The 57,671-nt window shown below is 40.8% G+C and carries 56 protein-coding genes and 1 pseudogene (1 of these 57 running past the window's edge); 15 read left to right on the top strand and 42 right to left on the bottom strand.

Translation table 11 applies throughout. The features are described 5' to 3' along the window. Positions 1-124 precede the first annotated feature (124 nt). The 28 genes from ftsZ to BQ7314_RS02660 form a co-directional block, all read right to left on the bottom strand. Positions 125-1,282 (bottom strand): cell division protein FtsZ, encoded by a 1,158-nt coding sequence (gene ftsZ / locus BQ7314_RS02525; protein ID WP_174482136.1) that lies wholly within the window; start codon positions 1,280-1,282, stop codon positions 125-127. Positions 1,283-1,316: 34 nt separating this feature from the next. Next, positions 1,317-2,543: a cell division protein FtsA gene (gene ftsA, locus BQ7314_RS02530; protein WP_174482137.1), complete on the bottom strand. Its 1,227-nt coding sequence runs from the start codon at positions 2,541-2,543 to the stop codon at positions 1,317-1,319. Positions 2,544-2,612: 69 nt separating this feature from the next. After that, the gene (locus tag BQ7314_RS02535) at positions 2,613-3,329 is read right to left on the bottom strand and encodes a cell division protein FtsQ/DivIB (protein ID WP_174482138.1); all 717 of its coding nucleotides are present in this window, start codon (positions 3,327-3,329) and stop codon (positions 2,613-2,615) included. Next, positions 3,326-4,258: a D-alanine--D-alanine ligase gene (locus tag BQ7314_RS02540; RefSeq protein ID WP_174482139.1), complete on the bottom strand. Its 933-nt coding sequence runs from the start codon at positions 4,256-4,258 to the stop codon at positions 3,326-3,328. The genes BQ7314_RS02535 and BQ7314_RS02540 overlap by 4 nt, the downstream gene beginning before the upstream one ends. After that, positions 4,255-5,151 carry a UDP-N-acetylmuramate dehydrogenase gene (gene murB / locus BQ7314_RS02545; RefSeq protein WP_174482140.1) on the bottom strand — a complete coding sequence of 299 codons (897 nt, stop codon included), beginning with the start codon at positions 5,149-5,151 and terminating at the stop codon, positions 4,255-4,257. Before murB ends, BQ7314_RS02540 begins: the two co-directional genes overlap by 4 nt. Beyond that, positions 5,148-6,584: a UDP-N-acetylmuramate--L-alanine ligase gene (gene murC, locus BQ7314_RS02550; protein WP_174482141.1), complete on the bottom strand. Its 1,437-nt coding sequence runs from the start codon at positions 6,582-6,584 to the stop codon at positions 5,148-5,150. The genes murB and murC overlap by 4 nt, the downstream gene beginning before the upstream one ends. Further along, positions 6,581-7,633: an undecaprenyldiphospho-muramoylpentapeptide beta-N-acetylglucosaminyltransferase gene (gene murG / locus BQ7314_RS02555; RefSeq protein ID WP_174482142.1), complete on the bottom strand. Its 1,053-nt coding sequence runs from the start codon at positions 7,631-7,633 to the stop codon at positions 6,581-6,583. The genes murC and murG overlap by 4 nt, the downstream gene beginning before the upstream one ends. Further along, entirely contained in the window at positions 7,626-8,795 is a 1,170-nt protein-coding gene (ftsW, locus tag BQ7314_RS02560; RefSeq protein ID WP_174482143.1) for a putative lipid II flippase FtsW, read from the bottom strand. The genes murG and ftsW overlap by 8 nt, the downstream gene beginning before the upstream one ends. Then, the gene (murD, locus tag BQ7314_RS02565; protein WP_174482144.1) at positions 8,792-10,165 is read right to left on the bottom strand and encodes a UDP-N-acetylmuramoyl-L-alanine--D-glutamate ligase; all 1,374 of its coding nucleotides are present in this window, start codon (positions 10,163-10,165) and stop codon (positions 8,792-8,794) included. The genes ftsW and murD overlap by 4 nt, the downstream gene beginning before the upstream one ends. Positions 10,166-10,168: 3 nt before the next feature. Then, positions 10,169-11,251 carry a phospho-N-acetylmuramoyl-pentapeptide-transferase gene (gene mraY / locus BQ7314_RS02570; RefSeq protein WP_174482145.1) on the bottom strand — a complete coding sequence of 361 codons (1,083 nt, stop codon included), beginning with the start codon at positions 11,249-11,251 and terminating at the stop codon, positions 10,169-10,171. A 2-nt stretch (positions 11,252-11,253) separates the two neighbouring features. Continuing rightward, a complete protein-coding gene (locus BQ7314_RS02575) occupies positions 11,254-12,618 on the bottom strand; it encodes a UDP-N-acetylmuramoyl-tripeptide--D-alanyl-D-alanine ligase (protein WP_342590386.1) in 1,365 nt (454 codons plus the stop codon). After that, positions 12,615-14,075 (bottom strand): UDP-N-acetylmuramoyl-L-alanyl-D-glutamate--2,6-diaminopimelate ligase, encoded by a 1,461-nt coding sequence (locus tag BQ7314_RS02580; RefSeq protein ID WP_174482146.1) that lies wholly within the window; start codon positions 14,073-14,075, stop codon positions 12,615-12,617. Before BQ7314_RS02580 ends, BQ7314_RS02575 begins: the two co-directional genes overlap by 4 nt. A 4-nt stretch (positions 14,076-14,079) precedes the next feature. Beyond that, positions 14,080-15,837 carry a peptidoglycan D,D-transpeptidase FtsI family protein gene (locus BQ7314_RS02585; protein WP_174482147.1) on the bottom strand — a complete coding sequence of 586 codons (1,758 nt, stop codon included), beginning with the start codon at positions 15,835-15,837 and terminating at the stop codon, positions 14,080-14,082. Between the two features lie 2 nt (positions 15,838-15,839). After that, a complete protein-coding gene (gene ftsL, locus BQ7314_RS02590; RefSeq protein ID WP_174482148.1) occupies positions 15,840-16,103 on the bottom strand; it encodes a cell division protein FtsL in 264 nt (87 codons plus the stop codon). An 8-nt stretch (positions 16,104-16,111) separates the two neighbouring features. Next, positions 16,112-17,035 (bottom strand): 16S rRNA (cytosine(1402)-N(4))-methyltransferase RsmH, encoded by a 924-nt coding sequence (gene rsmH / locus BQ7314_RS02595; protein ID WP_174482149.1) that lies wholly within the window; start codon positions 17,033-17,035, stop codon positions 16,112-16,114. 11 nt (positions 17,036-17,046) lie between these two features. Further along, complete coding sequence (mraZ, locus tag BQ7314_RS02600) at positions 17,047-17,514, bottom strand: division/cell wall cluster transcriptional repressor MraZ (RefSeq protein ID WP_174482220.1); 468 nt, start codon at positions 17,512-17,514, stop codon at positions 17,047-17,049. Positions 17,515-17,956: 442 nt separating this feature from the next. After that, on the bottom strand, positions 17,957-18,325 hold the full coding sequence (locus BQ7314_RS02605) for an HvfA family oxazolone/thioamide-modified RiPP metallophore (RefSeq protein WP_174482150.1): 369 nt from the start codon (positions 18,323-18,325) through the stop codon (positions 17,957-17,959). 35 nt (positions 18,326-18,360) lie between these two features. Next, on the bottom strand, positions 18,361-19,713 hold the full coding sequence (gene mgtE, locus BQ7314_RS02610) for a magnesium transporter (RefSeq protein ID WP_174482151.1): 1,353 nt from the start codon (positions 19,711-19,713) through the stop codon (positions 18,361-18,363). Positions 19,714-19,755: 42 nt separating this feature from the next. Further along, entirely contained in the window at positions 19,756-20,613 is an 858-nt protein-coding gene (rapZ, locus tag BQ7314_RS02615; protein WP_174482152.1) for an RNase adapter RapZ, read from the bottom strand. A 123-nt stretch (positions 20,614-20,736) separates the two neighbouring features. After that, positions 20,737-21,030, bottom strand: a complete 294-nt coding sequence (hpf, locus tag BQ7314_RS02620; RefSeq protein ID WP_174482153.1) for a ribosome hibernation-promoting factor, HPF/YfiA family — start codon at positions 21,028-21,030, stop codon at positions 20,737-20,739. A gap of 49 nt (positions 21,031-21,079) precedes the next feature. Then, the gene (locus BQ7314_RS02625) at positions 21,080-22,531 is read right to left on the bottom strand and encodes an RNA polymerase factor sigma-54 (RefSeq protein ID WP_174482154.1); all 1,452 of its coding nucleotides are present in this window, start codon (positions 22,529-22,531) and stop codon (positions 21,080-21,082) included. Positions 22,532-22,581: 50 nt separating this feature from the next. Beyond that, on the bottom strand, positions 22,582-23,307 hold the full coding sequence (gene lptB / locus BQ7314_RS02630) for an LPS export ABC transporter ATP-binding protein (protein ID WP_174482155.1): 726 nt from the start codon (positions 23,305-23,307) through the stop codon (positions 22,582-22,584). Between the two features lie 6 nt (positions 23,308-23,313). Further along, the gene (gene lptA, locus BQ7314_RS02635; protein ID WP_174482156.1) at positions 23,314-23,817 is read right to left on the bottom strand and encodes a lipopolysaccharide transport periplasmic protein LptA; all 504 of its coding nucleotides are present in this window, start codon (positions 23,815-23,817) and stop codon (positions 23,314-23,316) included. After that, on the bottom strand, positions 23,810-24,379 hold the full coding sequence (lptC, locus tag BQ7314_RS02640) for an LPS export ABC transporter periplasmic protein LptC (protein ID WP_174482157.1): 570 nt from the start codon (positions 24,377-24,379) through the stop codon (positions 23,810-23,812). The genes lptA and lptC overlap by 8 nt, the downstream gene beginning before the upstream one ends. After that, positions 24,379-24,906: a KdsC family phosphatase gene (locus tag BQ7314_RS02645; RefSeq protein ID WP_174482158.1), complete on the bottom strand. Its 528-nt coding sequence runs from the start codon at positions 24,904-24,906 to the stop codon at positions 24,379-24,381. The genes lptC and BQ7314_RS02645 overlap by 1 nt, the downstream gene beginning before the upstream one ends. Before the next feature lies 1 nt (position 24,907). Further along, positions 24,908-25,879 carry a KpsF/GutQ family sugar-phosphate isomerase gene (locus tag BQ7314_RS02650; RefSeq protein ID WP_174482159.1) on the bottom strand — a complete coding sequence of 324 codons (972 nt, stop codon included), beginning with the start codon at positions 25,877-25,879 and terminating at the stop codon, positions 24,908-24,910. 11 nt (positions 25,880-25,890) lie between these two features. Next, positions 25,891-26,856, bottom strand: a complete 966-nt coding sequence (locus tag BQ7314_RS02655; RefSeq protein ID WP_174482160.1) for a calcium/sodium antiporter — start codon at positions 26,854-26,856, stop codon at positions 25,891-25,893. A 565-nt stretch (positions 26,857-27,421) separates the two neighbouring features. Then, complete coding sequence (locus tag BQ7314_RS02660; RefSeq protein WP_425356631.1) at positions 27,422-28,540, bottom strand: IS4 family transposase; 1,119 nt, start codon at positions 28,538-28,540, stop codon at positions 27,422-27,424. Positions 28,541-28,740: 200 nt separating this feature from the next. On the opposite strand from BQ7314_RS02660, the gene BQ7314_RS02665 reads away from it, so the two are divergent. The 14 genes from BQ7314_RS02665 to BQ7314_RS02730 all read left to right on the top strand — a co-directional run bounded on the left by BQ7314_RS02665 (position 28,741) and on the right by BQ7314_RS02730 (position 41,630). After that, the gene (locus BQ7314_RS02665; protein ID WP_174482161.1) at positions 28,741-29,535 is read left to right on the top strand and encodes an ABC transporter ATP-binding protein; all 795 of its coding nucleotides are present in this window, start codon (positions 28,741-28,743) and stop codon (positions 29,533-29,535) included. Then, positions 29,532-30,311, top strand: coding sequence for a lipid asymmetry maintenance ABC transporter permease subunit MlaE (gene mlaE / locus BQ7314_RS02670; protein ID WP_174482162.1), 780 nt, complete (start codon positions 29,532-29,534; stop codon positions 30,309-30,311). Before BQ7314_RS02665 ends, mlaE begins: the two co-directional genes overlap by 4 nt. Before the next feature lie 2 nt (positions 30,312-30,313). Then, positions 30,314-30,778 (top strand): outer membrane lipid asymmetry maintenance protein MlaD, encoded by a 465-nt coding sequence (mlaD, locus tag BQ7314_RS02675; RefSeq protein ID WP_174482163.1) that lies wholly within the window; start codon positions 30,314-30,316, stop codon positions 30,776-30,778. Between the two features lie 4 nt (positions 30,779-30,782). Then, on the top strand, positions 30,783-31,091 hold the full coding sequence (locus BQ7314_RS02680; RefSeq protein WP_174482164.1) for an STAS domain-containing protein: 309 nt from the start codon (positions 30,783-30,785) through the stop codon (positions 31,089-31,091). 9 nt (positions 31,092-31,100) lie between these two features. After that, complete coding sequence (murA, locus tag BQ7314_RS02685) at positions 31,101-32,366, top strand: UDP-N-acetylglucosamine 1-carboxyvinyltransferase (protein WP_174482165.1); 1,266 nt, start codon at positions 31,101-31,103, stop codon at positions 32,364-32,366. 14 nt (positions 32,367-32,380) lie between these two features. Beyond that, the gene (gene hisG, locus BQ7314_RS02690) at positions 32,381-32,998 is read left to right on the top strand and encodes an ATP phosphoribosyltransferase (protein WP_174482166.1); all 618 of its coding nucleotides are present in this window, start codon (positions 32,381-32,383) and stop codon (positions 32,996-32,998) included. Between the two features lie 13 nt (positions 32,999-33,011). Further along, a complete protein-coding gene (hisD, locus tag BQ7314_RS02695) occupies positions 33,012-34,313 on the top strand; it encodes a histidinol dehydrogenase (RefSeq protein ID WP_174482167.1) in 1,302 nt (433 codons plus the stop codon). Positions 34,314-34,416: 103 nt separating this feature from the next. After that, positions 34,417-34,746 (top strand): ASCH domain-containing protein, encoded by a 330-nt coding sequence (locus tag BQ7314_RS02700; protein WP_174482168.1) that lies wholly within the window; start codon positions 34,417-34,419, stop codon positions 34,744-34,746. Between the two features lie 20 nt (positions 34,747-34,766). Then, a complete protein-coding gene (gene hisC / locus BQ7314_RS02705; protein WP_174482169.1) occupies positions 34,767-35,855 on the top strand; it encodes a histidinol-phosphate transaminase in 1,089 nt (362 codons plus the stop codon). Positions 35,856-35,962: 107 nt separating this feature from the next. Then, entirely contained in the window at positions 35,963-36,559 is a 597-nt protein-coding gene (gene petA, locus BQ7314_RS02710; protein WP_174482170.1) for a ubiquinol-cytochrome c reductase iron-sulfur subunit, read from the top strand. Next, positions 36,556-37,950, top strand: coding sequence for a cytochrome b (locus BQ7314_RS02715; protein WP_174482171.1), 1,395 nt, complete (start codon positions 36,556-36,558; stop codon positions 37,948-37,950). The genes petA and BQ7314_RS02715 overlap by 4 nt, the downstream gene beginning before the upstream one ends. Beyond that, positions 37,950-38,672 carry a cytochrome c1 gene (locus tag BQ7314_RS02720; protein ID WP_174482172.1) on the top strand — a complete coding sequence of 241 codons (723 nt, stop codon included), beginning with the start codon at positions 37,950-37,952 and terminating at the stop codon, positions 38,670-38,672. Before BQ7314_RS02715 ends, BQ7314_RS02720 begins: the two co-directional genes overlap by 1 nt. Positions 38,673-38,763: 91 nt before the next feature. Further along, complete coding sequence (locus BQ7314_RS02725) at positions 38,764-39,090, top strand: hypothetical protein (protein ID WP_174482173.1); 327 nt, start codon at positions 38,764-38,766, stop codon at positions 39,088-39,090. 200 nt (positions 39,091-39,290) lie between these two features. Further along, positions 39,291-41,630: a thioredoxin domain-containing protein gene (locus BQ7314_RS02730; protein WP_217423818.1), complete on the top strand. Its 2,340-nt coding sequence runs from the start codon at positions 39,291-39,293 to the stop codon at positions 41,628-41,630. Between the two features lie 479 nt (positions 41,631-42,109). Here the strand turns inward: BQ7314_RS02730 and rluF are convergent. From rluF to ggt, 7 genes and pseudogenes are all read right to left on the bottom strand, one after another. After that, a pseudogene (rluF, locus tag BQ7314_RS02735) lies at positions 42,110-42,802 on the bottom strand (23S rRNA pseudouridine(2604) synthase RluF); the annotation flags it as partial. 657 nt (positions 42,803-43,459) lie between these two features. Further along, the gene (locus BQ7314_RS02740; protein ID WP_217423819.1) at positions 43,460-43,621 is read right to left on the bottom strand and encodes a hypothetical protein; all 162 of its coding nucleotides are present in this window, start codon (positions 43,619-43,621) and stop codon (positions 43,460-43,462) included. 116 nt (positions 43,622-43,737) lie between these two features. Next, positions 43,738-44,745 (bottom strand): transglutaminase-like domain-containing protein, encoded by a 1,008-nt coding sequence (locus tag BQ7314_RS02745; RefSeq protein WP_174482176.1) that lies wholly within the window; start codon positions 44,743-44,745, stop codon positions 43,738-43,740. A gap of 75 nt (positions 44,746-44,820) precedes the next feature. After that, positions 44,821-47,007, bottom strand: a complete 2,187-nt coding sequence (gene selD, locus BQ7314_RS02750; protein WP_174482177.1) for a selenide, water dikinase SelD — start codon at positions 47,005-47,007, stop codon at positions 44,821-44,823. Next, entirely contained in the window at positions 47,004-48,116 is a 1,113-nt protein-coding gene (mnmH, locus tag BQ7314_RS02755) for a tRNA 2-selenouridine(34) synthase MnmH (protein WP_245394896.1), read from the bottom strand. Before mnmH ends, selD begins: the two co-directional genes overlap by 4 nt. Before the next feature lie 60 nt (positions 48,117-48,176). Further along, positions 48,177-48,908: a 4'-phosphopantetheinyl transferase family protein gene (locus BQ7314_RS02760; protein WP_174482179.1), complete on the bottom strand. Its 732-nt coding sequence runs from the start codon at positions 48,906-48,908 to the stop codon at positions 48,177-48,179. After that, positions 48,901-50,619 (bottom strand): gamma-glutamyltransferase, encoded by a 1,719-nt coding sequence (ggt, locus tag BQ7314_RS02765; RefSeq protein WP_174482180.1) that lies wholly within the window; start codon positions 50,617-50,619, stop codon positions 48,901-48,903. Before ggt ends, BQ7314_RS02760 begins: the two co-directional genes overlap by 8 nt. Here ggt and BQ7314_RS02770 point away from each other — a divergent pair. Beyond that, complete coding sequence (locus BQ7314_RS02770) at positions 50,618-51,451, top strand: HAD-IIA family hydrolase (protein WP_174482181.1); 834 nt, start codon at positions 50,618-50,620, stop codon at positions 51,449-51,451. The two genes, ggt and BQ7314_RS02770, sit on opposite strands and share 2 nt — an antisense overlap. A gap of 92 nt (positions 51,452-51,543) precedes the next feature. Here the strand turns inward: BQ7314_RS02770 and rpiA are convergent, their stop codons facing one another. The 7 genes from rpiA to BQ7314_RS02805 form a co-directional block, all read right to left on the bottom strand. Continuing rightward, positions 51,544-52,203 carry a ribose-5-phosphate isomerase RpiA gene (rpiA, locus tag BQ7314_RS02775; protein ID WP_174482182.1) on the bottom strand — a complete coding sequence of 220 codons (660 nt, stop codon included), beginning with the start codon at positions 52,201-52,203 and terminating at the stop codon, positions 51,544-51,546. Positions 52,204-52,275: 72 nt separating this feature from the next. Beyond that, complete coding sequence (gene rpe / locus BQ7314_RS02780) at positions 52,276-52,944, bottom strand: ribulose-phosphate 3-epimerase (protein WP_174482183.1); 669 nt, start codon at positions 52,942-52,944, stop codon at positions 52,276-52,278. Between the two features lie 44 nt (positions 52,945-52,988). Further along, on the bottom strand, positions 52,989-53,711 hold the full coding sequence (locus tag BQ7314_RS02785) for a DsbC family protein (protein WP_174482184.1): 723 nt from the start codon (positions 53,709-53,711) through the stop codon (positions 52,989-52,991). A gap of 39 nt (positions 53,712-53,750) precedes the next feature. Then, on the bottom strand, positions 53,751-55,109 hold the full coding sequence (gene rseP / locus BQ7314_RS02790; protein WP_174482185.1) for an RIP metalloprotease RseP: 1,359 nt from the start codon (positions 55,107-55,109) through the stop codon (positions 53,751-53,753). Beyond that, positions 55,109-56,293: a 1-deoxy-D-xylulose-5-phosphate reductoisomerase gene (gene ispC, locus BQ7314_RS02795; protein ID WP_174482186.1), complete on the bottom strand. Its 1,185-nt coding sequence runs from the start codon at positions 56,291-56,293 to the stop codon at positions 55,109-55,111. Before ispC ends, rseP begins: the two co-directional genes overlap by 1 nt. Then, entirely contained in the window at positions 56,290-57,162 is an 873-nt protein-coding gene (locus BQ7314_RS02800; protein WP_174482187.1) for a phosphatidate cytidylyltransferase, read from the bottom strand. Before BQ7314_RS02800 ends, ispC begins: the two co-directional genes overlap by 4 nt. A 47-nt stretch (positions 57,163-57,209) precedes the next feature. Then, positions 57,210-57,671, bottom strand: partial view of an undecaprenyl pyrophosphate synthase gene (locus tag BQ7314_RS02805; protein WP_174482188.1) — the 3' portion only. 300 nt of this gene lie beyond the right edge of the window; only the last 462 of its 762 coding nucleotides appear in the window; its start codon lies off the right edge, out of view; its stop codon occupies positions 57,210-57,212.

Genomic DNA, 57,671 nt, shown 5'->3' on the forward strand with positions numbered 1-57,671 from the left:
ATTTAAAGCCGCATTAAATGATTCGTTTAGAGAAAAAGTGATGTTTTTAGATTGAAATTTATATGCGGTTGCCCTGTGCTAGGGGGCAGGTATTAACACAGCGCTAGATAAATGTTATCTGAACTTAATCAGCTTGACGTCTTAAGAAAGCGGGGATATCTAAATAATCCATATCTGAACTATTTTTAGGCTGCACACCAAAACGCGTTTCTCTGCCATCAGCCGCCTGTTTACGAGCAACAGATGGCGTATCTAAACTTGAATAATCATTACCTGCAGTAGCAATGCTTGGAGAGACTAATTTCACAGGAGCACTCGCTACCTTTTCACCACCCATACCTGTTGCAACCACAGTTACTTTAATTTCATCATCTAAATTCTCATCGATTGCAGTACCAATCTTAATGATGGCCTCATCCGATGCAAAACTGTGGACAATATTACCTACCTCATCAAACTCAGCAATCCCCATATCAGCCGCTGTAATATTCACTAAGATACCACGCGCACCTTGCAAATTGATATCCTCTAATAAAGGACAAGAAATTGCCTTCTCAGCAGCTACTCTTGCTCTATTTTCCCCGCTAGCAATGCCTGTTCCCATAATCGCCGCACCCATGCCTGACATGACTGTTTTAACATCAGCAAAATCAACATTAATCATACCGGGATGGGTAATAAGCTCAGTAATTCCTTGTACTGCATCAAGCAAAACATCATTAGCGGCAGAAAATGCTTTCATCATAGAAACATTTGCACCCAAAACTGGCAATAACTTTTGATTAGGAATAATAATTAACGAATCAACATATTTCTCTAGTTCAACGATACCTAGCTCAGCCACCGATTTTTTCTTCTTACCTTCAAAATCGAACGGTTTAGTCACTACAGCAACGGTTAAGATATTCATTTCTTTAGCAACTTCCGCAATAACGGGAATAGCACCAGTCCCCGTACCCCCTCCCATTCCTGCCGTCAAAAACAACATATTCGCGCCTTCCAATACATCGCGAATAACATCTTTATTTTCTTCCGCTGCTTCTCTACCGATTTCTGGGTTTGTCCCCGCCCCTAAACCTCTCGTTAATTCAGCACCTAACTGAATAACACTATCCACTTCTAGGCGACGCAATGCTTGTGCATCTGTATTTGCACAAATAAATTCAACCCCATCAAAGTGGCTGTTCACCATGTGATTAACGGCATTACCACCACCACCACCGACACCAATCACCTTAATAACTGCATTTTCCAAACCTAAATCCATTAATTCATATTTCATGACGCCTGCCTCATTCCTGCCCAATAAACATTATTTAAAAATTATTTTGAAACCAACTTTTCATTCTTGAAAAGATCCCCTCGTTCGTCTCCAATAACTGCTCGTTACTTAGAAAGTGATCTCTCCCATATATCAACAATCCAACACCTGTTGAGTAAATTGGATTTTGCACAACATCAGTTAAGCCTGAGATATGCTGTGGAAAACCTAATCGTACTGGCATATGAAAAATCTCCTCAGCCAACTCAACAAGCCCTGTTACCTTAGAACTACCACCCGTCAAAACAATACCAGCGGCAATTAAACTTTCATAACCACTACGGCGTAATTCTGCTTGCACTAATAGCATTAGCTCTTCATAACGCGGCTCGATAATTTCCGCTAAATTCTGTTTTGAAATTTGACGTGATGGCCGGTCACCAATACTTGGCACATCAATCATTTCATTCACATCTGCCAATTGCGTTAAAGCACAAGCATGTAACATCTTAATTTCTTCAGCATTCTGCGTAGGCGTACGTAAAGCGACAGCCACATCATTAGTGACCTGATCTCCGGCAATAGGAATCACTGCCGTATGCTTAATCGCACCATGCGAAAAAATAGCAATATCTGTTGTGCCACCCCCTATATCGATAAGGCAAACACCTAACTCTTTTTCGTCTTCAGTTAAGACCGAAGAGCAAGAAGCTAGTTGTTCTAAAACAATATCATCAACATCCAATTCGCAACGCCGTATGCACTTAATAATATTCTGTGCCGCGCTCACACTGCCAGTTACCATATGCACTTTTGCTTCTAGCCGTATACCTGACATACCGATAGGCTCTTTAATTCCTTCTTGCATATCGATAATAAATTCTTGCGGTAATATATGCAGTATTTTTTGATCGGCAGGAATAGCAACAGCACGCGCCGAGTCAATAACACGGTTAATATCATATTGCGATACCTCCTTATCTCTAATCGCTACAATTCCGTGTGAATTTAAACTTTTAATATGACTTCCTGCAATTCCTGCATAAACAGACGTAATCTCACAGCCAGCCATTAATTCAGCTTCCTCTACCGCCCGCTGAATAGAATTAACTGTCGACTCTAGATTAATCACTACACCTTTTTTTAATCCACGCGAAGGTGTAGAGCCAATACCAATCACCTCCACCTCGCCGCCATCATTTATTTCACCAACGATAGCTGCAACTTTAGATGTACCGATATCCAAGCCTACAATTAAATTACGATCTGTTTTTTTTGCCATTACTTTTGCCTTTCATGCTACTTTTAAGAGCCAGATTGCCCCTACCCTTTAAATCTTAACTCTCAGTAACTACCAATTTATTTGTTCATTTGTTCGCCACCGTACAGCATAACCATTTGGGTAGCGCATATCCACATAAGCAATCTTATCCACTAATTCATTCCCTAATACAACAAAAGCTTTAAGCAGCAATGTTAATTTATTTAATGGTTCAAACCTACCTAACTGTACGGTCATACCATTTCCCATCGCCAACAACCATGACTGCCTATTGCTCACCCTAAACTCTGTTAAACGCAAACCTTGATCCATAAGATTAACTCTCAAGCCATACATAATTTCCAACAATTGTTGCCGCTGCTCGGCGGGCCCATATAGCACTGGTAAAAACTTAAATTCATCTATATTTAATGGTTTAAAAACTTCTCCATGAATATTTAATAAACTGTCTTCTTGCCAACGTACTACAGGTCTCTGCTCGTACAGCCTTAGCTTAACACCATCTGGCCATATTCGTTGTACCTGGACCTTTTCTGCCCATGGCAAGCTCATCACCGCTTGCTGTATTTCTTGTAAGTCAATGGCAAAATAGCCATCACGGATCAAGGGCATTATCTTGCTTTGTATGCCTTCTTTACTAATGTATTGAAACTCCCCCTCAACCCCGACGTGCCTTATCGGCCATGTTTCTCTTATCACCTCCTGTAATAATGGCCAAGCTAGTATGCTGACTACGACTATTAATACTCCCACAGCGGTTCTTATCTGTGCTCGCTGAATGATCATTGAAAACTCGTTTCTAGAATACGCCACACTAACTGTTCAAAACTCAATCCAGCAGCTTTTGCAGCCATGGGTACCAAGCTATGATCAGTCATACCAGGAACCGTATTTACTTCAATTAATTGAGCCTGTCCCCGCTCATCAATAAATATATCCACACGACCCCAGCCCGTCACCCCTAATACAGCACAAGCTTCCAAGGACAAGCGAACCAGTTCAGCCTCAAGCGCATCGCTTAACCCTGCCGGACAATGGTACCGTGTTGTATCAGCTCGATACTTGGCATCAAAATCATAAAAAGTATTAGGTGTTTCCAAGCGTATAATAGGTAATCCTTCGCCATTTAAAACAGCAACCGTATATTCTTCACCTTTAACCCAAGTTTCAGCATAAACATCACATTGATATTGATCAGCCAACTGCCAGGCATCAAGCAGTTCTTGCTTAGTTTCCGCCCGACTCATCCCTAAACTAGACCCTTCCTGAGCTGGCTTAACAATAACAGGAAAACCTAACTCAGCTATACAGCGCTCTATATCATGCTCGTTTTGCAATAAAACCGATGGTGGTGTCGGTAAGCCCGCCCCCTGCCAACACAACTTAGTACGTAACTTATCCATACTTAAAGCAGAAGCCAAAACACCACTACCTGTATAAGGTAAAGCTAAAGTATCTAGTACTGCTTGCAATACACCATCTTCACCACCACGCCCGTGTATAACATTGAATACGCGATCAAATAAAGCATCACCCAAAGCCTCTAACACATTGGTTTTGACATCAATAACATAAGCATCTACTTTATTATCTAATAAAGCCTGATACACTGCATTGCCACTGTTTAAAGAAATTTCTCTCTCTGCAGCGGTACCGCCTATCAATACCGCAACACGACCAAAATCTTTGGCATCTTTTGTAAAGACAGGCTTCATGCCAATGGTTCTCCTATTATGCAAACTTCTGTCTGCAGCTCAATTCCTTGCTTTCTTAAAACTTCGCTTTGCACATGATTAATTAACTGCTCTATATCTAACGCTGTTGCTTTTCCTGTGTTAACAATAAAATTGGCATGTTTTTCCGAAACAACTGCGCCGCCAATAGCATACGATTTTAAACCACTCGACTCTATCAATCGTGCCGCAAAATCATGTTCAGGATTTTTAAATACAGAACCGCAAGTCGGCAGGTTTGTTGGCTGAGTCGCAGCTCTCTGCGCCAATAATTTCTTTATCTTATCTTGTCCAGCTAAATCAATATCAGCGCTTAACTTTAAAATAGTAGATAAAAAACATGCCCCCGCCCCCCCTTTTACCGCACGATAACTAACCTCAAATTCATTAGCACAGCGCGAACTTATAGTACCCCCTTGAGACATCATTTCAACACTTTCAACCAAGTTCCACGTTTCCGCGCCAAAAGCCCCCGCATTCATTTTCAGTGCTCCCCCCATCGTACCAGGGATGCCTGCCAAAAATTCAGCACCCGATAAACCATGTTCAGAACAAAAGCGCGCTACATGCGCACAAGGTACGCCACATTCAATATAAACACGCCCATCATCTAGCAAGTGCATTTGCTTTACCTTGCCCTTGGTATTAATAACGGTACCCTTGATACCACCATCACGAATCAGCACATTACTTCCCAAGCCCAACCAAAACACAGGTTCATCATCAGCTAAACTGGCTAAAAACAATTGCAAATCATGCTTATCAACTGGTATATATAACCGTTCTGCTTCGCCCCCCACACGCCAGCTAGTATATTTCGCTAACGGCTCATGCTGCAATAACCTCCCTTTAAATGAATGATTTAGCGGAATCATCGTACTAACAGATCAGCCAGTTGTCGCGGTAATTCAGTAGCAATATGGCCAACATTCCCTGCCCCCATAGTCAGTAAAACATCATTAGGCTGAATAATACCCACCAAAATACTCGCTAAATCTTCAATTTTTTCCACAAATACCGGATCAACTTGTCCCCTGATACGAATAGCTCGAGTTAGTGCTCGACCATCTGCACCCGTTATTGACTCTTCACCTGCTGCATATACTTCTAATAAAATAAGCACATCTGCACTCGATAGGGTATTAACAAAATCTTCAAATAAATCTCTCGTCCGAGAATAACGGTGTGGCTGAAACACGACCACTGAACGCCTGCCAGGCCAAGCTTGCCTTAACGCTTCTAAAGTTGCTGACACCTCTCTAGGGTGATGTCCATAATCATCAACTAAAGTAACCGCCCCTTCCGCGAGTGCTACCTCACCCTTTAACTCAAAACGACGACCGACCCCTTTAAAAGACCCTAAACTTTCAATAATTGCACTATCATTTACATTTAATTCAGTTGCTACGGTAATTGCAGCAACAGCATTTAACATATTATGCCAACCTGGCATATTTAGAGTAACCGTTAAATCTTTATGCTCATCCCAACGCTTAACAGTAAAAGTCGTACACATTCCTTGTTGTTTAACATCAAAGATATAAGCATCAGCATCTGCACATACGCCATAAGTTCGCACAGGCTTAGATAGCTGCGGTAAAATTTCACGCACACCTTCATCATCTATACACAGAACGGCTAAGCCATAAAAAGGGATATGATATAAAAACTCAATGAAAGTCTCTTTTAATCGCTTAAAACTACCCTCATAAGTTTCCATATGATCTTGATCAATATTCGTAATCACTCCGATTATCGGCTGTAAATGTAAAAAAGAGGCATCACTTTCATCTGCTTCGGCCACTAAATACTGGCCTTCACCTAACTGAGCATTCGTGCCCGCACTATTTAAACGACCACCGATCACAAAAGTAGGATCTAAATCAGCTTCTGCCAAAATACTGGCTACTAAACTGGTTGTCGTTGTTTTACCGTGCGTACCTGCCACCGCAATACCAAAACGAAAGCGCATCAATTCAGCGAGCATTTCAGCACGCGGAATCACCGGAATACGGTTTTCGTAAGCATATTTTACTTCTACATTTTTCTTATCCACAGCCGTTGAAGTCACCAGTACATCGACATCAGCAACATTTTTCGTATCATGCCCAATGAACACAGTAACCCCAGCCGCGCTTAAATGCTGAGTCACAGAGCTTTCTTTTATATCTGAACCCGATACTTCGTAGCCCAGGTTCGATAAAACTTCAGCAATACCACTCATACCCGTCCCACCGACACCGACAAAGTGGACTTTGCGCATATTTTTTAAGCGCTCCTGAATAACCTGATTAATTGAATTATTCATGCTCCTGCCTCTATGCACTGCTCTGCAACTAACTCGGTTGCATTCATCTTTGCGCTTTGCCTTGCTGCTTTTGCCATTGCTTCTAACCGTGTTGAGCAATATATAATTTGTTCTGCCAAAAATGCCCCTGTTAACTGTTGTTGCGCAAGCAAAATTCCTGCGCCTGAATCTGCTAAATACTGTGCGTTAGCCGTTTGATGGTCATCTATCGCATAAGGGTAAGGCACTAAAATACTAGGCACGCCTAATGCGGCCACCTCACTTACCGTCATAGCTCCCGCACGGCAAACCACCAAGTCAGCCCATGTATAGGCATCCAATACATCATCAATAAATTCAGTAACTTGTGCCTTTAGCAATTTTTCTTGATACGCTTGCACGACTGCCTGATACATTGCCGTTCCAGTTTGATGCCTGACCTCTACAGGCCTATTTAACAATGCCAGAGCCTCAGGCACCACCTCATTTAAACGTTGCGCACCCAAACTACCGCCGATAACTAAAATATGCAATACATCAGAATGACACTGCTTTTTACTATGCTGTTGAGTTAATGCTTTGCGCAAGGGGTTGCCGGTAAAAATAGCCGACTTTGCCGTAGCAAAACTATCAGGAAAAGCTTGCAATACCTTATTGGCTATACCCGACAATAATCGATTCGTCGTACCAGGAACTCGATTTTGCTCATGAATCACTAAAGGAATACCCATCAATTTAGCCATTAAACCACCAGGTCCAGCGACAAACCCACCCATCCCTAACACGACATCGGGTTTTCTTATTTGTAAAATCTTTCTCGCTTCCAAACAAGATTTTATAAGCATTAATGGCATCTTAAATAGAGCTAAAAAACCTTTACCCCGTACCCCATTAACCGTTAGCCAATCAATTTCAATATTATTTGCCGGCACAATACGGTGTTCCATACCTCTATGCGTTCCAATCCAGCTCACTTGCCAATCTTGAGTCTCCAAATACTGCGCCACCGCGAGAGCAGGAAAGACATGCCCACCCGTCCCACCAGCCATAATAACGATACGCTTACTCATGACTAGACGCCTTATTTTTCTGTAAAGCAATCATGTCGCTATTCACTCTATAGAGCAGTGCCATTGCAACACACATAACAATCATGCTGCCGCCACCATAACTCATAAAAGGTAATGTCAGGCCTTTAGTAGGCAACACCCCCATATTAACGCCCATATTGACAAAAGATTGAAAAGCAAACCAAATACCTAAGCCATAAGCAATAAATGCGGAAAATTTTTCATTTAATTGCTCGGCCATTGCAGCAATGACAAAGGCACGCCATACTAGCAGAGCAAATAAAACAATCACACTAACAACACCTAGCAGCCCTGTTTCTTCAGCAATCACTGAAAATAAAAAATCCGTATGTGCTTCGGGCAAATAAAAGAGTTTTTGTACGCCACTCCCCAATCCCACCCCTGTCCATTCACCACGACCAAAAGAAATCAAAGCTTGCACTAATTGAAAACTTTTACCAAAGGGGTCTTCCCATGGGTGCAAAAAGCTAGTCACCCTTGCCAAACGATAATCCGAAGAAACAACAGCTAAAACGCCTACGCCAATAATACCCAAAATTAAAACAACAAATTGCTGTAAGCGCGCACCACTCAAAAACATCATCCCCATAGCAATAGTAACAATCACGACAGCAGAACCCATATCTGGTTCGAATAACAATAAAACACAAGCACTAGACAGTAATAATAACGGTCGAATTAAGCCATAGACTGATTCACGTACAAAATCATGATGTCGCGTCACAAACCCTGCCATATAAATAACCACAATAAGTTTCATAATTTCTGAAACTTGCACTCTTATTCCAAATAATGATAACCAGCGCGTACTGCCATTCACCTTTATACCGGCACCAGGAATCAGCACTATGGCTAATAAAACTAAGCCGATAAAAAACAAGATCGGTCCTGTTCTTTCCCAGAAACTCATAGGCACCAAGTAAATACAACAACCGACCACTAAGCCCACAATAATATGTATCAATTGCCGAACTGGGTAATGCAATAAATTTCCCGTTAGCTTCGCCCCTAAATGCAAAGACGCGGAAGACACCATAAGGTAACCAAAAACAACCAGCGTCACACAAGCAAAAACTAATGTTTTATCAAAATAAACATTTTTATTTAGTTTTGCTAATTGCTCGCTAATACTAATATTCATTGACCTAAAGCCTTTACCTTAGAGATAAAAACCATCCCTCTTTCTTGGTAATTAGAAAATTGATCCAAACTCGCACAAGCAGGCGATAACAGTACAGTATCGCCTGCTTGGGAAATTTTCGCCGCTTTCTTAACTGCTTTTTTCAATGTGCCAACGTCATACACAGGAACACTATCATTCACTACTTGTCTAATCAGGGCACCATCTTTACCGATTAGCAGCAAAGCCTTAACGTTTTCTTTTAATATAGGTACTAATTCACTCATATCTGCGCCCTTTGCATCACCACCAGCAATTAGAACAACATCTGCATTTTTAAAGCCTTGCAAAGCCGCTACACACGCGCCTACATTAGTCGCTTTAGAGTCATTAACCCAGCTCACTCCACCAATATTAGCGACAAACTGCATACGATGCTTTAAGCCCTTATAATGGCGCAAAGCTTCACACATCGCCTCTTCCGACAACCCAAGTACACCACCCAATGCTAATGCCGCTAAAGCATTAGACTGGTTATGTAACCCTGCTACCAATAACTCATTGACCGCCAATATAGGCCTGCCATACAAGGCTAAAAATTTACCTTCAGAAGTATTAATAACAGTATAATCAGCCTCTTTCTCTAGGCCAAAAGTTAATACTTTTCTACCTGCCTCATACATCGCGATAACTACTGGATCATCAGCATTTAAAAGCATTACACCACTACCACTGTAGACTTTACGCTTTTGCTCTGCATAAGCCGCTATACTCGTATATCTATCCAAATGATCAGCTGAAATATTAAGTACCGTGGCTGCCACCGCATTTAACTGACTTGTTCGCTCTAGCTGAAAACTAGATAACTCCAGCACATAAATCTCTACTTCATCAGCCAGCAAGTCGAGTGCTGGCGTACCTAAATTACCACCCACTGCCGTACGTTTCCCAGCAGTTTTAGCCATCGCACCTAGCATAGTCGTAACCGTGCTTTTGCCATTAGATCCTGTAATGGCGACAACGGGCTTATCTACTGCACAAGCAAACAAATCTATATCACTTAAAGAATAAACACCTCGCGCTAGCGCTAATTTAATTAAAGGCTCATCCATAGAAACCCCAGGACTGACAATAATATGCGTAGCCAATGCAAACACTGCGGCATCAAAACCACCAGTAAATACTGGAATATCAGGCATATCTACTAATAACTTGTCATTAAAAGGCGGTTTATCCCGACTATCAACAATGGCAAACTGGATACCTAGCTGACGTAAATAATACGCCACTGATAGACCCGTCTTACCTAAGCCAACGACCAAAACTTTAGCCGTTTCCTTATTGAGAGAGAACTGTTTATCTAATGTTTTTAACAGCACATCATTATTCATCTGCTATCTCAATTTTAGGGTAGATAACCCAATTAAGACTAAAATAACGGTAATAATCCAAAATCTGACAATTATATGTGGCTCTGGCCAGCCTTTTAACTCAAAATGATGATGTATAGGTGCCATTCTAAAAACTCGTTTTCCCGTCAACTTAAATGAAGCAACCTGCATAATGACGGAAACTGTTTCCATAACAAACACCCCGCCCATAATCATCAAAACAATTTCTTGACGCACTAAAACAGCAACAACACCTAAAGCGGCACCTAAGGCTAAAGCGCCAACATCACCCATAAAAACCATTGCAGGATAAGCGTTAAACCATAAAAAGCCCAAACCTGCACCAACTAATGCCGCACAAAAAATAACCAGCTCACCCGCTTTAGGAATATAAGGAATAACTAAATATTCAGCGAACATGACATGCCCAGTTAAATACGCAAAAATTGCTAATGCCCCAGCAACCATAACGGTTGGCATAATGGCCAAGCCATCTAAGCCATCCGTCAAATTCACGGCATTACTGGTACCAACAATAACAAAATAAGTCAGAAGCACATAAGTCCAACCCATATCAATGACGACTTCTTTAAAAAAAGGCACGATAAATTGAGTTTCCGCGGGCACTAATGCACTTTTATATAAAAATATGGCTGCAGTTAAAGCGATGATCGACTGCCACAAATATTTAGCTCGTGCTGACAAGCCATCACTGTTCCCTAATTTAACTTTTTTATAATCATCAATAAAACCCACTATGCCATAAGCCATTGTGACCAATAACGCCACCCAAACATAACTATTCTCTAAGTTCCCCCAAAGTAAAGTACTAACAGCAATCCCCACTAAAATCAAAGTCCCTCCCATAGTAGGTGTACCTGCCTTCTGGTAATGACTTTCAGGCCCACTTTGACGAATGCTTTGACCAATATTCTCATTACTTAAGCGACGAATCATGCTCGGCCCCACTAAGAAAGAAATCATTAAGGCTGTTAGCGCGCTCAAAATACCGCGTAAAGTTAGGTATTGAAACACCTTAAAACTAGGCTCAAACTGAGCTAAGTACTCAAATAAATACAGTAGCATGCTTATTTTTCCACCTTATTAACTAGTGCGTTAACCACATTTTCCATTCTTTGCACCCTTGACCCTTTCACTAATAGCACAACCTTAGGGTTAATTGCTTGCTGTACTGCCGTAATCAAATCTTCTTGCTGCGTAAAAAACTCGGCACCAACACCAAAAGCTTTTACTGTGCTTTTAGCCAGTGCCCCCGTCACAAATAAGCGCATTACACCTGCCTGTTTAATTTTCTGCCCCATTTCACTATGTAATTGTTCAGCACCCGCACCCAGTTCACCAAATGCACCCAAAGCAAGCCATAACTCACCTTCACAGTTTTTCAGCACTGCCAAAGCAACCGTTAATGAATCAGGGTTAGCATTATAAGTATCATTAATCACTCTATATCCAAGTCCAGTTACACTTAACTGTAAGCGACCTTTTACCGCCTTAACTTGCTTTAACCCTTCTTGAATCTGTTTGACTTCAATACCTAGCGCCAAGCATGCGCTACTTGCAGCCAAAGCATTTTTAACATTATGCTCGCCCGCTAACGCCAAACGTATCGGCACTCGCTTACCTTCACTAAGCAAATCAAACTGCGTACAAAACTGCTCACCAGCAAAGCCCGTGACAATATTTTCTGCCGTCACATCAGCATTTGCATTCAAGCCAAACGAAAGCACTTTACGTTGCCCAGCAAGCGCAAGCCACTGTGTAAAAAAAGTATCATCCGCATTTAAAACCGCAATACCTTGATCAGTTAATGACTCAATTATTTCCGCTTTTGCCAGTGCTATTCCTTCAATGCTACCAAAACCCTCAATATGTGCTGCCCCAACATTAGTAATAACAACAACATCAGGTTGCGCATAAGCACTCGTATAAGCAATTTCACCTGCATGATTTGCACCCATCTCTATCACGGCAAACTCATCTTCTGCTTGCAACCGTAATAAAGTTAAGGGTACGCCTATAGCATTATTAAAATTACCTTGGGTAAATAAAACCCGATAATTCACCGCTAAAACAGCGGCAACCATCTCTTTTACTGTGGTTTTACCATTACTTCCAGTAATGCCGCATACTTTTACTTGCACTTTAGCTCTAACCGCTCCAGCTAGCTGAGCTAAAGCTAATCGCGTATCCTTTACGATAATTTGTGGCTTATCGCTAGTCACTTGCTTGGCAACTAATAATGCTAATGCACCCTTCTTTTCTGCTTGAGCAATAAAGTCATGGCCATCAAACTGCTCACCTTTAATGGCAATATACAAATCACCCTCAGCCAAAATACGCGTATCAATACAAACACCTGAAACCGTTGCATCAGTGCCAACTAACTTCCCTTGTACAGCTTCCGCAATTTCTTGCAAAGTCATTAAAATCATAAAGCCAATAATTCCTGAGTAATTTCACGGTCACTAAATGGCAGTTGCACACCTTTTATCTCTTGGTAATTTTCATGGCCTTTGCCAGCGATTAAAACTATATCCCTATCTGAACTCATTAAAATACTGTGCTGTATAGCGCTTTTTCTATCATTAATTACACAAACTTTTTCCATTGAAATATCTGCAATAATCTCATCAATAATTGTTTGTCCCTCTTCAAATCGCGGGTTATCATCAGTAATAATTACTCGATCAGCAAGGGTTTCAGCAATACGCCCCATTTGTGCACGCTTACCCTTATCTCGATCACCACCACAACCAAAAACCACGGTCAGCTGAGCGACACAATGCCGTCTTAAAGTCATTAATACTTTTTCTAATGCATCTGGTGTATGTGCATAATCAACAACTACCATAGGCTTACCAGTATCCGCAGTAAAACATTCCATACGCCCAATAATTGGTTTAATGGTCTGCATAGACTGCAAACACTCGCCTAATGGTTTACCCATTGCCAACAAAACAGCCAGTACTGACAAGCAATTTTGCAAATTAAAATCGCCTAATAAAGCAATCTTAAGTTTATGCTGCTCAGCCTGCCAAAATACATCACATTCAATACCTAGTAACGAATATTGAATATTTCTTACTTGAATGCTCGTATCTTTGTTATGCACTTTATCTTGCATGCTGTAAGTAAATACCGGCACTTGCTCTGAAATAGCCGCTAAAACACGCTCCGCATAAGTATCATCCAAATTGACCACGGCATACTGCAAATCAGGCCATTGAACCAAACGTAATTTAGCTTGGAAATAAGCTTCCAAACTGCCGTGATAATCTAAATGATCACGGCTCAAGTTATTAAACACTGCGCCGCTAAAGTAAATAGCATTAACGCGGCCCTGCTCTAAGCCATGTGATGAGACCTCCATCGCAACATGCTTTATATTTTGCTCGACAAACTCAGCGTATATTTTTTGCAACATTAACGCATCGGGCGTAGTGTTACAGGTTCTTTGTAAATTTGGATAAATACCCCAGCCGAGTGTGCCAATAACACCGCAGTTATCAAGTACTTGTGCTAAAAACTGACTACAGGAGGTTTTACCATTCGTCCCTGTAATACCTACAACATGCAACTGCCTAGTAGGCCAGCCATAATATCTAGCCGCCAAATCACCCAATTTATCGGCTAACTGCTCAACAGCAACTAAACTTAAACCAATGACAGGCTTAGCCAATAATTCCCCGTCATTTGCCGGATCATAAATAATAGCAACCGCGCCCTGCTGCTGAACTTGATGCGCAAATTGCATCCCGTGCAGCTGAGTCCCAGCTAAAGCAAAAAAAACACCGCCTACGCTGACCTCACGGCTATCCAAAGCAAGATGCGTGACCTCTACGTCCTGCTGCACATCCGCAACGCCTGCTAATAACTCTGCTAACTGCATACCACTACTTGCTTAATAATACCGACATGGTTTGCTCTTCATCAGGAGCAATACCTAAAACTCTTAGCGCGCCACCCATTACTTTGGCAAAAATAGGTGCTGCTACTAAGCCACCATAATAAGCACCTTGAGGTGAATCAACCATGACAGCAATGACCAATTTAGGGTCACTCGCTGGCGCCATACCAACAAACACCGACAAATAATCATTACCATACCCCCCCTGACGACTCACTTTCTTTACCGTTCCCGTTTTACCGGCTACACGGTATCCATCTACTTTTGCCTTAGTAGCTGTACCGCCTTTCTGGACAACTTGCTCAATCATTGTTCTGACTTTTATTGCCGTTTCAGGTGATAAAACCTGCGTAGCGTATTCATCCTTTTCACGCTTAAGCAAACTCACAGAATGCAACACCCCATCATCTGCTAACGCAGTATACGCTCGCGCTAACTGCAGGGTAGACATAGAAACTCTGTAACCAAATGACAAAGTAGCCTGCTCAAAATCACTCCACCCAGAATACTCTGGTAAGGCACCACTCGCTTCGCCAGGAAAATTAACTCTAGGCGAGACACCAAAGCCAAGGTCATGATAGAAGCGCCAGAAATAACTAGGTGGCATAGATAAAGCAATTTTACTAGCCGCAACATTACTTGATTTTTTTAACACCGCAGTCAAATCCATAGTGCCATGTTTATGGCCGTCTCTAACCCACCTCCCCTTAATTTTAAAATCTCGCGTATCAAATAATTGATTCGGTTTAATAAACCCGCCCTCTAATGCTGCTGCCACCACCAAAGGTTTCATCGTTGAACCCGGCTCAAAAACATCAGTTATTGCTCTATTTCTATAACGCGACACCTTTAAATTTTTACGCATATTAGGATTAAAAGACGGCTGATTAACAACCGCTAAAACATTCCCCGTTTCAGCCTCTAGCATCACCAAAGAAGCTGACTTTGCCCTATGCCTTACGACACCAGCCTTTAATTCTTTATAGGCTAAATATTGCAAGCGTTCATCAATACTTAACTGTAAATCTTGTCCATTAACAGGCTCTTTAATACCTTCCAAATTTTGCCCTTCAATAATACGCCGCTTACCATCACGTATAACTCGCTTACTGCCAGCAACACCTTTTAAACTAGAGTTATACATTAACTCTAAACCCTCTTGGCCTTTATCATCTATATTAGTGAAGCCTACCAGATGAGCTGCGACCTCTCCAGCAGGATAAAAGCGTTTAAACTCTCGAATAAAACCTACCCCTGGTAAACCCAAAGTCTTAATCTCTGCCGCTACGCTAGGCTCAATATGCCTTTTTAAATAGACAAATTGCTTATTTGTTGACGCATCAAAAGCCTTCAATAATTTACGTAATGACATCCCCAAGAGTTTCGCCGCTTGCTTAAACCGGATATCAGTTAAATTACTACAAATCGATTTGGGGTCTTCGCTTTCAGCCTCAGCCTCACGGCAATATTGAGGGTTCACCCAAATTGAAGCCACTGGGGCGCTAACAGCAAGACTTTTACCATTACGATCCTGAATTTGCCCTCTATAAGCCGCAATTTTGACCGTACTAACCTGTCGACTTCGCCCTTCCTTCTGCAGAAACTGCGTCTCCATCACTTGTAATTGTATTGCTTTCAGAATAAGCACACACACACCAAGAAACATAAAAACAAGTACCAGTTTTCTTCTGCCAGAAAATTCGACTATTTTACTAATATTCTTTTTCTTTTTAAGAGCTAACATAACTAAAGCTTTATATAAACGATAGATTTTCGCTCTAGCTCCACTAAACCCATTGTTTTTCTAGCAATTTTCTCAACTCGATTATGCTCTGCCAACATCCGTTCTTCGAGTGTTAATCGTCCCCATAATACCTCTAATCGATCCAGCTCTTGCTCAGCTTTTTGTATTTCAATAAAAACGAGCCGAGAATTATACTTAGCATAAATAACTGCCAAGCCTGAGCTGAGCAGTATTATTAACAAGATTACAACACACAGGCGCTCCATAATCAGTATTATTTACGCTCTGCAACACGCATAATAGCACTGCGCGCCCTAGTATTCCGCGCCAACTCTTCTGCCTCTGCCTTAATAGCTTTGCCACATTTTATTAGCCTTATCGCTGCCAACTCATCAGCCTGCATAGGTAGCTTAACTGGGTTATATTTCCCGCGCGACTCGTCGCGAATAAAACGCTTAACAATCCTGTCTTCTAACGAATGAAAAGATATTACAACGAGCCTTCCACCACTCGCTAAAACATTGACGGCCTGTCCTAATACAGCACTTATTTCGTCAAGCTCATGATTTACCGCTATTCTTACCGCTTGAAAGCTACGTGTAGCTGGATGCTTATGCTTTTCTCTAAACGGGATTACTGCAACCAACAAGTCAACAAACTGCTTAGTTGTTACCAGTGGTGCCTCTAGCCTCTGAGCTACGATAGCAGCAGCAATTCGCCTAGCAAAACGCTCTTCACCATAGTCATAAAGCACACGCACCAAATCTTGCTCCGAAACACTCGCCAACCATTCAGCCGCCGACAACCCAGAACTACAGTCCATGCGCATATCTAAAGGACCATCCTGCATAAAGCTAAAGCCACGTTCAGCATTATCTAACTGCGGTGAAGAAACTCCAAAATCCATAAGAATTCCGTCAACCTTACCCATCCACCCACGTTTCTCTACAACATTTTGTAACCGTGAAAAACAACAGTGCTCTAACTCAAAACGCGGATCTTTAAATAACTCCTGCGCAGTATCAGAATTGATTGCATCCAAGTCTCTATCTAATGCCAGCAACTTCCCCTCGGGACCTAATTGCTGTAGTAGGCCTTTACTATGCCCACCTCGGCCAAAAGTACAATCGATATAAATCCCACTAGGTTTAATTGTTAGTTCACGCAAAGCTTCACTATATAACACCGGTAAATGCATGATTTTCTCAATTAAAAAGATAAATTACTTACTTCACTCAAATCATCATCTTGGTCGCCACTCATCCACTCATCTTCTTTGGCATTCCAAGATACTTCATTCCATATTTCAAACTTATTCAACTGACCGACTAAAATCAGTTTTTTTTCCATTCTTGCAAATTTCCTTAACTTTTCTGGCAATAAAATCCGGCCTTGAGCATCCATTTCAGCCTCTGTTGCATACCCAATAACAAAACGGCGCAATTTTCCAGCCATTTTATCCAAAGTAGGTAATTTACTAATTGTTAGTTCTAATTTATCCCATTCAGGTAAAGGGTAAAGCCATAAGCATCCAGGCTCACCAACACAGCGTTCATTTACAGCAACAGTTACAACTAACTGCCGCTCACAGCAGTCTTGCAACTCATCTCGATACCGAGTGGGAATCGCACAACGACCCTTTGCATCTAAATTAATTGCTGTGACACCTCGAAACACCCTGCCCCCTTGAAATAACCACAGCTTTCCCAAAAAAACTACTTTTCACCACTTTTCACCACTGAGGATAACTATAGTTTTCTAGCATTCGTTAGTCAAGGCTGTTTAAAAATAAAGCTTACCTTCCTCAATATTTCTTAAATATCACTGTGTTACGACTCATACCTATATTTTTTTATAAAAAAAATAACAATAACTATCAAGTGCTTAAAAAAAACTATTAATGTAATTTATAATATATAAAATATAATACTTTCCTTATACTCCATTACATAAAAACATCCACCCCTGCCTGCATTACCGACAAAAATTACAGACAATAAAAAAGCCCATAAAATGCGTCACACAAACACACTTTATGAGCTTCAAATTACATCGCCAGATATTATCCTAGCAATACTCAGGTAATTCGCAATATAAATGTTGCGAACAGCTTTACACCTTATTGCATACTACTTCCACATTTTCCTTCGCCGCATTTTCCTTCCATCGCTTTTGCATCAGATTTTTTCTGCCCTGGCATTGGCTTATTACCTGCACATTTACCTTCCGCTGTTTTCTCCAAAGCACCTGGAGGCGTCATACTGGCTCCACATTTTCCTTCTCCACAAGCACCTGCTTTCATTTTCATATTGCCTTGCTTAGACTTACCAGCTTCTGCAACCTGCATATAACCATCTGCTAATTCAGTCAACGTAAATGGATTACTTTCAGCACCAACAAACTCCTCTGCTTGCACCGCTGTTACAGCCAAACCTGAAAATAATGTCGTGCCTACTGCAATTGCTAAAGGTGATTTTTTTATACTCATTTTTATTTCCTCAATATAGTTTTTTAAAGACAGGTTTAAGCTAACAAGAAAATTGTCGCCAATCCTAAAAAGGACATAAAACCAATCACATCAGTAACGGTAGTTAATAACACACCACCCGCTAATGCAGGGTCTATGCCTCTTTTTTGTAAGAACAAAGGAATCATAACCCCCGCAAAAGCTGCACAAGTTAAATTAATAATCATTGCCCCACCTAGCATCATGCCTAACGGCATATCCGAGAACCAGGCCGCCGCAATCAAAGCAACAACTGTAGACCAAACAATACCATTTAATGCACCAACAGCTAACTCCTTAAACAAAAAGGACATCGCGTTTGCTGAACTAATTTGATGCAATGCCAAGCCACGAATGACTAGTGTCAAGGTTTGACTACCGGCGATCCCTCCCATACTCGCAACCACCGGCATCAGCACGGCTAAAGCAACAATTTCATCAATTGTCGCCTCAAACAAACCAATAACCCATGATGCCAAAAATGCGGTAAATAAATTTACTCCCAACCAGACAGCTCGACGCCTAGCACTAACAATCACAGGGGAGAATAAATCATGCTCCTCATCTAATCCGGCCGAGCTCAAAATAGCATGATCTGCTTCCTCACGAATAACATCAACTACATCATCAACAGTAATTCGACCTACCAAGATACCCTCTTCATCGACTACCGCAGCCGATAAAATATCCCTATGTTCAAAAATAGTAGCCACTTCAGAGACCGGCATATTCAAGGGAATTGCTGCAATAGAAGTATCTATTACTTTAGACACAACCATAAGTGGGTCACTAGTCAAAATGGTAGCTGCAGGTAATATACCTTGGTAATGATTCCCTCGATCAACAACAAACAAGCTATCCATATTTCCTGTCATTTTCTTTTGCACGCGCAATAAGCGCAATACAGCATCTATGGTAACATCCGCTCTTACTGTCAAAACATCCAGCGTCATTAAGCCACCTGCGGTATGCCCATCATAGGCAAGCGCGGCTTCTAGACGACTATCTTTCTTTTTCCTTAAGACTCTGTCTCTAACTTCAGCAGAAAAATCACCCACTAAATCAGCTAAATCTCTTGGTGTTAATTCATTTGCAGCAACCACTAAGTCCTGAACAGAAGTATGCTCAATAAGACCCGTTCGCACTTCTCCTTGAAGAGCCACGAGTATCTGCCCCTTAACTTCGGGCGCAACAATGCTCCATAACCGATACCTATACTCTGTAGGTAATGACCTAAGTAATAAAGCAATTTCAGCCGGATACAAACTTAACAAATGATTACGCGCATCATAAAGTGCACCATCATCTAAGTCCTTCATAATCTGTTCTAAATGTATATCAGAATGATCTTGCGGTCTATTTACTTGCATATCTATCCTTTTCGTTTTCTGACTAGCTGCTAGGACATCTTCTTACGATAACTCTCGATGCCTGATAATGACATTGGATCCCTTGCTCTGAAAGTATCGGGCAAGACTATCCACTAAAAATACCGAGCGATGCTGCCCACCGGTACAACCGACAGCAACCGTTAAATAACTACGATTTTCCTTTTCAAAGCGTGGAATCCAGCGCTCTAAAAGACCTGAAATATCTTGAAAAAACTCTGTAACTATTGATTCTGAATTTAAGAAATCTATTACCGGCTGATCTTTACCAGTGAACCCTCGAAGCTTTGGATTCCAATACGGGTTAGGTAAGCAGCGCGCATCAAAGACAAAATCAGCATCCAAAGGCAAACCATGTTTAAAACCAAAGGATTGCATTTGTATAGAAATTTTTTGCTGCGAACCTTCTTGCACATACCCTCTGATCAGCTCTCTCAATTGATGATAATGCGTACGACTCGTATCAACCACTAAATCAGCGCATTTTGCAACAGACTTAAGCATTTCCTTCTCAATTTTAATCGCCTCTTTCAAAGGCAAATTTAAATCAGTTAGTGGGTGCCGTCGCCTTGTTTCACTATAACGCTTAAGTAAGACTTCAGCTTCTGCCTGCATATAAATCACATCACAATAAATACCTTGCGCTCTTATTAAAGCCAACTTTTCTGCAAAAGCATATAAGCTTTCACTGTGGTTCCGCGCATCAATCCCAATGGCGGTTTTGTTATATGTTTTAGGATCTTGCTTCATCACATTAGTGACAAAATCATCGAGTAGCGTAATCGGCAAATTATCTATACAGTAAAACCCGCAATCCTCAAGCGTATCTAAAGCAATACTTTTCCCTGAGCCAGACAAGCCAGTTAAAATCAATAGTTTCATAGTCTCAATAGGGAACACTACCCTTCAGGCAAAAAAATAACCTTACTATATTCTTATTTAAACTCAACTCTGTATGCATGGCTTTGCTATTTACTAATATTAAAGCCACGCATACAGCACAAATTAACCGCGGCGTGCTTGAATTTTTTCTTTATGTTTAATAATTTGACGGTCTAATTTATCAACCATATTATCAATAGCTGTATACATATTGTCTTGAACATCATCAGCAAATAATGTTGCACCACTAATTTGCACTGTCGCTTCTGCTTTTTGTTCTAATTTTTCTACTGTCAAAATAACATGCACATCAGTTACATTATCAAAATGACGTTTCAATTTACCAATTTTTTCTTCTACGTGTTGCTTCATTGCTTCTGTTACTTCAACATGATGACCCGTTATGCTAACTTGCATATGTTTAACTCCTAATAGTGCTCAAAAAAACAGTCATTATACTACTTTCTTAAAAAAGTCGCTTTCTTTGACTGGATGATGGAATAGATATTGCTTCGCGGTACTTAGCAATCGTTCGCCTTGCAACATTAATCCCCTTTTCTTTCAATAAATCCGCAATTTTACTGTCGCTTAATGGCTTTGCTGGATTCTCCGTACTAACTAACTCCTCGATAAACGCTCTAATGGCCGTGGCCGAGCATTCTCCTCCCGCAGATGTCGAAACATGACTGGAAAAAAAATACTTAAACTCAATAACACCATTAGGTAAATGCATATACTTCTGCGTGGTGACACGAGAAATAGTGGACTCATGTAACTCTAGCTCTTCTGCAATATCCCTTAGCACCATAGGTTTCATGGCAATTGCCCCATGCTCAAGAAACTCTATTTGCTTAGCAATAATACTTCGCCCAACACGCAGTAAAGTATCATTTCGGCTATGTAAACTTTTAATAAACCACTTTGCTTCCTGTAAGTGCTCTTTCATACTGACATTATCTTTACTGTTATCTGCCCGCTTAATCATACCCGAATAAAAGGGGTTAACACGTAATTTAGGTGCAATATCCGGGTTTAATTCAACCCGCCATTCTCCGCCAACCTTAAACACAAATAAATCAGGTATAATATATTCAGACTCACTCTGTTCAATAGATCGTCCAGGCTGCGGATCTAGCGAGCGTACCAGAGCAATAATTTCTGCTAATTTAGCCTCCGAAACAGCCAGCTTGCGCATTAACTTAACTTGGTCTTGTGCTGCCAGTATATCCAAAAATCGCTCAACCAATTCTAAAGCCAATACTTTAAAAGGCGTAGAATCTGGCAGTTGAACTAACTGTAAACGCAAACAATCCTGCAAATTTTCCGCTGCCACTCCCGCAGGATCAAACCGCTGCACTCGATGCAAAACAGCATACAACTCATCTGCTTCTAGATCCTCCAACTGCTCAACTAAACCCTGATAAATATCATCTGGCGTAGCGTTTAAATAACCATCGCCACTAATTGAATCAATAATCGCCATAGCGATAGCTCTATCCCTTTCAGTAAAGGGAAGCATCTCCATTTGCCATAATAAATGATCCTGTAAGCTATCCGCCTTACTGCGCTGCACCTCAAAATCAGGTATATCTCCAGCCGGCTCGGCTGCAGTACCCATTTGCACTGGCTCAAAAACATCTTCCCAAGAACTATCGGTAGGCAACTCATCGGGCACATCCGTTTGCGAGCCTTCACTACTCAGCTGATCCGTTCTGTCTACTGAATTTTCAACGACTTTTTGCTCATTTAAAGACGAAGCATCATCTTCAATAACCTCCAGCATCATATTGGAATCCAATGCTTGCTGGATTTCTTGTTGTAAATCGAGCGTTGATAGCTGCAGCAACTTGATCGCCTGCTGTAACTGGGGGGTCATAGACAACTGCTGACCCATACGGAGCTGCAAAGACTGTTTCATTCCGTTAGCTTACCTTATTATCAAACAAAGAAAACACCATAAATCATTCCTTAAAGACTAAAATTCTCACCCAAATAGACACGTCGCACCTCTTCATTGGCAACAATGTCAGCAGAAGAGCCTTCGGCAATTACCTGCCCTGCATTTAAAATATAAGCCCGATCACAAATGCCTAGTGTCTCACGCACATTATGCTCGGTAATTAAAACACCAATATTTCTATCTTTTAAATGGGCAATGATTTTCTGAATTTCAATAACTGAAATAGGGTCAACGCCAGCAAAAGGCTCATCCAACAAAATAAACTCAGGATCTGTTGCTAATGCTCTGGCAATTTCAACTCTTCGGCGCTCACCACCGGACAAACTCATCCCTATATTATGGCGAATGTGGGTAATACTAAATTCTGCTAATAATTCATCAATAATGAGTTCTATTTTTTCCTTGCTCAGTTCTTTTCTTAATTCCAGTACGGCACGCAGGTTATCCTCAACACTTAACTTACGAAAGACAGAAGCCTCCTGCGGCAAATATCCTATCCCCATCTTAGCGCGTATATGCATCGGGTATTGAGTAATATCTATATCATTATAAAAAATATACCCTGAATCTGCACGCACCAAGCCAACCACCATATAAAAGCTCGTGGTTTTCCCCGCACCATTTGGCCCTAATAAACCAACAATCTCATGGCTACCTACATGCAAAGACACATCATGAACCACAGTACGCTTGCCATAAGTCTTGCCAATATGTTTTGCTGACAAAATCGCCATAATTACTTATTTAGAGTCACTTTTAGGCTGTAAAATCACATGCACACGCTTACTTGATGAGCCCACTTGCCCGGCCTTAACTACCTCACTAGCACGATCATATTCTATTCTTTCACTAGCCGTACTATTTCCACCCTGCCAAATCACTGCTTTTTGCATCATTATCAATAATTCAGTTTCTGGATAATATTCGATAATCAGGGAGTTACCATGCACATCTTCTTTACCCGCTTCAGGGGTTTGTTGAAATTTTACCGGCGTTCCCGTCGCAATCATTTTTTTAATTTCCCTATCCTGTAAATAAACAACGACCTTATCGGCATCTAAGCGCATAGTTCCCTGAACAATAACAACCTTACCAGTATAAGTGCTCAAACCTTTTCTATCATCATAAAACCCCGAATCCGATTCAATAGTAACTGGCTGCTTAGTATCGCTTTCTAGCGCATACACGTGCATACAAAAAGTCATCATCAATGCAAAAAATATTTTCAATATTCCTTTATTCATATACATGCTTACCTTTAACACTTGCTAATAATTCAATGGATAAAGGATCCTGATAAATCAACCTCATCCCTACCCCCGACATTCTATTAGCCTCACTCACTAGCTCAGCCCAATCATCTGTTTCTGCATAATTCCGTTTTGGTTCTATACGTAAATTTGTTGTTTTAATACTCACTTCACGCACCGACTCTGCTGCCGTACGATCAATCGTTACCTGTCCTTGTAGAAATATCTTCTCACCACCCGAAACAATAACACCTGTCTGCGCACGAATAATCCAAGGAGGTAAAAGTCCTTGATATAACGTCATTACTGGCTTAGTCAACGCCGTTTCATCATTATCACTGTAATGTGCAGCATAATCAGCATCTAATTTTTCTTTTGCAACGCCTAATTCACTCATCTGCGTTTTACTATAATTTAGCGCAAAATAATCTACACCATGTACAGTTTTCGCTAAAATTTTTTGAGTCTCGTTATCACCACTACGATTAGCCGCCCACATCGAAACCAAGAAAATCAAGAACAAAAAAATAGCACCTTTATATTGCTGCAACAACATCAACTTGTTTTATATGACTCAACCAGTGCCATCAACTTATCTTGTGCTTGCAAGATAAAATCACATACTTCACGTACCGCACCCAGCCCACCAACTTGCCGCGTCTGCCAATCTACATAAGGCAAAATTTGTTCATTAGCATCTTGCACAGCAATAGCTAAACCAACCCGCGTTAATACTGGCAAATCAATTAAATCATCCCCCACATACGCCACTTGTTCAAGGGCGCAGCCTGTTTGCAACAAAATATCTTGCAGTGCAACCCCCTTATCTAATTGCTCGAGATAAACCAAATCAATACCTAGCATCTCCATACGTAAAGCAACAGGCTTAGAGCCTCGGCCAGAAATTATTGCCACCTTAATACCTGATTTTTGCAATAACTTAATACCCAAACCATCACGCACATTAAAAGATTTATACTCTTTACCTTGCTGATCAAAATAAAGTTTACCATCCGTTAACACGCCATCAACATCCAAAATCAATACTTTGATTTTTTTTGCTTTTTCCGTTCTATCTTGCATATCAAACGATTCCTGCATAAATTAAATCGTGCATATTAAGCGCACCTACAACTTTATTTTCGTTATTCACAACGATTAAAGCATTAATTTTCTTTTCTTCCATTATCTGCATTGCCTCAGCCGCCAAAATATCTGGCCGTACTACCTGGCAGTTTTCGGTCATTACATCAGCCACCTGCGCGGTATTAATATCGAGCGATTTTGCCAATAAACGACGTAAATCACCATCCGTAAAAATACCCAACAAATAACCCTGCGCATCTATAACAGCCGTCATACCTAACTTTTTAGCCGTCATCTCTACTAATGCATCCATAACCCCCACACCACCTAAAACAATAGGCAATTGATCCCCCGCATGCATAATATCGCTAACTAAAACCAACAAACGCCTCCCTAAACTCCCGCCAGGGTGAGATAGAGCAAATTCATCGCGTGTGAATCCCTGCAAGGTCATCAAACTTACCGCAAGCGCATCACCCATAACAAGTGCAGCCGTTGTGCTCGCAGTAGGAGCTAGACCTAAAGAGCAGGCTTCTTTTTCTACCGCATTACTAATATGCGCAGAAGAAAATTTAGCTAAAGTAGAGTCTGATCTCCCAGTCATAGCTATCATCGGCACAGCAAGGCGTTTAATCAAGGGTAATAAGGTCACAATCTCAGTCGTTTCACCTGAATTAGACAAGACCAATACGACATCTTGCCGAGTAATCATACCTAAATCACCATGACTCGCCTCACCAGGATGCACAAAAAAAGCCGGTGTTCCTGTGCTCGCCAAAGTTGCCGCAATCTTTCCTGCAATATGCCCCGACTTGCCCATCCCTGTGACAACAACCCTACCTCGACAAGCCGCAATTAAATGACAAGCTTGAATAAAATTTTCATCAATTTTTGCGCTTAGCGCATTAACTGCCTGCGCTTCTATATTAATAACTTCGCAGGCCGTGGCCATCAACTGCTTATCATCCATATCTACTTACCTTATAAAGCAGTGCTTTGAAAAATAGTCCACTGATAAAACAAATAAGCTGACAATAGTGCCGAACCTTCCCAGCGGTTAATATTACCCGCCTTAGAAAACCCTAGTCCTAAAATAAATAACACGCCTGTCATGCCCAACAAAACAGGAAAATCACGGCTAATAACCGTTGCATCCACAGGACCTGGGGCTATCAAAGCCGGCAAAGAATACACAGCTAATAGATTATAAACATTAGAGCCAATGACATTACCAACTGCTAAATCATCTTCACCTTTTAATACACTACTAATAGATGCCGCTAGTTCAGGCAAACTCGTACCAAGAGCAACAATAGTCAAACCAATCACCAAATCACTCACCCCCATCGTTTGAGCAATATTTACCGCGGCCCAAACTAACACTTTTGAGCTAAGCAATAACCCAATCAACCCTACTGCGAAATATATCCAAGCCTTGCGATTAGGCATTGACTCAGGAATTTCAGCTTCCATTTCCTGAGCTAAAACATCTTTCTCTCGGCCAGCTAAAGCGCTACTAACCAACCAAAATAGAAATAAAGCCAACGCAACCAACATTATTATGCCGTCAACAAAACTTAAGCCATCTAAAGCCAATACATAACACAAAATACTAATAAGCATTAAAGCAGGCAGTTCGCGTTTTAATAAACCTGAATGAAAAGCCAACGGAGATATTAATGCTGTACATCCTAATATTAAGCCAATGTTTGCAATATTAGAACCAATAGCATTACCAATCGCTAAGCCTGGATTACCCTGAACAGAAGCCAAGAGTGCCACTAAAACCTCAGGCGCCGAAGTCCCCAGGCCAACAATGGTTAAACCAACCAATAAGGGTGAAACGCCGAAATTACGCGCAATCGACGAAGTCCCATCAACAAACCAATTTGCTGCAAAAACCAAAGCAACTAAACCTATGGCTAAAACAATAAAATCAATTAACATAATTATTTTGGTGTAAAAATTGCTTATTGTGCCATAAAAGATCGACCATAACCGTACACCTACTTATAAAACAGCAAATTTAAATTTATAATGCGACAAAAAACGCCTCACTCCACGTTATTACTTCAGCAGATAAAGACCATGGCGATACTAAGAACCAAGCTGCTTATTTACAATGCTATCCACCAAAGCAGGCAAGCACGTATCCCGCAGGTTTCAATGACACTTGTAATAATGGCAGACACGCGCACACCTACCTGAGGCAATCATTCAGCCCCCCTTTTTTAGAAAACACCAAAATACCTCGTCATTCCTGTATACTTTTAGTAACAACTAATAGCAACAAACAGATTCCCAACTTAGGGTTGGTGATATTTTTATGAAACAGTGAGCAGCTACCTATGTGCATAAATAAAGCTAACCTTGAATGCTGCAGTCTAATAGACGTAACATCATTCACACACTACAAAACTAAAGGCTCTCGAAATAATGGGTCTATCCATTAAATAAATTTATCCAACAGACAAGATTTAAGTTTAAATTCTCTGTACACGACAAAAAATTATCAAGTACTCTGTTCACTATAAAAGCCCTTGTTCTCCGAGCTAGGGCGCAGTAAAGAAATCAACTTCTTCCTCAATTTCTTGGACTGAGAAAACGTATTAAATAATTCGGAACGAATACAATCTAAACCATACCTAAAGATACTTTGTGCGGGTCGTTGGTGTGTTTTTGTTTTGATGGGTAATACAGAATTATTTTTCCACTCACCGACTTTATGAGACCAACAAAACGCAATCACAGGTAAAACCAATAATTTCTTGATACGAAGATAACCCACAACGCGTGTCTCTTCAAGATTAAACCCTCGCCCTTTTAAACACCCAAATAAAGTTTCAATTTCCCAGCGTAAACCATACACTTCAATTGCATTCTGGTGGAAGCTTGAGGTAGCCACTATCAATAACTGACCATCACTCAAACGAAGACCGCTAAGATATACGGGGCATACACCTAATAATCTTGAATCAGTTAAAGTGAGTGTTTCACCCACTTTCAGCGATTGAAACAAGCGATCGACTCGGATTTTCTCCCCCCGGCTATTAAATGTATAGCTATTGTTACGAATCCGAATAGTGAAAGGAATTTCTTCCTGAATCAGCCACCCTATCCATTTGTCGCCAATAAATTCACGGTCAGCCAACAATCCTTTTATATGGTTTTGCCCAAACTGACCGATAAATCGTTTCATTAACGCGATACGTTCTCGCCAGTTAGAATTGCCTCGTTTATTCAAGGGCAACCAATACACAGGAATAGCCGCTCCTTTGTAAACAACAGCAAGAACCAATAAATTGATATTGATTTTCCCCCACTTCCAGTTGGTTCGATCCAGTGAGAGATAGAAGTCATTTTCTGTAAAGCCAAAAAGTTTCATGACAAAGCTGGCCACTTCATTGTAATCTAGCCAATGGTGACTAAAAAATCGTTGTATCCGCCTATAGCGCGACGCAATTAATGCCCGACTGGGAAAAAATAAAGCAAGCTGAGTCAGATTCACCGTACCTACAGTCATTAATGCGATTAGCATTCCCACAAAACAATTCATTCTTGCCTTGTTCCAATGGAAATGCTCGTTTAATATAGTCGTTAGTTCGTTGATTTGTAATTGTCCGCTATTCATGTTTTGCCAAAACAAAAATAGGATATTTGATTACATTTCAACGAACTATGCCACCTTTTTAGATTTTTTGTCGTGTACAGAGGTTTAAATTATAGTGTGCAGATTTTGATAAAGCTACCTTGGCTCTGAAAAAACGCCTGTAAACTCAGGCTTTCAATTATAATACTTACTTTTTTGCGCAACAGATAAAAAATTTTCTTATGATTTCCATACGTAACTTAACTTTCTCGCGTGGCAACAGAAAAATTTTTGATAATATCTCACTCGATATTATGCCGCATAAAATCACCGCCATTATGGGGCCCAGTGGCACAGGAAAAACCACCTTACTAAAACTAATCAGCGGACAAATAAAACCCGATAGTGGCAGTATCTTTGTCGACCAACAAAACGTCACCACTCTTTCGCGCAGCAAACTCTTCACCTTGCGCAAAAAAATGGGTATGCTCTTCCAAAGTGGCGCATTACTTACCGATATGTCTGTATACGATAATATTGCCTTTCCTATTCGTGAACATACTCACTTACCTGAATCTATGATTCGCACCGTGGTACTCATGAAATTAAATGCCGTTGGCTTACGTGGAGCACGCGACTTAATGCCCAGTGAGTTATCCGGCGGCATGGCAAGGCGTGTCGCGATGGCGAGAGCTTTAGCGCTCGACCCCAATATGATCATGTATGACGAGCCCTTTACTGGGCAAGATCCAATTTCATTAGGTGTTTTAGTAAAACTTATTCAAACGCTCAATCAAACACTAGGCTTAACCAGCATTATTGTCTCTCACGACGTACAAGAAACTGCCGCCATTGCTGATTATATTTACCTCTTATCCGCAGGAAAGATTGCCGGTCAAGGCACACCCGAAGCACTTAATACGTCAGAATCCGCATGGGTTCAGCAATTTATGCAAGCCAAAGCTGATGGCCCAGTGCCTTTTCATTACCCTGCACATGACTTCACCAGTGACCTACTCGCTAATAAAAAGCAATGAATATATTCCAAGTACTAGGTCAATCCACCTTAAAATCACTAGCTAAACTAGGCCGTGGCAGCCTATTTTTTATATCCATTTTAAGTGGTTTAGGCTATGTATTAAAACGCCCTAACTTACTAATGAAGCAACTCTATAGTGTTGGCGTACTAACGTTCTGGTTAATTTGCATCGCCGGTCTTTTTGTCGGCATGGTGCTTGGACTACAAGGCGTATATACTTTATCTACCTTTGGTGCTGATTCGTCATTAGGTATTATGGTCGCAGCCTCTTTAGTTAGAGAGCTAGGCCCCGTGGTCAGTGCCTTACTCTTTGCCGGTCGAGCAGGCTCTGCTTTAACCGCTGAAGTTGGATTAATGAAAGCAACCGAACAACTTTCAGGCATGGAAATGATGGCTGTTGATCCGCTTAAATACATTATTGCCCCACGCTTTTTTGCCGGATTTATTTCCTTGCCATTGCTAGCCGCTTTATTTAGCGCTATTGGTGTTATAGGCGGACATTTAGCGGGCGTAGAATTATTAAACGTCGATGCTGGCGCTTACTGGTCACAAATGCAAAGCTCCATCGACTTTTATGATGATATTATCAACGGCATCATAAAAAGTATTATTTTTGCTTGGCTAGTGTCTTGGATTGCTTTATTTGAAGGCTACGATGCCCTGCCTACATCAGCAGGCATTAGTCGTGCAACGACACGCACTGTCGTTAACTCTGCATTTGCTATCCTTCTATTTGACTTTTTATTAACCGCCCTTATGTTTGGAGCTAACTAATCATGCAGTACAGATCCCTAGAGATTTTAGTCGGATTTTTTGTCAGTATCGCTATTGCTGCTTTATTTTTTCTTGCCTTACAAGTCAGTAACTTTAGCGCACTAAAAGACCATGGCAGCTATGCCGTAAAAGCACATTTTGATGATGTTGGCGGTCTAAAGACAAAAGCACTCGTCTCTATGGCAGGTGTGCCTATCGGCCGTGTCACTGAGATTAATTTCGATGCTCAAAATTATGATGCCTTGGTCACTATGCGCATAGACTCGCGCTATAACACCTTACCAACTGATACCTCAGCAAGCATACTGACCTCGGGTTTATTAGGTGACAAATATATAGGCTTAACAGCCGGTGGACTTGATGAATTTTTAAAAAATGGCGACACCATTGACCTAACTCAATCAGCATTAGTACTGGAACGACTTATCAGCCAATTCCTATTTAACTCATCAGATAAGTCTGAATAAAATCATGCAAAACATACAAATCACCCGCCCGAAGCCGGAGTGTTACTTGCTTAAAGGAGATCTAATTTTTAGCACTATTAATAAGACTGTGTTAAGAACCCTAGACCTTAAACAATCCCCTTCTAGCATCACTATCAACTTACAACAGGTTGGTGAAATTGATAGCGCTGGTCTTGCTTTACTTATAGAATGGATAAAATTTGCCCAAGCACATCAAAAAAAACTGTACTTTGACAATATCCCAGCACAGCTAACAGCCCTAGCAAAACTGAGTTACATCTCAGAAACCGACTTATTTACAACTAAAGCATAATTAAATAGTATGGATAAATTACTCATTACTGGCGGCAAAAAACTGACCGGCGAGCTAACCGTTTCAGGAGCAAAAAATGCAGCATTACCCATTTTAGCTGCCACATTACTCAGCGACACACCCGTCACCATTGGTAATATCCCTCATTTACATGACATCACTACCACCATGGAACTACTAGGTTGCATGGGCGTACAATTATCCGTTGATGAAAAACTCAATATTGAAGTCAATAGCAGCACGATTACTAAACTAGAAGCGCCTTACGAACTCGTACGCACCATGCGTTCATCTATTTTAGTGCTTGGACCTTTATTAGCGCGCTTCGGTCAAGCCGATGTTTCTCTTCCTGGGGGGTGTGCTATTGGTGCTCGCCCCGTAGATATTCATCTCGCTGGTTTAGAAAAAATGGGGGCTGAAATCAAGGTAGAAAATGGCTACATTCATGCTAAAGCGACACGTTTGCAAGGTTGTCGCTTAATTTTAGAGCAGGTCACCGTGACTGGCACAGAAAACCTGCTAATGGCGGCAACACTGGCAGAAGGTACAACTATTATAGAAAATGCAGCACGCGAACCAGAAGTTAACGACCTCGCACACTTCCTTAATAAAATGGGCGCAAAAATCAGCGGTATCGGCACTGACGTACTGACCATTGAAGGCGTTGAACACCTTGGCATAAAAGACTTACATTACAGTGTACTACCTGATCGTATCGAAGCTGGCACTTATTTAGTTGCTGCCGCAATAACCTGTGGCAAAATAAAGCTGAAAAAAATCCAGCCTATCTTATTAGATGCTGTTTTGGCAAAACTAGAAGAAGCGGGTGCTGAAATCACTACTGGAGAAGACTGGATTAAACTAGACATGCATGGCAAACGCCCTAAAGCAGTCTCTATTCGCACCGCACCCTTCCCTGCATTTCCAACTGATATGCAAGCGCAATTCACAGCTATGAACTGTATAGCAGAAGGTGTCAGCACCATCACCGAAACAGTTTTTGAGAATCGTTTTATGCATGTCCAAGAAATGCAGCGTATGGGCGCAAATATAAAACTAGAATCCAACACTGCTATTTGCACAGGCGTAGAAAAACTGACTGCTGCCCCCGTGATGGCAACAGACTTACGTGCGTCTGCTAGCTTAGTTCTCGCTGGCTTAGTCGGTGAGGGCGAAACACTCGTTGACCGCATCTATCATATTGATAGAGGTTATGACCATATCGAAGAAAAACTTTCACAATTAGGCGCAATTATTCGTCGCATTCCAAAATAAACGGGACTTTATTTATGTTAACTATTGCTGTTTCCAAGGGCAGAATATACGATGAAGCACTACCTTTACTGGCAGAAGCAAACATCATTCCCATAGACGACCCAAAAACGAGCCGTAAACTCATTTTGAGAACCAATCACCCTGACGTGCAGTTAGTCATTATTCGCGCTACTGACGTGCCTACTTTTGTAGAATATGGTGCTGCTGATTTAGGCATTGCCGGTAAAGACGTCTTAATCGAACATGATTCAGATAATTTATATGAACCACTAGACTTAAATATTGCCTGCTGTAAATTAATGACCGCAGCACGCAAAGAAGCTCCTGAAATTACTGGTCGCGTTCGAGTGGCGACTAAATACGTTAAGACAGCAGAACGCTATTTTGCCAGCAAAGGCATACAGGCAGAAATCATCAAGCTTTATGGCGCGATGGAACTTGCACCGATTGTTGGTTTGGCTGACTGCATTGTCGATGTCGTCGACACGGGCAACACCCTCAGGGCAAATGGCTTGGAACCGCGCGAATTGATTATGAATATTAGCTCACGCCTTGTAGTTAATAAAGCCTCAATGAAAATGAAACATCAAGTAATTCAGCCTTTACTTGATCAATTTGAAAAGACATTATGAACGATAAAAGCATATGACTAAATCCATCACACGCTTAAATAGCACCGACTCAAATTTTCAGGCACAACTAAAACATCTATTGGCTTGGGAAGAAAGCGCTGATCATGACGTTCATCAGCGAGTTTTAGATATTATTGATAATGTACGCAAAAATGGCAACCAAGCCGTCATTGATTACACGAATCAATTTGATCATTGCTCAGTCACTGATGCAGCACAACTCGAAATTTCTCAAGCACAATTAAAAGCAGCTTGGGATAATTTACCAGCGGATAAAACAGAAGCACTAGAAATTGCCGCAGCACGCGTGCGTGCTTATGCAAAAAAACAAAAAACAGAATCTTGGCAGTATACTGAAGCAGATGGCACGATTTTAGGCCAAAAAGTAACGCCTTTAGACCGCGCTGGACTCTATGTTCCAGGTGGTAAAGCAGCTTATCCTTCATCAGTATTAATGAACGCTATTCCTGCTAAAGTTGCAGGTGTTCGGGAATTAATTATGGTGGTACCTACGCCCCAAGGCGTAACTAATGAGCTTGTTTTAGCCGCTGCGTATTTAGCGGGTGTAGACCGTGCTTTTGCCATTGGTGGTGCGCAAGCTGTTGCAGCATTAGCTTATGGCACAGAAACGATTCCAGCAGTAGAAAAAATCGTTGGCCCTGGCAATATCTACGTTGCGACTGCAAAAAAATTAGTATTTGGTCAAGTTGGTATTGACATGATCGCCGGCCCCTCAGAAATTCTTATTATTTGTGATGGTAAAACAAACCCTGATTGGATTGCTATGGATTTATTCTCCCAAGCAGAACATGATGAGGATGCTCAAGCTATTTTGCTTTCAGACGACGCTGATTTTCTTGATGCTGTTGCCCAAAGCATAGACAGACTACTGCCAGAAATGGAGCGCGCTGAAATCATTAAAGCTTCGCTATCAGGTCGTGGCGCATTAATTAAAGTGGCATCATTAGAAGAAGCCGCTCAAGTTTCTAATACGATTGCACCTGAGCATTTAGAACTATCAGTAGAAAATCCTACTACTTTATGTGAGCATATTAATAATGCTGGGGCTATTTTTATGGGACGCTACACTGCTGAAGCATTAGGCGATTATTGTGCTGGACCAAATCACGTGCTCCCTACCTCTGGAACAGCGCGCTTTTCTTCACCCTTAGGTGTTTATGACTTTCAGAAGCGCTCTAGCCTAATTTTTTGCTCAGCGGAAGGCGCCAATACTTTAGGCAAAACCGCGTCCGTTCTAGCACGCGGTGAAAGTTTAACTGCCCATGCCCGTTCTGCGGAATATCGTTTAAAATAATGGTTTCCATGTTATGAGAGGGCAGCGGATAACGCATAGAACGAACTAAAGTCCGCCATTACCAAAAAACTAAGTTCCATTCTACTAACCAAGAGAAATTAATATGACAGATCTACCAGAAAAAACCTGTAGCATAGAGCGCCTAGTCACTCACCCTAAATTAGTCGAAGCAGCATTAAGTGGCAGAAAAACCCAACAACGTCGTGATGGCGTTTATGCTTATCCAAATGAAACCTTCACTTTAGAAGGGCAAAAATTTATTGTGACTGATCTGACGCGTGAAACAATTGGCGACATGACCGATGCCGAAGCTCAAGCTGAAGGCTACCCAAGCCTAGCTATGTACCGTGATTTAATATTAAGAATGCATGCCGGCATGGAATGGGATGAATCTGCTCCAGTTTGGGTACACCACTTCAAACGTGTCGATTAACCTAGATAATAAGCATATACATGACCGAGCAAGAACTCATTACTTCTGTTATTCGTCCTGAAATAAGAGCTTTAACGGCTTATAAAGTCGCTGATGCTTCAGGCTTTATTAAATTAGATGCAATGGAAAACCCTTACACATGGCCTGAAGAAATTAAAGTCGAATGGCTCAAGGCACTGCATGACGCTGAAATTAACCGTTACCCTGACCCTGAAGCAAAATCTTTGTGCCGTATTCTCAAAGAATATAATCAAATTCCAGCAGACAGTGACCTTTTATTAGGTAATGGATCGGATGAAATCATTCAGCTATTACTGATGGCATTACCTGCCAATTCGACGGTAATGGCACCAGAGCCTAGCTTTGTCATGTACAAGCAAATCGCACAATGTTTAGGGTTAAATTACCAAGGCGTGCCTCTACTCGCAGATAATTTTGAACTGGATTTAGACGCAACTTTAGCAACTATTAAAAAGCAGCAACCGGAAATTATCTTTCTCGCTTATCCAAACAACCCTACTGGAAATTTATTTGATAACGAAGCCATTGAGCAGATTATTCAACAGAGCAAAGGCTTAGTTATTATTGATGAGGCTTACGCGCCTTTTACCGATTTTAGTTTTATTCAACAACTAAAAAAATATACTAATTTACTCGTGATGCGTACGGTATCTAAACTTGGTTTAGCCGGTTTACGCCTAGGTTTTATTGCTGGTAATCCCGCTATTATTCGTGAACTAAACAAAGTAAGATTACCCTACAATATTAATATACTGACCCAAGTCAGCGTAGAGTTTGCTTTAAAGCACCCAGAGATGTTTGCCGAGCAAACTAACACTATTTGCACTGAACGTGCACGTATGTTTCTCCAGTTAAGCGTAATAAAAGAAGTCACACCCTGTCCAAGTGCAGCAAATTTTATTCTTTTCCGAACACCTACAGATAGCGCAACAGAAATTTTCCAGCGATTAAAAGAACAAGGGATTTTAATTAAAAATTTAGCCCCGCAAAAAGGCTTACTAAATGATTGTTTGCGCGTCACCATTGGTAAACCTGAAGAAAATAATGCATTCATAAAAGCACTAAAAACTGCATTACAAGCCTGCTAATAATTAAAAGTTTAATAGAATGGGCTTCAAAAGCAAGTGACTCTAAGGTACTATTGAACAAATAAAAATGATAAAAGTGTGTACACACACAACGAGGAGCGTAATATATGAGCGATCAAGGCGTCGATAGATCCAAACGCCAATTTCTGACAACAGCTTTAACCGTCGTCGGTGCTGTTGGTACAGGTTACATTGCAGTACCTTTTCTGTCACAAATGCAACCTAGCACCAAGGCAAAAGCGGCTGGAGCACCTGTAGAAATTGATATTAGTAAAATGGAAACTGGACAACTTATCCGTGCTGCATGGCGAGGTAAACCTGTCTGGGTTCTTAACAGAACACCTGAAGTATTAGAAATTCTGGCAACCGAGACCGATAAGCTAGCAGATCCTAACTCACTAGAATCCAACCAACCTGAATCTAGTAATAATGAATTTCGCTCCATTAAACCTGAAATTTTTATTGCTGTTGGTCTGTGTACTCACTTGGGCTGTTCACCAACCTTCCGTCCAGAAATCGCACCGAATGATTTAGGAGAAGACTGGAAAGGCGGCTTCTTTTGCCCTTGTCATGGCTCTGGCTTCGATCTAGCTGGCCGCGTATTCAGAGGCGTCCCTGCACCGACTAACTTAGATGTGCCACCCCACCACTATCTTTCAGAGACACGGATTTTAATTGGTGATGAATCAGGAGCTGATGCATGAAAACTCATCTAGAAAATTGTGGCAATTGGTTTCTTGACCGTTTCCCACTCACTAAACTGTGGAATGACCACATGGCGCAATATTACGCGCCAAAAAACTTTAACTTCTGGTACTTTTTTGGATCCCTAGCATTACTTGTGTTAGTTAACCAGTTCGTTACCGGTATTTTACTGACCATGAACTATAAGCCTGATGCTGGCTTGGCTTTTGATTCTGTCGAATATATTATGCGCGAGGTCCCCTGGGGCTGGCTGGTGCGCTATATGCACTCCACCGGTGCTTCCGCCTTCTTTCTAGTCGTTTATTTACATATGTTCCGAGGACTTATCTACGGTTCATTCAAGCAACCTAGAGAGCTCATTTGGATCTTCGGTATGCTCTTATTTGTTGCCTTAATGGCAGAAGCATTTATGGGCTATTTACTACCTTGGGGACAGATGTCTTACTGGGGCGCGCAGGTTATTATCTCGCTATTTAGCGCGATTCCTGTTATTGGCGATGACCTATCCTTATGGGTTCGCGGAGATTATGTTATTTCCGATGCAACGTTAAACCGTTTCTTTGCCTTCCACGTTATTGCTATTCCCATTATTTTACTCATGTTAGTTTTCTTACACATTGTTGCCTTGCATGAAGTGGGCTCCAATAATCCAGATGGCATTGAAATCAAAGCATCAAAAGACCCTTGGGGACATCCGGTTGACGGCATTCCCTTTCACCCCTATTACACGGTCAAAGATATAGTCGGGGTTTCTGTCTTTATCTTCTTTTTTGCTACAGTACTATTCTACATGCCTGAAATGGGTGGCTACTTCCTAGAACATGCCAACTTTATTCCTGCAGATCCATTAGCGACACCTGAGCATATTGCACCCGTTTGGTATTTCACGCCATTTTATGCAATCTTAAGAGCGATTCCTGATAAGTTTGCTGGAGTTATCGCTATGGGAGGCGCGATTGTCGTTTTATTCTTATTACCTTGGTTAGATCGTAGTCCCGTTAAATCAATTCGTTACCGCGGCGGTATCTATAAAAAAGCACTTTTAATGTTTGTTATTAGCTTTTTAGGTTTAGGCTATTTAGGTATGCAAGCACCTACAGCAGGCGCAACTATCATGGCACGTATTTTTACGGCTATGTACTTTGGTTTCTTTTTACTAATGCCTATTTATACGCGCTGGGAAAAAACCAAACCTGTACCGAAACAATTAACAGAACAACCGACAATCGAAGACCGCATTCCTGGCTGGAAAGCAACTTTTTGTGAAATGGTTAAAGAAGTTCCGATCGAAAAGGATGGGACAACTGTTATGCGTAAACGACCTGACACATCAGGCATTATTAATGTGTTGATGCGTACTGCTAAAAACCTAAAAGCGAGTTTAGACTAATGAAAAAATTACTCCAAATCTGTCTATTACTCTTGGTTCCTCTTGGTGCTTTTGCTTCAGCAGGAATAGAGCTAGAAGATGCTGATATTGACTTAACTGACCACCAATCATTAGAAAATGGCGCACACCTATATGTGCAATATTGCTTAGGTTGTCATTCGACGAAATATATTCGTTACCTCAATCTAGCCGATGATTTCAATATTGATCAACAAGAAATTTTAAAGAAAGTGGCACCCGAAGGCGCTGGCATTTATGACAAAATGCTCACTGCAATGAATGGCCATGATGCTAAAAAGTGGTTTGGTACTACACCGCCTGATTTATCGCTTATTGCTCGCTCAAGAGGTGAAGATTGGTTAGTTAGCTATTTAAAAGGTTTTTACCAAGATACTAGCAAACAAAGAGGCGTAAATAACACTGTTTTCCCTGATGTTGCTATGCCTAATCCACTTTGGCAGCTTCAAGGCGTACAAAAAGCGATCATTAAAACCATTGATGGTCGTGAAGTCATTACTGGTCTCGTCATTACAGAGCCCGGCACTATGACAGCCAAGCAATTTGATAAAGCAGTTAATGATATTGTTGCTTTCCTTGTGTATGCTGGCGAGCCCGCACAAGTACAGCGACGAAGCATGGGTAAATATGTTTTATTATTTATCTTAATGTTTGGTGTCATTGCCTATTTATTGAAAAAAGAATACTGGAAGGACGTACACTAACCCGCCTCCTTTTGCAGATACAAAAAAAGCGCTACTTCTTACGAACTAGCGCTTTTTTTATCTCCACTATTAATAAAATAAATAGCTTATTATGAAAAAATACCTACTGATTAGCCTATTAACCTGCCTATTATTCATTCCAACGCTGCATGCGAAAACTCCCGCCATAGCAGATAAAGCACGTTACGATCCAATGTTTGTCCCCATCGACATATTGTTATTTCGCCCGCTCAGTTTAGCAACGACAATCGCAGGTTCTGCACTCTTTATCGCAGTGTCACCCTTTACAGCATTAAGCTCCATTGCGCCACCACATGATGCTTTTGAGCGTGTTGGTGATATATTTGTAGTTTTACCCGCTACCTATACATTTATGCGCCCTATTGGTGATAAACGCTTTACACGCAATTATGATTGAATGCAGAGCCATAAAATACGCTTGCAAAGCCCCTAGGACAGTTTGTACGCCACTTAACGAACCGAGAGATAAGCCAGCTTGATATTTATACTCTTTTAAGGTGTATTAACTTTTACGTTACCTAGACTCTGAAACCTAGCTAACATTAACTCAATGATATACTATAAAAAATAGCAATAAATAGTGACACGGTGGCACAAATGTTCAAAACCCTATTAATCTCAGTACCTCTCTTAGGGAGCATGATGACGATAAATGCAACAGAACTTGATGTCACTTTAGCCGCTGCGCTGGTCAAAAAAGGAACTAATTTTCACCCTCGAACCAGCCACCTTACCGCAGACGGCCGACCGCAATACACTAACCGCCTGATTTTAGAAGATTCACCTTATTTGCTCCAACATGCTAATAACCCTGTTAACTGGTATGCATGGGGGGCAGAAGCCTTTGCGGCAGCCAAACGTGAACATAAACCTATTTTTTTATCGATTGGTTATTCCACTTGTCACTGGTGCCATGTTATGGAGCATGAGAGCTTTGATAATATCGCTGTGGCTAAATTAATGAACCAATACTTTATTAATATCAAAGTAGATCGTGAACAACGCCCTGATATTGATGAGACTTATATGACTGCCGTTAGTTTAATGACAGGCCGTGGTGGTTGGCCTATGTCGAGTTTTATTACTCCAGAAGGCAAAACATTTTGGGGTGGAACCTATATTCCTCCCGAACAATTTAAGCAATTACTGATAGATGTTCACGGTGTATGGCAAAACCAACACGATAAAGTTGAACAGCAAGCAGAGCAAGTTGCAGCTGCTGTCGCCAAGGTAAATAAAGCTAAAAATAAAAGTGCTCAGATCAATGCTTTGCTAATCAAGCAAGCAACGCAAGTAATATTAACGAACTTTGACCCTATTCATGGTGGCTTTTCACCCGCACCGAAATTTCCCAATGAATCAGAATTATTTTTATTATTAGACCAAACGAAACGCACAGGCAATAAAACATTATTACATGCCGTAGAGGTTACTCTAAATGCAATGGCACAAGGGGGTATTTATGATCAAGTAGGCGGTGGTTTTCACCGGTATTCCACTGATAATCAATGGTTAGTGCCACACTTTGAAAAGATGCTCTACAACCAAGCTCACCTGTCCAGAGTTTATTTACAAGCCTATGAATTAACCCAAAATCCATTTTATGCACGCATAGCTCGGCAAACATTAGATTATGTCCTACGAGAAATGACCGCCGAGAAAGGCGGTTTTTATTCTGCTAGCGATGCAGATAGTGACGGAAAAGAAGGTAGTTTTTATATCTGGACACCGACAGAAATTAAAACCACTTTAACGCCTGATGATGCAAGTTTAGCCATCTCTTTATTTGGTGTAACAAAAACAGGCAATTTTGAAGGTAAAAATATTCTTTATTTACCACAAAGTTTAGCTACTTATGCTGACAATCATCAACTAGAAACAGCTGACTTGCTCAATAAAATAGATGCTATTTTAGACACATTACGTAAGGCACGAGCACAACGTGTTCCACCTTTTCGAGATGATAAAATTATCACAGCATGGAATGGCATGATGATAAGTAGCTTAGTGGAAGCGAGCCAGCTATTAAATGAGCCTCGTTACCTAAATGCTGCCAAGAAAAATGCTAATTTTCTCTGGCAAAGCAATCGTACTAGAGATGACAACTTATGGCGAGTACATTTAGAGGGTAACTCATCAATAAAGGCTGTCCAAGAAGATTATGCTTATCTTGCAGAAGGTTTAATTGCTTTATATGATGCAACCCAAAATTCACTCTATTTAAGCCGTGCAGAGGCCTTAACAAACACAATGATCACTCAATTTTGGGATAATGATGATGGTGGTTTTTTTATGGGCGCACCGAGTACTCTTTCCACCATGGCAAGATCAAAACAAAGTTCTGACGGCGCTATTCCTTCAGGCAATTCTGTCGCGCTTAATGTCTTGGCAATGCTAAGCCGGCGTAAGGCTAGTCTTGACTACGAAACTAAAGCTAAACAAACGCTATCCACCTTTTCTGAGCAAATCACAGCCTATCCTAGCGCTTATAGTTATATGTTATTAGGTGCCAATAAAGTATTAGCGGGTGAAACCAGCACCCAACAATATGCAGCAAAAGGAGCTGTCTCTATTCATGCCCGCATTGAAACTAAAGGCCAGCAAGACAAGCTTGTGTTAGCTATTAAAATACATGATGGCTGGCATATTAATGCGAATAATCCCTTAGATAAAGAGTTAGTCCCAACTACGTTGAAGCTTACTGATACTAATACCTCGCAACTGCAACCGATAATTTATCCCAAGGCAATAGAAAAAAAGCTGGGCTTTAGTCAACAACCGTTAGCTTTGTATGAAGGAGATATTGAAATAACAGCACCGATTACAAAAATAGCGGGTAGCAAAAAAAACATACTACCTGTTGAATTAAGTCTGCAAGCGTGTAACCATCTGGTCTGTTTAGCACCTGAAGTGATCACTTTTAAGCTAATGAAATAAATTTTACAATTCAACCTACTAATAAGGGACATTGAAAACATATAGCAGAAAGTTTGTGGGAGGGACTTTTATCCGCGCCTTTATATAAGTCGTAAGAAAAGGCTCCACTCACTGAAAGTCTTACACTAATACAGTTTGTGACACTGTAGAACTAAACTCAGTCACCTCGCCAATGGTATAAAACTGCTGATGAAAGCTATCATCAAGTTCGACATAGCTAAATACTCTGCTCTAATGGGCATGTAAGATGAGGTATTTAAACAAACAAACTTCGAACGAACACTTTTGAGGGTTCTTCCACAGTCCTCTTAGTTTATGCTCCGAATGCCATTCTAAGCAATTTGGCTTATTAGAGAACGTTGGATAAGGTCTTTCGTCGTAGGCCGGAAAAGACGAAGCCACCTTCCGGCAATAACCATCTTTAACTTAAGTTCTCTCATGCCGAATGACTCACCCCGTAATCTATATGATGTCGTCTATTCCAGCGCCTGAATCAATTCAGACAGCTCTTGTTCGGCTAGTTTACGCCACTGCCCCACGGATAGGCCGTTTAAGTTGATACGCATGATTCGAACGCGTTCAAGTTTTTCCACAGAGTAGTGATAGTGTTTACACATACGCCGAATCTGTCGGTTAAGCCCCTGAACCAGAGTGATTCTGAAAACAGTTTCAGATTCTTTAACAACTTTACATTCTTTTGTGACGATACCGAACATGGGAACTCCACCGCTAATACCGGCAATAAAGTCGTCGGTTATTTCTTTATCCACGGTAACTAGGTATTCCTTTTCATGATGGTTGTTAGCACCCAGAATTTTATCTACCAGATCGCATTTATTGGTTAGAAATATCAACCCTTGCGAATCTTTGTCTAGTCTCCCCACAGGATATATTCTGGAATCGTGGCCAACGAAATCAACTATATTGCGTTTATCCGTTTTAGCGGCGGTACACACAACGCCAACGGGTTTATTCAACGCTATAAAAATCACCTTGTCAGTGGCTAGTGGTTCAATAGCCCGACCATTTACGGTGACCATATCACCGGAAGATACTTTATCGCCCAGCATTGCCAGTTTGCCACCAATGAAGACAACACCCTTTTTGACATAGATATCTGCTGCCCTTCGAGAGCAGATACCACTTTCACAGATATATTTATTGATACGCATTAGTGAGACAGAAGAATCTTTTTTCTCGGTAGGATTTGAAGAGGCGAACATTACACCCATGCTGACAGCAGCGTTGGGTTCTATTAGAACTGGGTCCGATCGACACTCTATCAATCAACCGTAACCAAAGGGGTCAGACTCTAATACCGCTTACTTAAGGGCATATTAATCAATAAATTCAATAAGATACAAATAAAAAGGAAATCTTGAAATTTTCTTGAAAGGCACTAAAATCAACATTTTACAATTAACCTAATGAAATAATAACGGGCTTACTCGCTGTAAGTTGTTGACTATTTATTCCATATCAAAATAAATTAATTATTACTCGCCATTTGATGGTCGCAAATCATTGATTATTAATGGATTTTACTTAAGTAAGCAGTATTAGAGTCTGCCCCTAACGTTGCTTGATTAAGGGTATATTAATCAACAAATTCAACAAGATACAAATAAAAAGGCAATCTTGAAAGGCCTAAAACCAACATTTTACAATTAACCTAATGAAATAATAACGGGTTTACTCGCTGTAAGTTGTTGACTATTTATTCCATATCAAAATAAATAAATTAATTATTACTCGCCATTTTATAGTCTCAGACCATTGATTATTAATGGATTTTCCTTAAGTAAGCAGTATTAGAGTTAGAGTCAGAGTCAGACTCGATTGATATTGCCTTTTTTCTTAAATAGTTCGGAACGCCTATCTCCACCGCGCAATTTTGGCTCAACTTGCCTAACTCGTAAGCCGTATACGTAGGCTGGAATAGCGTAGCGTTTTCCGGCATACAAATAGAGAGTGCACTTAGGAATGCACATAAATAAAACCAAAAACTTTAGATTATGAAGCACTGCCAGTCCTCAAAGGACTGGCAGTGCTTGCGGATATTATTGAATTTAATCTACCATAGCGGAAAACGCTACGCTATTTCACCCTAAAGCTGCTTAAACTCCACCGAATAGCGAAAGCTTTCTGGATCAAAATAATCCAGTGCTTTACCACCTACTTCTGCATAGGGGTACATTAAATAATTAATAGGCTTAGATTCTTGTGTTGGATTTAGTGTGATACCTCGACCGCCACGTTCGAGTGTCATCCTATAAGCATCAACACCACCAAAAAAGTATTCTCTAAGCTCTTTTATATCGGCTAATTCTAGTTTATCTACCAGCATTTTCTTTCTAACATCAGCGGGATCAACAGCAACCCATCCTGTTCCGGGTAAGTAAAACTCTGCCCAGCAGTGATACCAACCGGTAATATCTTGTTCTACTTTTTTACCTAATCTAAGACCAAATACTTCTCTTGCTGGTACACCAACATTTCTGGCTAAAGCGACATAGACCGAACTAATATCTGCACACTTGCCACTGCGTTTGCTTAATGTCACTTCGACAACACCAAGACCGCAGCCTTTTACATTAGGATCTCTTGAAGTATTTTCAACGACCCAATCATAAACAGCACGGGATTTTTCAAGTATGCCTGTTTTATCTTTTTGTATGCCTTGAGCAATTTCTGCTACCTGCCCATCGGTTGGTATCCACCAATCTGGCTGCAAATATTTTTGTATCTCAATCGGAACTGGCGCGCCGGTATCAATTAATTTTCTGGTTTGGCGCTCTTGGGTGCTGACTTTAAAGCCAAGCTCCATGTTTTTTTCTTGAATTTCTTTCGGCCATTCAGCAAAGAAGTATAAAGCTCCGCTTTTAGGTTCCTTATAAACGCCAGAATTTATAAAATTCCCTTTAGTTACTATATTTTCAATAAGTTGATACTCTCCTGAAACAGGGTAAGGTAGCCATATTTTTGCTGATTGGGGTGTTTCTGGAACTTTTAAATCCACTTTAATAGTGATAAGCCCTTGCTTTTCATCAGCAAGACTAGATTCTGCTACTAATAAAGACAGGCAAAAGGACAGAAGAATAGTTTTCAATTTCATGGATAATTTTATAAATTAAATAGTTCTAAGATAAGGGAGTGCCTTCAAAGCGGGAAGCCCCTCCCACTAAAGGTCTTACACTAATACAATTTGCGACACAGTAGAACCAAACTCAGTCACTTCGCCAATGGTATAAAACTGCTGATGAAAACTCTCATCAAGTTCGACATAGCGTGCAGCAGGTATTCCCGCTAATAAACCCCCTGAGGTTTGCGGATCAAACAACAACTTGAACCGAGGGTTTTGCATTATTGCATCTTCCCACTCAATCACCATCAGTGCTTGGCGATTTTGATTATAAAGACTGCTTTTAATATTCTGTACTACTAGCGCTTCTGCCCCAGCTAGTACTGGAATAGCACTTAAATCTAAAGTTGCAGCACAACCTGACGCCTGACATAGCTCATATAAATGTCCAAGTAAACCAAAGCCTGTAACATCAGTACAGGCTTGAACATTAAGCTCACTCAATAATTTGGCCGCCTGATCATTTGCTTGCAACATGGAATCAATCGCTTGATTAAAAACCTTGCCATCACACTGTGCTTGCATGGCCGCAGCCAGTATAACCCCAGTTCCTAATGGCTTGGATAACACCAACCTATCCCCCGGCATTAAGCCTTGTTTATGAAATAAAGGGACTTGCTGCGCAATACCATTAACAACTAGACCCACCGAAAGTTCACTAGCCTCAGAAGTATGCCCCCCTAAAAAACGACATTGCAGCGCCTCTAATTGTATAAAAATACCTTGCATTAACATTTTTAGCTGTCTTTTTTGTATTTTTTGACCAGCATAAGGTAAGGTGATTAAGACTTGCGCTGATTCTGGCTTGAGATTCATTGCATACAAATCACTTAAGGCATGACTCACTGCAATTTGACCAAATAACCAAGGATCTTGAATGGGTGTTTTAAGCGCATCGACACTTTGATAAACAAGCTCAGCATGGTGCGTAATTAGCACCGCATCTTGCGGCTGATAATGTCCTGCACCTAAGACCTCATTAAGGACTTGCTGTAAGACATCAGCACCTATTTTTGCCCCACAGCCACTACAACGCTTTAAGGGATTATGTTGTTCCGACTGCTCTTCCCTGTTAATTAGCTGTGAATTTATATTTGTTTCTTTAGCCATAGGTAAAGAAGGTAATTGATGAAACTTATCCATAAATTTTTGATCAATCGAATCTTTCCAGCGCCACACCCAGTCACCAGAAAAGCTTACTAGATATTTTGAACCTGTTGCTTTCTTTTCACCTAATGCCAATAAACTTAAAAAACCATCCTGCGGTTTATAATTTATTAACTTTTGGTTCAACAATACAGCCTGTAGGTTATGAAATAATACAGGCGCTTGCCTTACTGCATAAACACCTGCTTTTGGGCGTGGATTAGCGACCATATTAACAATATCACCTGCGCCAAATACGTCATCATACTGTAAGGATTGTAGTGTTTGTCGTACTTTCATAAAACCTGCATCATCGCATTCTAGCTGACTTGCTTGTAACCAAGAAGCCCCTGCTGCTTGAGTACACCAAATAATTTCATCAGATAAAATAGGTTCGCCCTGCTGGCAATAAATTAGCCCTTGACTGAGTTTAGTAACCCGCGTTGAGGTGTGTAGCGTAATTTTATATTTTTTTAATTGCCTTTTTACCTGACTAATCACTTGGCGGTTATATCCGGGTAAAATATCTTCTGCGCCGGTTATCAAATGATACTGTAGCGATGCATCCGTTTTTTGCAGCTTACAAGCGCAAGCCATGATAACTTCAACACTCCCCGCGCCACCACCGACAACGGCTAGCGATTTTATTTTATGCTGTTTAACTTGCTCTTGAATCAAGTTCCAGCGTGTATAAAAGTCGCTAATGGGTTTTACTGGCGTACTATATTCATGCGTACCTTCAATCTGTTGATTGGGGGTTGAGCCGATATCAATAGACACAATATCAAACTCGATAGCTGGACGATTTGCGAGTGTTAGGGTTTTCGCTGCAACATCAATCGCAATCACTTTATCCTGAATAAAACGAATATTTGCCCATAGCGCTAATTTCACCAGATCAATATGCGTTTGTTCAAAGCTATAATGCCCAGCAATTAAACCAGGCAACATCCCTGAATAAGGTGTCATCATCTGCGGACTGATTAAGGTAATGCGTACACCTGGCAATGGATTCATAGCCCATTGGCGTAAAACAAGTGCATGGCTATGCCCACCACCTACTAAAACCAAATCCTTAAATATAGTCATGGTTTCATATTCTTTAAATGCTCATCAACCCACGCCAAAATTTCAGACTCTGTCCCGCTAAATATTACCTTACTCTGCTTATTTTTTAACTGATACTGATACATAGGGTCATAGTACTCCTCAAGTAATAACACAATACTTTCGTCAAACAAATGACTTTGCCCCGTGATAAATAAATGCTTTAAAGCTATAGTAAATAAAGCATGCATTTTTTGATAACGGATACCGCCTAGTCGTTTTTTGATACGTTGCAAACAATTAAACAAAAAAGCACTAAATTTTTCTTCGGCAAGTTCTTGAAATTCCTGCTGATATAGCAGCCAATTATTCGCAAAGTAATCTTCCCGAATGATCGCTATACGTTCCTCCAGCGCACGCTCAAGGAATATATAAGGTGCTTGCGTCATTTTTTTATGAAAATTGTCAGGCAAAATACAACGCCCTATGCGTTTACTTTCATCTTCCAATAGTAATCCTGCATTGGGTAAGTGATGCCGATATTTAAGACAAGCTATAGATAATTCATTTTCCCAATTAATCTGAGTAGGTTGAAAATCATGCACATCACTGCCAAAAGCAGAACCGCGATGATTAGCCAACCCCTCCAAATCAACATAATAATTGGTTTTCTTTAATACATGGGTTTTTCCTGATCCTGTTAGCCCACTTAAAATAACAAAAGGGAGTTGTTGTGCGCTCAGCTCCAATTGTTCAATTAAGTAAGTCCGCATAGCTTTATATCCGCCCTTAATAAGCGGGTAGTTAATGCTCTGTTCTTGCAACCAAGCCTGAGTTGTACGTGAACGTAAGCCGCCACGAAAACAATACAAATAACCGTCTGGGTGGGACTTTACAAATTCCCTCCATTGTTCCAATTTTTGTTTACGCAGTTCAGGGTTGACTAGCTCTAGAGCTAAAGCAATAGCCGTATCTTGCCCCTCGTTTTTATAACACGTACCAATGGCTTCTCGTTGCGGGTTATCTAACAAGGGAATATTCTGGCTATGAGAAAAAGCGCCTCGGTCAAACTCAACAGGGGCTCTGACATCCAGTAACGGTATATCATCTAAAAATAATTTTTGATAATCTAAAGTGTCCTGTCTAATCATTGTAGTACTCATTATTTTTAATATTTCCAAGGAGCATGCTTTAATTTTATAGGCCGATATTTAGTCCGCCAATTTAGAAGCAATAAAACTCAGCTGCTCTACCTGATTAAAGTCTAAAAACCGTAACGTAATATCTTGCTGATCACAAACGACAGCCGCCATAACTTCTTCTGATAAAGAAATCGCATCAATACGCCATAGATCAGCAGAACCACAACTCTCTGGCACACGTAAAAAACCATTTAAATCAACAGGATTAATCACACACTGATTTAAACCCAGAGTAATGCCTTTGCCATCTGCTTTAACAAAGGCTTCTTTTCTTACCCAAAATTGATAAAAAGCACGCCCCTGCTCTGCCTTATCTAAACTATGCCAGTAATCGGCTTCCTCAAGAGCAAAACATTTCTTGACCAATCCCGCCCAAGTAGCGCGTGGCTTATAATATTCAATATCAATACCTAGTTGGCATTGCTGCGCGACGGCTATCGCTAGGCTATTACCTGAATGCGACATATTAAAACTTAACTCAGGGTAATCGGCTAAAAATGGCTTACCAAATTCTGTTTGCAAAAATTTTAATTGTCCTGCGAATTCGTTAATATAGTTCGCCAATGTTTCCCTTAACAAACCATGGGCAACAATATAATTATCTCTTACTTGGGGAAATTTAAACCTTTCAATAACGGCTAGTTCATTAGCATCTAATAAGCTTAAGTAATGCGCGTGCCGGTGATAAAAACTAGATACCGATGTCGTCGTGTAAACATCAAGCTGAGCTTTATTAATCAACCGTTTGCACACTGGCAAAGCCCTCGCCGCGTGGATCACTAGCTGCAAATAACTCTTTATTCTCTTTATCTAATTGCACAGCCTGCATATTCCCATAATTATATGTCTGTATTAGTTGATGGCCTAGGGCTTGCAACCCTTGTACTTCATCGTCAGTTAAGCCATTTTTCTCATATAAAATCTGATCAGGAATATATTGATGATGAAAGCGTTTAACATGTACCCATGATTTAGGGTCATTACCTGCAGCAAAATCCAGTGCCGCTAATAGCACCATAGAAATAATACGACTACCGCCCGGTGTACCTAAAACGGCTATGCGTTTATTATCCTCTAAAAAAGTCGGTGTCATACTGGATAACATGCGTTTTTCTGGGGCAATAGCATTGGCAGCTCCACCGACCAAGCCATAGCCATTAGCCGAATTCTTAGCGCTGGCAAAATCATCCATTTCATTATTTAATAGCACACCAGTTCCTGATGCCACTAAACCTGCACCAAACGGAAAGTTAACACTTAACGTTGCTGAAACTCGATTACCTTCAGCATCAATAATCGAAAAATGAGTGGTATTGCGCCCGCCAAGCTGCTCTTCTGTTTGTCCTGTTAAATAATCACTAGGCAAAGCCTTATCTGCACGCAGTGTACTGGCTAAACCTTGCGCATAATCTTTATTCAGCAAGCGCTTCACAGGCACATCAATAAAATCTGTATCACCTAAATATAAAGCGCGATCATGATAAGCGCGGCGTAATGCTTCAACAATTAAATGTTTACGCGTTATGCTATCAACTGAGTCTAAATCGATATTTTCCAATATATTTAAAGCTTCTATTAAAACGATACCACCCGATGACGGTAAAGCAGCACTGGTGATTTTTGTACCTTTATAACTCCCCGTAACCGGTTCGCGTTCGACGACTTGATACTTTTGCAAGTCTGCTAACGACCAAATACCACCTCCTTTTTGTACGGCAGATACCAATTTATCAGCAATAGTCCCCGCATAAAATCCAGCATGTCCTTTATCGGCTAACTGCTTTAAAGTGCCGGCTAAATCAGTTTGTACCAATAAGCTGCCTTTCGCAGGGATTTTACCTTGTTGTAAAAAAATAGCGGCCGTTTCAGCGTCTTTATTTAAAATCGTTTTACGAAAGCCTAAAAGCTTCTGATGCCGCTTGCCAATATTAAAGCCTTGCTCTGCATAACGAATAGCGGGCTGTAAACTTTCAGCTAGACTCAATTTTCCATAGTTTTTAGATAAATACACTAAACCAGCCGGCATTCCAGGAATGCCGGCAGCTAAAGCACTATTTAACGATAGACCTGTAACCGCGTTACCTTGCGCATCCAGAAACATATTTTTATCTGCCGCTAAGGGTGCTTTTTCACGCCCATCCAACATAATATCTAGGCCATCACTTTCTCTATGCAATAACCAGAATCCACCACCCCCCAAGCCAGATCCTGAAGGCTCGACCACGGCTAAAGCAGCGCTTACCGCTACCGCCGCATCATAAACATTGCCGCCCTTATTTAAAATTTCAAATCCTGCTTGTGTTGCTAAGGGATGCGCGGAAGCAATCGCTACTTGACCTGGTTGTTTTACGCTACAGCCTGTTATACTTAAAACAATAACAAGCAGCGTTAAGCTGACTAATAGACTAACACCCTTACTACTCTTTTTCTGACTCAATACATTTACTCTCATGAACATACCTTTGACTAATATTAATGCGCTGATTGTCGATATGGATGGCGTATTATGGCACGGTGAGCAGGCTATTGCAGGCTTAAGCGATTTCTTTCAGCTATTACGTGAGCAAGATATGCCTTTTATTCTAGCAACCAATAATGCCAGTCATACCGCTGAGCAATATGTTAAAAAATTAGCGCGTATGGGCGTTAGCATTAAACAGGAAGAAATACTGACCTCGGGCATGGCTACCGCCTTGTATCTTGCTCAACATAAAGACCCAGCGAATACGCATATTTTCGTGTTAGGAGAACAAGGGGCGAGCCAGCCACTATTAGAGCAAGGGTTTACTCTAACCGGTATTTACCAATTAAATAGTCCAGAAACACCTAATCAAGGCGCGGATATTGTCGTTTGTGGCAAAGATGAAACGATTACTTGGGATAAACTGTCTACTGCAACGCTGAATTTACAAGCAGGCGCAGAATTTATTGCCACCAATGCAGATACAACACTACCGACTGAGCGAGGCTTAGTGCAAGGTAATGGAGCAATTCTCGCCGCACTACATGCAGCGACAGGACGCACACCGACGGTTATCGGCAAGCCTGAACCGATTATGTACCAACAAGCACTCGCTTTATTAGGCTCTACGCCAGAAAACACTATTGCAATTGGTGATCGTTTAGATACGGATATTTTGGGTGCGGTACGCACAGGGATGCGTAGTTTAATGGTTTTAACGGGAACGTCAAAACGTGAAGATTTACAAAATATTGATTTTGCACCGACGTGGATTATGCAGGACTTGCAGGCGGTGACAGAGGCTCTACGGGAAAGGAACTAAAAAATAATAAATTGTGGGCGGGGGCTTTAATCCCGATTTTATACAAGTCGCGGCTAAAGCCTCGCCCACAAAAACAACTATTAACGCAACAATTACAGCGTTTCTACGCCCGATGCTTTGGCAACCAACACGACATCAGCCGGTCGTAAACCAAAAATACCCACAGTGACAACACCAGGAATATTATTAACTAAGCGTTCCAATGCTAATGGCTCAGAAATTTCCATATTATGTACATCAATGATTTCACAACCATTATCGGTTACATAGTTTTCACGCCAAATAGGCTGGCCACCTAACTTAACAATCTCACGTGCAACAAAGCTACGAGCCATCGGGATAACCTCAATAGGTAAAGGAAATTTACCTAGTACTTTAACCGTTTTGCTTTCATCAACAATACAAACAAATTTCTTACTTGCACCTGCAATAATTTTCTCGCGCGTTAAAGCACCACCGCCCCCTTTAATTAACTGCTTTAATGCGTTAGTTTCATCTGCGCCATCGACATAAACATCTAAGTTTCCTGACTCGCTTAATTCCATGACTGGAATACCGATTTTTTTCAGTCTCTCAGTGGTAGCAATAGAGCTTGATACTGCGCCTTTAATATCTTTAGTTAAGTCAAAGTCAGCTAGGCAGTCAATAAAATGATTCACCGTTGAACCTGTGCCTACACCTAAAATAGCAATATCTTTAATATAAGGTAGGGCTGCTTCTGCGGCTTTACGTTTACTTTCGTCTTGTGTCATATCTTATCTTCCTAAATGATTGAAGCCGTACCGTGATTGAGCTAAAACCGCTAACTCAATCAACAAGTAAAATTAAGCTTTGGCTAATTCTGCACGCATTTCGTCTATCACTTTTTTATAATCGGGTTGGCTAAAGATAGCAGACCCAGCAACAAACATATCAGCACCTGCGGCTTTTATTTCACGGATATTATCTACTTTAACACCACCGTCAATTTCTAGGCGTATATCATAACCACTGTCATCAATTCTTTTTCTTGCTTCACGCAATTTATCTAATGTGCCAGGAATAAAAGATTGGCCACCGAAGCCAGGGTTTACTGACATTAATAAAATAATATCAACTTTATCCATCACATAATCAAGAAAATGTAAGGGTGTGCTTGGGTTAAATACTAAGCCAGATTTACAACCTAAATCACGCACCATTTGTAATGAACGATCTATATGAGTTGATGCTTCTGGGTGAAAAGTAATCATACTTGCACCTGCTTTTGCAAAGTCAGGAATAATACGATCCACAGGCTCAATCATTAAATGCACATCAATTGGCGCAGTCACGCCATGTTTTCTAAGCGCATCACAAACCAATGGCCCAATCGTTAAGTTAGGTACAAAGTGATTATCCATTACATCAAAATGCACAATGTCAGCACCAGAGGCTAAAACATTATCCACTTCCTCACCTAATCTAGCGAAATCAGCAGAAAGAATAGAAGGTGCAATCCAGTTATCAGCCATATTATGACTCCTCATTTAATTAAAATTGTTATTATTATACGCTTTTATTTATCTTGGGCTAATGCTGCGGCTAATCGCTTAGCTGGCATATAACCAGGAAAAATCGTACCTTTTGCAGTTACCATCATCGGGGTGCCACGCACACCTAATGCTTCACCTAAAGCCATGTGTTTATCAACAGGATTTTTGCACATTTTCACTGGCGGAGGATTTGAGCTTGACTTAGCCGCCGTTAAAGCAGCATTTCTATCATCAGCACACCAGACAGAGACAGCTTTCTTGTAAGACTCAGAATCTTTACCTGCCCTTGGGTAAAATAAGTACTGTACAGTAATACCTTCAGCCAAATATTGATCTATTTCAGAATGTAATTTACGACAATAGCCACAGTCTATATCGGTAAAAATAGTAATCGTATACTTTTGCTTTGGCGCCTTAAAGATAATCATTTGATCTTTTGCTACACCATTAATCAGTGCCGCTCTTGCTTTAGCTAATTTACCTTCTGTCAAATCTTTTTTAGCAACTAAATCAAACATATGCCCTTGAATCAGATATTTGCCATCTTCTGAAACATAAAGAACATCTGCACCAACCATTACCTCATATAGACCTTTTATTTCTGAGTCAGAAATATCATCGACAGTAATTGAAGGCATGGTTTCTGCTAGTATTTTTTTTAATGCTTCTTTGTCAGCATAAGCCGTTGGAGCGACAAATAATCCAATTAACAATACAGCAATCAAAACTTGTTTTAAGTTATTCATAATAATCCTTTAAGATAATCGAGAGTATATGGGGGTAATTTAAAATAAGCGGCCTATATCCAGAAACACCGCGAGAATCATTAAGCCTAATAAAGCTGCCATGCCTATTTGCTGAAAAACTAATTGTACATTTTCCGCAACGGGACTACCTTTAATTGCTTCAATAGCAAACATTAATAAGTGTCCACCATCTAAAACAGGAATAGGCAACAAGTTTAAAACACCTAAACTAACACTAACGATGGCTAAAAACTTCAGAAAAGACACCAATCCCATTTCAGCAGATTTCCCCGCATATTGAGCAATACTAATCGGACCACTTAAATTATCTACCGACGCTTTGCCAACAAACATATAGCCCATCATTTTTAAAGTCGCACCTGAATAATACCAAGTTCGTTTAACTGCAGCATTAAGTGCATCAAGGGGGGATAAAGAATACGTAACCATCATGGAGTCCAACAAGCCAGGCGGTACTTGTACCCCAACGCCTATTTTGCCGATTATTTTTTCATTTTCAATAACACTTTCAGGTGCTAAATTCAGCGCAACAACTAAACCATCTCGCTCAACGACTATCGACATAACCTGCCCTGGATGCTTTTGCACATAAGCCACCCATTCCAACCAGTCTTTAACTTCATGACCATCAACACTTAAAATCAAGTCGCCAGTTTGCAACCCTGCATGTTGTGCAACACTATTATCTATAACTTTGCCTACTACGGCAGGTATCGTCGGCTGCCATGCCTTCAAACCCAATTCTTTAAATAAAAGTTCAGGCTTTTGACTGATTGCCAAAGGAATAACCAAAATATGGGTTAATAATATTCCATCTTGAGTTTTTACTTGTATAGGCAGACCCTCTTCTGCATCCATCGCTGAAGCAAATAGAGTTTCCATCGTTTCACGCCAAGTCGGTGTTTTAATACCATTAACCGAAACTATCTCTTCACCTTCAACAAAACCTGCTTGGGCCGCGAGTGTCGTAGGTGCAACCGTACCAACAACGGGACGCATACCAGTTTCACCCATCATAAAAACGAGCCAATACAGTAATACAGCTAAAACCAAATTGAAGATAGGTCCGGCAGCAACAATAGCGGAACGCGCCCATAAGGGTTTGCGGCTAAAAGCATACGGTAAATCTTCAGGGGCAACATCCCCTTCGCGCTCATCAACCATTTTGACATAACCACCCAACGGAATAGCTGAAAGTACATATTCCGTCGTTGAGCTGTCTTTTTGGTATTTCCAAATGACTTTACCAAAACCTATAGAAAAGCGCAGTACTTTGACCCCTGTTTTTCGCGCAACCCAAAAATGTCCGAACTCATGAATCGCAACTAATAAACCAATCGCAACAATAAAATAAAATAGGCTATGTAAGGTTTCCATTAGGCAATTAAACCACGAATAACTTGCTGCGCTTGCTCTCGCGCTTGCTGATCTGCCGCTAGAATATGTTCCAGGGTATCAGCCTTCGTCGCTGTAAATTTAGCCATACTTTGCTCAATAACCATTGGAATATCAATAAAGCGTATATTCTCGCTTAAGAAAGCTTCAACAGCTATCTCATTAGCAGCATTTAATACCGTCGGCATAATACCGCCAGCAGTAATAGCCTCTATCGCCAAACGTAAGCATGGGAACCTATGTAAATCAGCTACTTCAAAATCCATCTGTTTAACAGAAAATATATCTAAAGGAGCAACACCAGAATCAAAACGATCAGGCCAAGCCATTGCATGAGCAATAGGTATGCGCATATCTGGATTACCCATTTGTGCCAAAACACTCCCATCAACATAATCCACCATTGAGTGAATAATGCTTTGAGGGTGAATAACGACTTGAATTTGTTCTGGCTGCATATTAAATAACAAACAGGCCTCAATTAACTCCAGACCTTTATTCATCATAGTTGCAGAATCAACTGAGATTTTTCTCCCCATATCCCATTTAGGGTGCGCTACTGCCTGAGCAACAGTGACCTTATCTAACTCATCAATTGGGGTTGTTCTAAAGGGACCACCCGAAGCTGTCAATAAAATACGACGCGCTGAAGGTGCATCATGTCCAGCCGTATAGCTAGCCGGCATGCATTGAAAAATTGCATTATGCTCACTATCAATAGGCAATAAAACTGCACCCGAATCTTTTATCGCTTGCATAAAAATATCACCAGACATAACTAATGATTCTTTATTTGCTAATAAAACGGTTTTACCTGCTTGAGCGGCTGCTAATGCAGATAATAAGCCAGCAGCACCAACAATAGCCGCCATAACTGAATCAACATGACCCAAAGTAGCAACAGTAACCAATGCTTCTGAGCCGATCAAAACGGTCATATCAGCAATCACAGTCCCCACTAATTTCGCTTTGAATTCAGCTCCTTTTTGCGCATTAACAACAACTGCATATTCAGGTTTAAATTCTAAACATTGCGCATATAAAACATCAATATTGGTATTAGCTGTTAATGCAACAACACGATATAAATCACTGTGTCGCTTAACGACATCTAAAGTACTAACACCTATAGAACCTGTTGCGCCTAGAATACATATGCTTTTCATGAATACATCCATCTAATAAACCAGACACCTGCATAAAATACAGGAATCGCTGCAATCACGCTATCGAGGCGATCTAACAAACCACCATGCCCAGGTAAAATCATACCGCTATCTTTAACCCCACGAATACGCTTCGCTGCACTAAAAAATAAATCACCATAAACAGAAACAAGGACAGTAATCACAGAGAGCATTAAAAAGTCGCCAATACTCATTGCCGAAAAGTTAAAGTACAAAGTGAACACTAAACCAACAACGACTGATGCAAGCAATGCACCATATAAGCCTTCAAGTGTTTTTCCTGGACTAATTTCAATGGCCAATTTTGTTTTACCAAATTTTTTACCAGCAAAATAAGCACCGATATCAGCTGACCAAATTAAAATAAATAAAAACAGGGTCATTGCTGGTTCTTCAAGCACGATTAAGCGCGACAAAAACAACCAGGCTGAAACCAAAACAAAACCACCGATCCATAATTTTTTACCAACGCCCATTTTAATATCTAGTAAATCAGCACCAGCTCGCCGAATTTTAAACATGACATAAATCCAAAATACGACAGCGGGAACAACAAGCGCTTCAATGAGCCCTGAATAAGTCCGTATTTCTGGCCAGTTACTTAACTGTGCCAGCGCTTCTAATAACTGTGTCCAAAACTGCAATAACACCATAGGTATTAGCATAGCAACCAAGAATAAGCATTTACCTAATACTGTTTTTACTTCTGCTAAATTTGCCCACTCCCATGCAGCAATCAATAGCACAACACCCCAAATGATAGCAAAGTAAAGATGCGGTAATTTAAAAATAGCCAACACCACCAAGGGGGCTAAAACTAAAGCGGTAATAACTCTTTGTAGTAACATTTTTTTTATTATTTTTAAGAAGGTTATAAAAAGGCGCAGGAATGCATTTAAGTTCCTTTAGACAGTTTTTGTACTTGCTCACTAGTACGACCAAAACGTCGTTCTCGCGTAAGAAAATCGTCTATTGCTTCTTGCATGGTTGCTGCATTAAAGTCAGGCCATAGCTTAGAGGTGAAATAAAGTTCTGTATAGGCGAGCTGCCATAAAAGGAAGTTACTGATGCGCTGCTCTCCACCTGTTCTAATAAACAAATCAGGCTCTGGAAGGTCAGAAATAGAAAGACCGCTGGCAATGAGAGTCTCATCTATATCATCAGGAACTAAAGTGCCTTCCTGTACTTTTCTCGCTATATTTTGCACAGCTAAAGTCATATCTCTATGACTACCATAATTAGCGGCAATCACGAGCGTTAAACCGGTATTATTTTCTGTCTGCCGTTCACTATCCACCATCTTCTGCTGCAATTTATCAGAAAATTCAGTGCGGTCACCAATAAAGCGCAGACGTAT

Source organism: methanotrophic endosymbiont of Bathymodiolus puteoserpentis (Logatchev) (genome assembly GCF_900128525.1).
Taxonomy (GTDB): domain Bacteria; phylum Pseudomonadota; class Gammaproteobacteria; order Methylococcales; family Methylomonadaceae; genus Methyloprofundus.

Excerpts from the sequence above, each read along its gene's own strand:
- ftsZ (WP_174482136.1), bottom strand. The coding sequence starts at position 1,282 with ATGAAATATGAATTAATGGATTTAGGTTTGGAAAATGCAGTTATTAAG.
- ftsA (WP_174482137.1), bottom strand. The coding sequence starts at position 2,543 with ATGGCAAAAAAAACAGATCGTAATTTAATTGTAGGCTTGGATATCGGT.
- BQ7314_RS02535 (WP_174482138.1), bottom strand. The coding sequence starts at position 3,329 with ATGATCATTCAGCGAGCACAGATAAGAACCGCTGTGGGAGTATTAATA.
- BQ7314_RS02540 (WP_174482139.1), bottom strand. The coding sequence starts at position 4,258 with ATGAAGCCTGTCTTTACAAAAGATGCCAAAGATTTTGGTCGTGTTGCG.
- murB (WP_174482140.1), bottom strand. The coding sequence starts at position 5,151 with ATGATTCCGCTAAATCATTCATTTAAAGGGAGGTTATTGCAGCATGAG.
- murC (WP_174482141.1), bottom strand. The coding sequence starts at position 6,584 with ATGAATAATTCAATTAATCAGGTTATTCAGGAGCGCTTAAAAAATATG.
- murG (WP_174482142.1), bottom strand. The coding sequence starts at position 7,633 with ATGAGTAAGCGTATCGTTATTATGGCTGGTGGGACGGGTGGGCATGTC.
- ftsW (WP_174482143.1), bottom strand. The coding sequence starts at position 8,795 with ATGAATATTAGTATTAGCGAGCAATTAGCAAAACTAAATAAAAATGTT.
- murD (WP_174482144.1), bottom strand. The coding sequence starts at position 10,165 with ATGAATAATGATGTGCTGTTAAAAACATTAGATAAACAGTTCTCTCTC.
- mraY (WP_174482145.1), bottom strand. The coding sequence starts at position 11,251 with ATGCTACTGTATTTATTTGAGTACTTAGCTCAGTTTGAGCCTAGTTTT.
- BQ7314_RS02575 (WP_342590386.1), bottom strand. The coding sequence starts at position 12,618 with ATGATTTTAATGACTTTGCAAGAAATTGCGGAAGCTGTACAAGGGAAG.
- BQ7314_RS02580 (WP_174482146.1), bottom strand. The coding sequence starts at position 14,075 with ATGCAGTTAGCAGAGTTATTAGCAGGCGTTGCGGATGTGCAGCAGGAC.
- BQ7314_RS02585 (WP_174482147.1), bottom strand. The coding sequence starts at position 15,837 with ATGTTAGCTCTTAAAAAGAAAAAGAATATTAGTAAAATAGTCGAATTT.
- ftsL (WP_174482148.1), bottom strand. The coding sequence starts at position 16,103 with ATGGAGCGCCTGTGTGTTGTAATCTTGTTAATAATACTGCTCAGCTCA.
- rsmH (WP_174482149.1), bottom strand. The coding sequence starts at position 17,035 with ATGCATTTACCGGTGTTATATAGTGAAGCTTTGCGTGAACTAACAATT.
- BQ7314_RS02605 (WP_174482150.1), bottom strand. The coding sequence starts at position 18,325 with ATGAGTATAAAAAAATCACCTTTAGCAATTGCAGTAGGCACGACATTA.
- mgtE (WP_174482151.1), bottom strand. The coding sequence starts at position 19,713 with ATGCAAGTAAATAGACCGCAAGATCATTCTGATATACATTTAGAACAG.
- rapZ (WP_174482152.1), bottom strand. The coding sequence starts at position 20,613 with ATGAAACTATTGATTTTAACTGGCTTGTCTGGCTCAGGGAAAAGTATT.
- hpf (WP_174482153.1), bottom strand. The coding sequence starts at position 21,030 with ATGCAAGTTAGCATAACGGGTCATCATGTTGAAGTAACAGAAGCAATG.
- BQ7314_RS02625 (WP_174482154.1), bottom strand. The coding sequence starts at position 22,531 with ATGAAACAGTCTTTGCAGCTCCGTATGGGTCAGCAGTTGTCTATGACC.
- lptB (WP_174482155.1), bottom strand. The coding sequence starts at position 23,307 with ATGGCGATTTTGTCAGCAAAACATATTGGCAAGACTTATGGCAAGCGT.
- lptA (WP_174482156.1), bottom strand. The coding sequence starts at position 23,817 with ATGAATAAAGGAATATTGAAAATATTTTTTGCATTGATGATGACTTTT.
- lptC (WP_174482157.1), bottom strand. The coding sequence starts at position 24,379 with ATGTTGTTGCAGCAATATAAAGGTGCTATTTTTTTGTTCTTGATTTTC.
- BQ7314_RS02645 (WP_174482158.1), bottom strand. The coding sequence starts at position 24,906 with ATGCAAGATAGAACGGAAAAAGCAAAAAAAATCAAAGTATTGATTTTG.
- BQ7314_RS02650 (WP_174482159.1), bottom strand. The coding sequence starts at position 25,879 with ATGGATGATAAGCAGTTGATGGCCACGGCCTGCGAAGTTATTAATATA.
- BQ7314_RS02655 (WP_174482160.1), bottom strand. The coding sequence starts at position 26,856 with ATGTTAATTGATTTTATTGTTTTAGCCATAGGTTTAGTTGCTTTGGTT.
- BQ7314_RS02660 (WP_425356631.1), bottom strand. The coding sequence starts at position 28,540 with ATGAATAGCGGACAATTACAAATCAACGAACTAACGACTATATTAAAC.
- BQ7314_RS02665 (WP_174482161.1), top strand. The coding sequence starts at position 28,741 with ATGATTTCCATACGTAACTTAACTTTCTCGCGTGGCAACAGAAAAATT.
- mlaE (WP_174482162.1), top strand. The coding sequence starts at position 29,532 with ATGAATATATTCCAAGTACTAGGTCAATCCACCTTAAAATCACTAGCT.
- mlaD (WP_174482163.1), top strand. The coding sequence starts at position 30,314 with ATGCAGTACAGATCCCTAGAGATTTTAGTCGGATTTTTTGTCAGTATC.
- BQ7314_RS02680 (WP_174482164.1), top strand. The coding sequence starts at position 30,783 with ATGCAAAACATACAAATCACCCGCCCGAAGCCGGAGTGTTACTTGCTT.
- murA (WP_174482165.1), top strand. The coding sequence starts at position 31,101 with ATGGATAAATTACTCATTACTGGCGGCAAAAAACTGACCGGCGAGCTA.
- hisG (WP_174482166.1), top strand. The coding sequence starts at position 32,381 with ATGTTAACTATTGCTGTTTCCAAGGGCAGAATATACGATGAAGCACTA.
- hisD (WP_174482167.1), top strand. The coding sequence starts at position 33,012 with ATGACTAAATCCATCACACGCTTAAATAGCACCGACTCAAATTTTCAG.
- BQ7314_RS02700 (WP_174482168.1), top strand. The coding sequence starts at position 34,417 with ATGACAGATCTACCAGAAAAAACCTGTAGCATAGAGCGCCTAGTCACT.
- hisC (WP_174482169.1), top strand. The coding sequence starts at position 34,767 with ATGACCGAGCAAGAACTCATTACTTCTGTTATTCGTCCTGAAATAAGA.
- petA (WP_174482170.1), top strand. The coding sequence starts at position 35,963 with ATGAGCGATCAAGGCGTCGATAGATCCAAACGCCAATTTCTGACAACA.
- BQ7314_RS02715 (WP_174482171.1), top strand. The coding sequence starts at position 36,556 with ATGAAAACTCATCTAGAAAATTGTGGCAATTGGTTTCTTGACCGTTTC.
- BQ7314_RS02720 (WP_174482172.1), top strand. The coding sequence starts at position 37,950 with ATGAAAAAATTACTCCAAATCTGTCTATTACTCTTGGTTCCTCTTGGT.
- BQ7314_RS02725 (WP_174482173.1), top strand. The coding sequence starts at position 38,764 with ATGAAAAAATACCTACTGATTAGCCTATTAACCTGCCTATTATTCATT.
- BQ7314_RS02730 (WP_217423818.1), top strand. The coding sequence starts at position 39,291 with ATGTTCAAAACCCTATTAATCTCAGTACCTCTCTTAGGGAGCATGATG.
- BQ7314_RS02740 (WP_217423819.1), bottom strand. The coding sequence starts at position 43,621 with ATGTGCATTCCTAAGTGCACTCTCTATTTGTATGCCGGAAAACGCTAC.
- BQ7314_RS02745 (WP_174482176.1), bottom strand. The coding sequence starts at position 44,745 with ATGAAATTGAAAACTATTCTTCTGTCCTTTTGCCTGTCTTTATTAGTA.
- selD (WP_174482177.1), bottom strand. The coding sequence starts at position 47,007 with ATGACTATATTTAAGGATTTGGTTTTAGTAGGTGGTGGGCATAGCCAT.
- mnmH (WP_245394896.1), bottom strand. The coding sequence starts at position 48,116 with ATGATTAGACAGGACACTTTAGATTATCAAAAATTATTTTTAGATGAT.
- BQ7314_RS02770 (WP_174482181.1), top strand. The coding sequence starts at position 50,618 with ATGAACATACCTTTGACTAATATTAATGCGCTGATTGTCGATATGGAT.
- ggt (WP_174482180.1), bottom strand. The coding sequence starts at position 50,619 with ATGAGAGTAAATGTATTGAGTCAGAAAAAGAGTAGTAAGGGTGTTAGT.
- rpiA (WP_174482182.1), bottom strand. The coding sequence starts at position 52,203 with ATGACACAAGACGAAAGTAAACGTAAAGCCGCAGAAGCAGCCCTACCT.
- rpe (WP_174482183.1), bottom strand. The coding sequence starts at position 52,944 with ATGGCTGATAACTGGATTGCACCTTCTATTCTTTCTGCTGATTTCGCT.
- BQ7314_RS02785 (WP_174482184.1), bottom strand. The coding sequence starts at position 53,711 with ATGAATAACTTAAAACAAGTTTTGATTGCTGTATTGTTAATTGGATTA.
- rseP (WP_174482185.1), bottom strand. The coding sequence starts at position 55,109 with ATGGAAACCTTACATAGCCTATTTTATTTTATTGTTGCGATTGGTTTA.
- ispC (WP_174482186.1), bottom strand. The coding sequence starts at position 56,293 with ATGAAAAGCATATGTATTCTAGGCGCAACAGGTTCTATAGGTGTTAGT.
- BQ7314_RS02800 (WP_174482187.1), bottom strand. The coding sequence starts at position 57,162 with ATGTTACTACAAAGAGTTATTACCGCTTTAGTTTTAGCCCCCTTGGTG.